The 57478-nt window shown below is 72.3% G+C and carries 49 protein-coding genes, 1 pseudogene and 1 riboswitch (1 of these 51 cut by a window edge); of the genes and pseudogenes, 17 read left to right on the top strand and 33 right to left on the bottom strand.

Going from position 1 to position 57478, the window contains the following annotated elements:
- The 3 genes from ABZ622_RS32725 to ABZ622_RS32715 form a co-directional block, all read right to left on the bottom strand.
- Positions 1-412: the 5' portion of a VTT domain-containing protein gene (locus tag ABZ622_RS32725; RefSeq protein WP_360549446.1), read on the bottom strand. It extends 260 nt beyond the left edge of the window; only the first 412 of its 672 coding nucleotides appear in the window; it begins with the start codon at positions 410-412; the stop codon falls past the left edge of the window.
- A 261-nt stretch (positions 413-673) separates the two neighbouring features.
- Positions 674-1126, bottom strand: a complete 453-nt coding sequence (locus ABZ622_RS32720) for a DoxX family protein (RefSeq protein WP_360549444.1) — start codon at positions 1124-1126, stop codon at positions 674-676.
- 889 nt (positions 1127-2015) lie between these two features.
- A complete protein-coding gene (locus tag ABZ622_RS32715) occupies positions 2016-2660 on the bottom strand; it encodes an HNH endonuclease family protein (protein WP_360549442.1) in 645 nt (214 codons plus the stop codon).
- 303 nt (positions 2661-2963) lie between these two features.
- On the opposite strand from ABZ622_RS32715, the gene ABZ622_RS32710 reads away from it, so the two are divergent.
- Positions 2964-3698, top strand: a complete 735-nt coding sequence (locus tag ABZ622_RS32710; RefSeq protein WP_360549440.1) for an ABC transporter permease — start codon at positions 2964-2966, stop codon at positions 3696-3698.
- Positions 3699-3780: 82 nt separating this feature from the next.
- Here ABZ622_RS32710 and ABZ622_RS32705 read toward each other — a convergent pair whose 3' ends face one another.
- Both ABZ622_RS32705 and ABZ622_RS32700 read right to left on the bottom strand, forming a co-directional pair.
- A complete protein-coding gene (locus ABZ622_RS32705) occupies positions 3781-4443 on the bottom strand; it encodes an HAD-IA family hydrolase (protein WP_360549438.1) in 663 nt (220 codons plus the stop codon).
- A gap of 174 nt (positions 4444-4617) precedes the next feature.
- Positions 4618-5487, bottom strand: coding sequence for a peptidoglycan-binding domain-containing protein (locus ABZ622_RS32700; RefSeq protein WP_360549436.1), 870 nt, complete (start codon positions 5485-5487; stop codon positions 4618-4620).
- A 396-nt stretch (positions 5488-5883) separates the two neighbouring features.
- On the opposite strand from ABZ622_RS32700, the gene ABZ622_RS32695 reads away from it, so the two are divergent.
- On the top strand, positions 5884-7932 hold the full coding sequence (locus tag ABZ622_RS32695; protein WP_360549434.1) for an MDR family MFS transporter: 2049 nt from the start codon (positions 5884-5886) through the stop codon (positions 7930-7932).
- Between the two features lie 31 nt (positions 7933-7963).
- On the opposite strand, the gene ABZ622_RS32690 is transcribed toward ABZ622_RS32695, so the two are convergent.
- Together ABZ622_RS32690 and ABZ622_RS32685 are read right to left on the bottom strand one after the other, a co-directional pair.
- Positions 7964-8461, bottom strand: coding sequence for a GNAT family N-acetyltransferase (locus tag ABZ622_RS32690; RefSeq protein WP_360549432.1), 498 nt, complete (start codon positions 8459-8461; stop codon positions 7964-7966).
- A 126-nt stretch (positions 8462-8587) separates the two neighbouring features.
- Positions 8588-9667 (bottom strand): DUF2330 domain-containing protein, encoded by a 1080-nt coding sequence (locus tag ABZ622_RS32685; protein ID WP_360549479.1) that lies wholly within the window; start codon positions 9665-9667, stop codon positions 8588-8590.
- Positions 9668-10136: 469 nt separating this feature from the next.
- Between ABZ622_RS32685 and ABZ622_RS32680 the strand changes: the two genes are divergently transcribed.
- Positions 10137-12209, top strand: a complete 2073-nt coding sequence (locus ABZ622_RS32680) for a bifunctional glycosyltransferase 87/phosphatase PAP2 family protein (protein ID WP_360549477.1) — start codon at positions 10137-10139, stop codon at positions 12207-12209.
- Positions 12210-12353: 144 nt separating this feature from the next.
- Here the strand turns inward: ABZ622_RS32680 and ABZ622_RS32675 are convergent, their stop codons facing one another.
- Both ABZ622_RS32675 and ABZ622_RS32670 read right to left on the bottom strand, forming a co-directional pair.
- Positions 12354-13373 (bottom strand): AEC family transporter, encoded by a 1020-nt coding sequence (locus ABZ622_RS32675; protein WP_360549430.1) that lies wholly within the window; start codon positions 13371-13373, stop codon positions 12354-12356.
- 128 nt (positions 13374-13501) lie between these two features.
- A complete protein-coding gene (locus ABZ622_RS32670) occupies positions 13502-14833 on the bottom strand; it encodes a cytochrome P450 (protein WP_360549428.1) in 1332 nt (443 codons plus the stop codon).
- 281 nt (positions 14834-15114) lie between these two features.
- Here ABZ622_RS32670 and ABZ622_RS32665 point away from each other — a divergent pair, with 281 nt between their 5' ends.
- Positions 15115-16284: a steroid 3-ketoacyl-CoA thiolase gene (locus ABZ622_RS32665; RefSeq protein WP_360549426.1), complete on the top strand. Its 1170-nt coding sequence runs from the start codon at positions 15115-15117 to the stop codon at positions 16282-16284.
- A 121-nt stretch (positions 16285-16405) separates the two neighbouring features.
- Positions 16406-17743, top strand: coding sequence for an alpha/beta hydrolase (locus ABZ622_RS32660; RefSeq protein ID WP_360549424.1), 1338 nt, complete (start codon positions 16406-16408; stop codon positions 17741-17743).
- A 107-nt stretch (positions 17744-17850) separates the two neighbouring features.
- On the opposite strand, the gene ABZ622_RS32655 is transcribed toward ABZ622_RS32660, so the two are convergent.
- The 8 genes and pseudogenes from ABZ622_RS32655 to ABZ622_RS32620 form a co-directional block, all read right to left on the bottom strand.
- Complete coding sequence (locus ABZ622_RS32655; protein ID WP_360549422.1) at positions 17851-18552, bottom strand: hypothetical protein; 702 nt, start codon at positions 18550-18552, stop codon at positions 17851-17853.
- Positions 18553-18845: 293 nt separating this feature from the next.
- Positions 18846-19286, bottom strand: a complete 441-nt coding sequence (locus tag ABZ622_RS32650) for a transglycosylase SLT domain-containing protein (protein WP_124717892.1) — start codon at positions 19284-19286, stop codon at positions 18846-18848.
- A gap of 322 nt (positions 19287-19608) precedes the next feature.
- Positions 19609-20472 (bottom strand): ECF transporter S component, encoded by an 864-nt coding sequence (locus ABZ622_RS32645; RefSeq protein WP_360549419.1) that lies wholly within the window; start codon positions 20470-20472, stop codon positions 19609-19611.
- Positions 20424-22136, bottom strand: a complete 1713-nt coding sequence (locus tag ABZ622_RS32640; protein WP_360549416.1) for an ATP-binding cassette domain-containing protein — start codon at positions 22134-22136, stop codon at positions 20424-20426. Before ABZ622_RS32640 ends, ABZ622_RS32645 begins: the two co-directional genes overlap by 49 nt.
- A 341-nt stretch (positions 22137-22477) precedes the next feature.
- Positions 22478-23611 (bottom strand): annotated as a pseudogene (locus ABZ622_RS32635) (energy-coupling factor transporter transmembrane component T); the annotation flags it as partial.
- Positions 23608-24339, bottom strand: coding sequence for an SCO2322 family protein (locus tag ABZ622_RS32630; RefSeq protein ID WP_360549414.1), 732 nt, complete (start codon positions 24337-24339; stop codon positions 23608-23610). The gene ABZ622_RS32630 and the pseudogene ABZ622_RS32635, both read right to left, overlap by 4 nt.
- A complete protein-coding gene (locus ABZ622_RS32625) occupies positions 24336-25610 on the bottom strand; it encodes a prenyltransferase/squalene oxidase repeat-containing protein (protein WP_360549412.1) in 1275 nt (424 codons plus the stop codon). Before ABZ622_RS32625 ends, ABZ622_RS32630 begins: the two co-directional genes overlap by 4 nt.
- Positions 25611-25719: 109 nt before the next feature.
- A riboswitch (cobalamin riboswitch) is annotated at positions 25720-25855 on the bottom strand.
- 171 nt (positions 25856-26026) lie between these two features.
- Positions 26027-27067 carry an MBL fold metallo-hydrolase gene (locus ABZ622_RS32620; protein WP_360549410.1) on the bottom strand — a complete coding sequence of 347 codons (1041 nt, stop codon included), beginning with the start codon at positions 27065-27067 and terminating at the stop codon, positions 26027-26029.
- 248 nt (positions 27068-27315) lie between these two features.
- Here ABZ622_RS32620 and ABZ622_RS32615 point away from each other — a divergent pair, with 248 nt between their 5' ends.
- The gene (locus tag ABZ622_RS32615; protein WP_360549408.1) at positions 27316-28776 is read left to right on the top strand and encodes an aldehyde dehydrogenase; all 1461 of its coding nucleotides are present in this window, start codon (positions 27316-27318) and stop codon (positions 28774-28776) included.
- The gene (locus tag ABZ622_RS32610) at positions 28776-29009 is read left to right on the top strand and encodes a ferredoxin (RefSeq protein ID WP_360549406.1); all 234 of its coding nucleotides are present in this window, start codon (positions 28776-28778) and stop codon (positions 29007-29009) included. Before ABZ622_RS32615 ends, ABZ622_RS32610 begins: the two co-directional genes overlap by 1 nt.
- A 246-nt stretch (positions 29010-29255) precedes the next feature.
- Here the strand turns inward: ABZ622_RS32610 and ABZ622_RS32605 are convergent, their stop codons facing one another.
- Both ABZ622_RS32605 and ABZ622_RS32600 read right to left on the bottom strand, forming a co-directional pair.
- Positions 29256-30539: a cation:proton antiporter gene (locus ABZ622_RS32605; RefSeq protein WP_360549404.1), complete on the bottom strand. Its 1284-nt coding sequence runs from the start codon at positions 30537-30539 to the stop codon at positions 29256-29258.
- A 264-nt stretch (positions 30540-30803) separates the two neighbouring features.
- Complete coding sequence (locus ABZ622_RS32600; protein WP_360549402.1) at positions 30804-32273, bottom strand: PHB depolymerase family esterase; 1470 nt, start codon at positions 32271-32273, stop codon at positions 30804-30806.
- Positions 32274-32556: 283 nt separating this feature from the next.
- Here ABZ622_RS32600 and ABZ622_RS32595 point away from each other — a divergent pair, with 283 nt between their 5' ends.
- Both ABZ622_RS32595 and ABZ622_RS32590 read left to right on the top strand, forming a co-directional pair.
- Positions 32557-33363, top strand: coding sequence for a 3-hydroxybutyrate dehydrogenase (locus ABZ622_RS32595; RefSeq protein WP_360549400.1), 807 nt, complete (start codon positions 32557-32559; stop codon positions 33361-33363).
- An 87-nt stretch (positions 33364-33450) separates the two neighbouring features.
- Positions 33451-35436, top strand: coding sequence for a GAF domain-containing protein (locus ABZ622_RS32590; RefSeq protein WP_360549398.1), 1986 nt, complete (start codon positions 33451-33453; stop codon positions 35434-35436).
- A 21-nt stretch (positions 35437-35457) separates the two neighbouring features.
- On the opposite strand, the gene ABZ622_RS32585 is transcribed toward ABZ622_RS32590, so the two are convergent.
- The 8 genes from ABZ622_RS32585 to ABZ622_RS32550 form a co-directional block, all read right to left on the bottom strand.
- A complete protein-coding gene (locus tag ABZ622_RS32585) occupies positions 35458-36342 on the bottom strand; it encodes an alpha/beta hydrolase (RefSeq protein ID WP_360549396.1) in 885 nt (294 codons plus the stop codon).
- Entirely contained in the window at positions 36339-37493 is a 1155-nt protein-coding gene (locus ABZ622_RS32580) for a branched-chain amino acid ABC transporter permease (RefSeq protein ID WP_360549394.1), read from the bottom strand. Before ABZ622_RS32580 ends, ABZ622_RS32585 begins: the two co-directional genes overlap by 4 nt.
- Positions 37490-38377 (bottom strand): branched-chain amino acid ABC transporter permease, encoded by an 888-nt coding sequence (locus tag ABZ622_RS32575; RefSeq protein ID WP_360549392.1) that lies wholly within the window; start codon positions 38375-38377, stop codon positions 37490-37492. Before ABZ622_RS32575 ends, ABZ622_RS32580 begins: the two co-directional genes overlap by 4 nt.
- Positions 38377-39123, bottom strand: a complete 747-nt coding sequence (locus ABZ622_RS32570) for an ABC transporter ATP-binding protein (protein WP_360549390.1) — start codon at positions 39121-39123, stop codon at positions 38377-38379. Before ABZ622_RS32570 ends, ABZ622_RS32575 begins: the two co-directional genes overlap by 1 nt.
- On the bottom strand, positions 39120-39911 hold the full coding sequence (locus tag ABZ622_RS32565) for an ABC transporter ATP-binding protein (protein ID WP_360549388.1): 792 nt from the start codon (positions 39909-39911) through the stop codon (positions 39120-39122). Before ABZ622_RS32565 ends, ABZ622_RS32570 begins: the two co-directional genes overlap by 4 nt.
- A 3-nt stretch (positions 39912-39914) precedes the next feature.
- A complete protein-coding gene (locus tag ABZ622_RS32560; RefSeq protein WP_360549386.1) occupies positions 39915-41162 on the bottom strand; it encodes a substrate-binding domain-containing protein in 1248 nt (415 codons plus the stop codon).
- A 225-nt stretch (positions 41163-41387) separates the two neighbouring features.
- The gene (locus tag ABZ622_RS32555) at positions 41388-41738 is read right to left on the bottom strand and encodes a DUF4190 domain-containing protein (RefSeq protein ID WP_360549384.1); all 351 of its coding nucleotides are present in this window, start codon (positions 41736-41738) and stop codon (positions 41388-41390) included.
- A 115-nt stretch (positions 41739-41853) separates the two neighbouring features.
- The gene (locus ABZ622_RS32550; RefSeq protein WP_360549382.1) at positions 41854-42465 is read right to left on the bottom strand and encodes a TetR family transcriptional regulator; all 612 of its coding nucleotides are present in this window, start codon (positions 42463-42465) and stop codon (positions 41854-41856) included.
- Positions 42466-42695: 230 nt separating this feature from the next.
- Here ABZ622_RS32550 and ABZ622_RS32545 point away from each other — a divergent pair, with 230 nt between their 5' ends.
- The 3 genes from ABZ622_RS32545 to ABZ622_RS32535 all read left to right on the top strand — a co-directional run bounded on the left by ABZ622_RS32545 (position 42696) and on the right by ABZ622_RS32535 (position 45922).
- Positions 42696-44021 carry a glycosyltransferase family 4 protein gene (locus tag ABZ622_RS32545; protein ID WP_360549380.1) on the top strand — a complete coding sequence of 442 codons (1326 nt, stop codon included), beginning with the start codon at positions 42696-42698 and terminating at the stop codon, positions 44019-44021.
- Between the two features lie 63 nt (positions 44022-44084).
- Positions 44085-44852: a class I SAM-dependent methyltransferase gene (locus ABZ622_RS32540; protein WP_360549378.1), complete on the top strand. Its 768-nt coding sequence runs from the start codon at positions 44085-44087 to the stop codon at positions 44850-44852.
- On the top strand, positions 44849-45922 hold the full coding sequence (locus ABZ622_RS32535; protein WP_360549376.1) for a prenyltransferase/squalene oxidase repeat-containing protein: 1074 nt from the start codon (positions 44849-44851) through the stop codon (positions 45920-45922). The genes ABZ622_RS32540 and ABZ622_RS32535 overlap by 4 nt, the downstream gene beginning before the upstream one ends.
- An 81-nt stretch (positions 45923-46003) precedes the next feature.
- Here ABZ622_RS32535 and ABZ622_RS32530 read toward each other — a convergent pair whose 3' ends face one another.
- A complete protein-coding gene (locus ABZ622_RS32530) occupies positions 46004-46201 on the bottom strand; it encodes a hypothetical protein (RefSeq protein ID WP_360549374.1) in 198 nt (65 codons plus the stop codon).
- Positions 46202-46554: 353 nt separating this feature from the next.
- Between ABZ622_RS32530 and ABZ622_RS32525 the strand changes: the two genes are divergently transcribed.
- The 5 genes from ABZ622_RS32525 (at position 46555) to ABZ622_RS32505 (ending at position 52811) form a co-directional block, all read left to right on the top strand.
- Positions 46555-49524, top strand: a complete 2970-nt coding sequence (locus ABZ622_RS32525) for a BTAD domain-containing putative transcriptional regulator (protein WP_360549372.1) — start codon at positions 46555-46557, stop codon at positions 49522-49524.
- A 175-nt stretch (positions 49525-49699) separates the two neighbouring features.
- The gene (locus ABZ622_RS32520) at positions 49700-50266 is read left to right on the top strand and encodes a hypothetical protein (RefSeq protein ID WP_360549370.1); all 567 of its coding nucleotides are present in this window, start codon (positions 49700-49702) and stop codon (positions 50264-50266) included.
- A 40-nt stretch (positions 50267-50306) separates the two neighbouring features.
- On the top strand, positions 50307-51083 hold the full coding sequence (locus tag ABZ622_RS32515; protein WP_360549368.1) for a maleylpyruvate isomerase N-terminal domain-containing protein: 777 nt from the start codon (positions 50307-50309) through the stop codon (positions 51081-51083).
- 92 nt (positions 51084-51175) lie between these two features.
- A complete protein-coding gene (locus ABZ622_RS32510) occupies positions 51176-52252 on the top strand; it encodes a PHP domain-containing protein (protein WP_360549366.1) in 1077 nt (358 codons plus the stop codon).
- A gap of 4 nt (positions 52253-52256) precedes the next feature.
- Positions 52257-52811: a VOC family protein gene (locus ABZ622_RS32505; RefSeq protein ID WP_360549363.1), complete on the top strand. Its 555-nt coding sequence runs from the start codon at positions 52257-52259 to the stop codon at positions 52809-52811.
- Here the strand turns inward: ABZ622_RS32505 and ABZ622_RS32500 are convergent.
- From ABZ622_RS32500 to ABZ622_RS32480, 5 genes are all read right to left on the bottom strand, one after another.
- On the bottom strand, positions 52808-53815 hold the full coding sequence (locus ABZ622_RS32500) for an LLM class F420-dependent oxidoreductase (RefSeq protein ID WP_360549361.1): 1008 nt from the start codon (positions 53813-53815) through the stop codon (positions 52808-52810). The two genes, ABZ622_RS32505 and ABZ622_RS32500, sit on opposite strands and share 4 nt — an antisense overlap.
- Before the next feature lie 120 nt (positions 53816-53935).
- The gene (locus ABZ622_RS32495) at positions 53936-54766 is read right to left on the bottom strand and encodes a DUF5336 domain-containing protein (protein WP_360549359.1); all 831 of its coding nucleotides are present in this window, start codon (positions 54764-54766) and stop codon (positions 53936-53938) included.
- Between the two features lie 190 nt (positions 54767-54956).
- Positions 54957-55904: an N-acetylmuramoyl-L-alanine amidase gene (locus tag ABZ622_RS32490; RefSeq protein ID WP_360549357.1), complete on the bottom strand. Its 948-nt coding sequence runs from the start codon at positions 55902-55904 to the stop codon at positions 54957-54959.
- Positions 55905-55939: 35 nt separating this feature from the next.
- Positions 55940-56596: a class I SAM-dependent methyltransferase gene (locus ABZ622_RS32485; RefSeq protein ID WP_360549355.1), complete on the bottom strand. Its 657-nt coding sequence runs from the start codon at positions 56594-56596 to the stop codon at positions 55940-55942.
- A gap of 345 nt (positions 56597-56941) precedes the next feature.
- Positions 56942-57382, bottom strand: a complete 441-nt coding sequence (locus ABZ622_RS32480) for a hypothetical protein (RefSeq protein ID WP_360549353.1) — start codon at positions 57380-57382, stop codon at positions 56942-56944.
- Between the last annotated feature and the right edge of the window lie 96 nt (positions 57383-57478).

Here is a 57478-nt window from a genome sequence, read left to right as displayed (position 1 = left end):
AGACCACCGAGCGCCCGGCCGGGGCGAAGCGGGCGATTATGACGAGGATGCCGCCACCCCGGGCGAGGGCGGCGCCGAGGCGCTCCTGCGCGGAGGTGAGGCGGCGGGAGCGGGCGATGGCCCGGTCCAGGCGCTCCCCGCCGCGCCAGGCCAGCCGGTACGCGACAAGGTCGCCGAGCACCGAGGCGGTGGCCGCACAGAGCATCAGGGCGAGGAGCGAGGGGACCTCGGTCACCTGCTGGGCGGCGCCCGCGCCAGCGACGGTCGTCGAACCGGCGGCGGCCGCCGTGGCGGCGGTGATCACCAGTACCCCGCTGGGCAGCAGGGGCAGAAAGACGTCCAGGAGCACCGAAAGCGCGACCACGACGTAGATCCATGGGCTGCCGGTCAGCGCGCCCACACTCTCAAGCACCTACTACTCCCCGATTCGGAACAACGCCGCGACGTCGCAGGGGAGCGGCAGGAGCGGCAGGGTCAGCTGTACAGCGTACGCCTGACGTTCATCCGGTGATCGACAAATACGGATGATGTTGGGAACCTCACGTACACCCAGAAATGGGAAGCCTTGGTTCCGGGCGCAGGCCCGGATGTACGTCCGGAAGCGCGTCTGGATGTATGTCCGGACGCGCGTCTGGATGTGTGTCCGGGTGTACGTGAGGAGCGGTCCCGCGGATCAGACCGTGACGGGCGGTGCCTGCTCGGATGCGCGGTCCTCGCCGTGTTCCGTGGCGCCCCGGCCGAACAGCCGGCCCAGGGCCAGTGCGCCGGGTCCGGTGAAGACCAGCAGCAGGAACGCCCAGCAGAAGACGGCCGAGGGCTCGCCGCCGTTCTGTAGCGGGAACAGCGCCTCGGGCTGGTGGACCTTGAAGTACGCGTATGCCATGGAGCCGGAGCAGATCAGGGCGGCGACACGGGTGCCGAGTCCGAGCGTCACCAGGATGCCGCCGACGAACTGGATGACCGCCGCGTACCAGCCGGGCCAGGTGCCGGCGGGTATGGAGCCGCCGTTCATGCCGCCGAGGACGCCGAAGAGCGAGGCGGCGCCGTGGCAGGTGAAGAACAGGCCGATGACGATCCGGAAGAGGCCGAGTGCGTAGGGCTGAGCCTGGTTCAAGCGTGCGTGCATGGGGGGAGGGCTCCTTCGGTCTGGTGGGGACGTGAACCGATTGAGTGGCTCAGATTAGGGAAACCTCACCAATGCTTGCAAGTTCAACATTATGTCGAGTGGCTGAAAGTCGCCCCGTGCTTCTCGGTCAGGCTTCGGTTCGGCACCGCCTCCAACTGCGGACCTGCCCTCGCCGTCTTGGCCTGAACCAATGGCGGCGCAGCTTTCCGGCCACGCGAAGTCAGGGGTGTGGGCGGGTCGCCGGGGCGTGGTCCGCCTGGGCTGTACCACTTGGCCGGTGACGCGTCCGTCCGGCCGTCGCCGCGCGAGCGGTCCGCCGGTCCACCGTCCTGCGCGGCTCCGGACGGCTCCGGGCGGTTCTTGGCGGGGCGGAGGCCGGCTGCGGGGGGTCCGGGGGTGAGCTGTGCGCGGGCGGGGCAGGTCAGCTGCCGGATGCGATTGCCGGGGTGTCGTCCGGCGCCGGGGCGGGCCGCGCGGCTCCGCCGCGTATGTAAGGGGCGCACCGCCCGACAGCGCCTGGACCGTCGCCGGAGTACTCGGCGGGGAAACGGCCCGGAACTCTCCGGCGGCGATGTGTGGACCAGTGGCGGTGGGAGCCGGGGTGCGAGGTGTCACGGCTCCGTGCGGGGCGGGGCGGTGAGGGAGTTCTCGTGGGTCCGGTGGGCCCGCTGGGTGCCGAGCACCGGCTGTCGCCGCCCGGCGGGCTCCCGGGGCGTGTGGGTGCCGGCCGCGATCAGCCGTACTCGGCCGAAAACGCGCCGCGGGCGGGCGCGGGGAAGGGGCGCACATGGGTACGGAGCCGTGCGGACCGCACGGCTCCGTACCCATGTGGAACGAACGACCGGGGAGGAACGGTCGGGCTTGCTCGGCAGTTGTCCGGACGGCCAGCTCAGCAGCCGTTCAGGATGGACTGCAGCGCGCCCTTCTCGGCCGAGTCGACGGTCAGGTCGTAGTAGTGCTTAACGTGCACCCAGGCGCGCGCGTACGTGCACTTGTAGGCGGTGCGCGAGGGCATCCACTTGGCCGGGTCCTTGTCGCCCTTGGACTGGTTGACGTTGTCCGTGACCGCGATGAGCTGCGGACGCGTCAGGTCATTGGCGTACGCCTGCCGCTGGGCGGTCGTCCAGCTGCTGGCGCCCGACCGCCAGGCCTCGGCGAGCGGGACCATGTGGTCGATGTCCAGATCGGAGGCGGCGGTCCAGGTGGCGCCGTCGTACTCCGAGTACCAACTGCCGCTGACGGCGGCGCAGCTGGAGTTCTGCTCCACGTTCGTGCCGTCACGCTCCAGCACGACCTCGCGGGTGTTGCAGGCGCCCGACTGGGTGATCCAGTGCGGGAACTTGTCGCGGCTGTAGCCGTCCGACGAACCCTCCGCCGAGACGGTCAGTTCGCTCAGATACGTGCGGGCGGTCGAGGCGGAGACCGGGGTGGGCATGGCTGCCTGCGCGGTGGGGGCGGTGAGCAGACCGGTGGTTGCGGCGAAGGCGGCGGATGCGGCGACGACGGCGATGCGACGCGCGTAGACACCAGACATGCGAACTCCCTTGATGTGGGGGGACCTTGGACGGGTGACCCGTGGGGCCCGGCCATCGTGGCGGTGCCAGGTTTCCGTGGGGTGGGCACCAGGTAACAGAGTGGCGACATGGCCACGTCACATCAAGGGTTCTGACCAACAGGACTGGAGCATGGGGGCGTACGTCCGCATCTGCGCGGGCGCACAGGCTGACGTGGCGACAATTCGGCGGCACCGACGGACGATTCGCTCGGGTGGTCCGGTCCGGTGCCGGTTCGGGCTGGTCCGGGTCGGCCCGGCTCGGTCCGGTCGTAGGGTTGTGGCGTGCTGCTACCGGTCAACATCACGCTCGGTGTCGTGCTCGCCCTGCTGCTCGCCGCGGCGGCCACGGTCGCCGCTCTGGCCTCGCTCGGCCGGGCCCGCGAGATTCTGCTGGCCGGGCTGCGGGCCGCGGTCCAACTCGCCGCGGTTTCCCTGCTCATCGGCTGGGTGGTCCGTTCGCTGCCGCCGCTGCTCGGGTTCGTGGCGCTGATGTACGCCGTGGCGGTACGGACCGCGGGGCGCCGGATCACCCGCAATCGCACCTGGTGGTGGGCGGCGTTGCCGATCGCGGCGGGGGTCGTTCCGGTGGTCGCCCTGTTGCTGCTGACCGGGCTCGTGCCGGTCCGGGGCATCGCGCTGATCCCGGTGACCGGCATTCTCATCGGTGGTGCGCTGACCGCGACCGTGCTCGGCGGGAGACGGGCGCTGGACGAGCTGACGACCCGGCGCGGGGAGGTGGAGGCGGGGATGGCGCTCGGGCTGCTCGACCGTGACGCGCGGCTGGAGATCGCCCGGCCCGCGGCGTCGGACGCGTTGCTGCCGGGGCTGGATCAGACCCGGACGGTGGGGCTCGTGACCCTGCCGGGGGCCTTCGTGGGCATGCTGCTGGGCGGCGCCTCACCGGTACAGGCGGGCGCCGTGCAGTTGTTCGTACTGGTAGCCCTGATGGCCGTACAGGCGGTGGCCGTCACGACGGTCCTCGAACTGGTGGCGCGGGGGCGGCTGCACCGGTTGTGACGCCGGCCCCGGGGGAGGCGGCTGGGGGCCGTCTGGTGCGGGTGCCGGGTGCCGGGTGCGTGTATCGGGTGCGTGTGTCGGGTTATCGCGCGCTGATGTGCAGTCGGATCGAGCCGTCCGGGGCCGCTTCCACGCGGACCTGCGTCAGGTCCTCGACGTGTGCGTCGGGGGAGAGCGCCCCGGCGCGCGGTCCGACGCCCACGACGCGCATGCCCGCCGCCCGGCCGGCCGCGATGCCCGCCTCCGAGTCCTCGAAGACAATGCAGTCCGCCGGGTCGAAGCCCAGCTCGGCCGCGCCCTTGAGGAAGCCCTCGGGGTCCGGCTTGCTGGCGCCGACGCTCTCGGCGGTGACGCGGACGGCGGGCATCCGCAGGCCCGAAGCGGTCATCCGGACCCGGGCCAGCGCCTCGTCCGCCGAGGTGACCAGGGCGTGCGGCAGCGCGGTGATCGCGTCCATGAAGGCGGGCGCGCCGCCGATCGGCACGACGCCCTCGGTGTCGGCGGTCTCCTCCGCGAGCATGACCCGGTTGTCCGCGTAGTTCTGCTCCATCGGGCGGTCCGGGAGGAGCACCGCCATGGTGGCGTACCCCTGCCGTCCGTGGACGACCTTGAGCGTGGCCTCCGGGTCCAGCCCCTCGCGCAGCGCCCAGCGCCGCCAGCAGCGCTCCACGACGGCATCGGAGTTCACCAGGGTGCCGTCCATGTCCAGGAGAAGGGCGCGGGCGGTGAGGACGGTGGCCGGCATGGGCGGGCTCCAGAGCGCGGGGGAGCGACGGCGCCGGGAAGCGACGACGCGGGAAAGAGAACAAGCAGCCTCGCCCGCCGGTCAGGGGGTGGCGGGCGGAGGCTACTTTGTTCCATCACGATACAAAAAGCTGTCCGAGAAAGCCAATTCCTTCGGTCTCGGCGGCCGGGCCGGTCACCGGCCCGTCGTCTCCGCCTCCAGCGCGCGACGGGTTTCGGGGCCGTACACCCCCGGCGGGTCGCCCTCGATGGCCTTGTACGACTGGTAGACGCTCACCGCGTGCTCGACCTGGTTCGAGTAGTCGCCGTCATCGCGCCCGTGGTAGAGCCAGATCTCCTCCAGGCGGCGTTGCAGCTCGGCCACCGCCGGCCCCTGGTCGCCGGGGCGCAGGGCGGGGCCGGCCAGGGAGGCGGGCGGTGCGGACGACGACGGGCTGCCGGTGGTGTGCGAGGGCGTGACGGAGGCGGACGGCGAGGAGGCGGTGGACGCGGAGGCGGACGGCGAGGTGCTTGCCGAGGGCGAGGCGGTGGCCGACGCGGACGGTGACGCGGAGGCCGGCGCGGAGGGTGCGGGCGGTACGGAAACCGGCGTCGGCTTCGTCGCGGACACGCTCGCCCCGGGCACGTCGACCGCCGTGCCGGGCAGGGCCTGCCGTCGGCCCGTGTCCCCGTCGTCGCCCCCGCCGAGCAGCCCGGTCGCGAACGCCGCCGTGCCCACTACGGCGGCCAGGGCGGCTCCCACGGCGACGGCCACGAAGGGGCGGCGACGGCGGGCCGCGTCGGATTCCGCGTCGGATGCCCCGGCGGGGCGGGCCGGACCGGCGGGATCAATGGGGCGGGCAGGGCCGGCGGGATCTACGGCGTCCGGCTGCGGGCCCGCCGTCGCCGGGCCGAGGAAGAGCGGCATCGTCGTGGCCGCGTCCTCCTGAATGCGGTGCGGTCCCTGTTCCCGCAGGGTCTCGTCGGCGTCGGCCGGGGCCGTGTCGACCCCCAGCGTCACGTACGGACGTATCCGCAACGGATCGAAGTCCTCGGCAGCCGCCATTTCCGCCTTCTCGGCCGCCCGCCGCGCACACACGCACCCGGCTCCGGGTCCTCCTCCGGCGCCGGGTCTGCTGTCCATACCGCACTCCGGGCATATATGTCCGGTCATTGTGGGCCCCTCCCCTTGAATGCCCTGCGATTATGCAGCCCGCTGCCGGAATGCCCAACGCCGTACCGAATGGTGCACCGGAGTGCGCCCCTCGCGCCGAGGTGCGGCCCCCCGCACCGAAGCGCGTCCCTCGCACCGGAGTGCAGCCCTCGCACCGAAGCGCGTCCCTCGCACCGGAGTGCAGCCCCCGCACCGAAGCGCGGCCCCCGCTCCCGTAACGATGGCCCAGCAGGCCATAACGGTACGAAAAGGCCAGGATGGGGGTGTAGCGGATCCGAGGAGATGTCCATGGCCCAGCCCTTGAGCCCCCCGGCCCCGACCCCGGCCCCCGGCGAGGAGCGTTCCAAGCGGTCGGTTCTCGTGGCCATCGGTGCACTGCTTCTCGGCATGCTCCTGGCCGCACTCGATCAGACCATCGTCTCCACCGCACTGCCGACCATCGTCAGCGACCTCGGCGGACTGGAGCATCTCTCCTGGGTGGTCACGGCCTACCTGCTGGCGTCGACCGCCGCGACCCCGCTCTGGGGCAAGCTCGGCGACCAGTACGGCCGCAAGAAGCTCTTCCAGGCCGCCATCGTCATCTTCCTCATCGGCTCGGCGCTCTGCGGCATCGCCCAGAACATGCCGCAGCTCATCGGCTTCCGGGCCCTTCAGGGCCTCGGCGGCGGCGGGCTCATGGTGCTCTCCATGGCGATCGTCGGCGACATCGTCGCGCCGCGCGATCGAGGCAAGTACCAGGGGCTGTTCGGTGCGGTCTTCGGTGCGACGAGCGTCCTCGGGCCGTTGCTCGGCGGGCTGTTCACCGAGCACCTCAGCTGGCGGTGGGTCTTCTACATCAACCTGCCGATCGGAGTCGTGGCGCTTCTGGTGATCGCCGCCGTGCTGCACATCCCGGTTCGCGCCACGAAGCACACCATCGACTACCTCGGCACCTTCCTCATCGCCTCCGTCGCCACCTGCATGGTTCTCGTCGCCTCGCTCGGCGGCACCACCTGGGCCTGGGGCTCGGCACAGATCATCGGTCTCGCCGTGCTGAGCGTCCTGTTGCTGATCGCCTTCGTGCAGGTGGAGCGCCGGGCCGCCGAACCCGTCATCCCACTGAAGCTCTTCCGGATCAGGACCTTCACCCTCGTCGCCGTCATCAGCTTCGTCGTCGGCTTCGCGATGTTCGGCGCGATGACCTACCTGCCGACCTTCCTCCAGGTGGTGCACGGCATCTCGCCGACGATGTCCGGTGTGCACATGCTCCCGATGGTGCTGGGCCTGCTCATCACCTCGACCGCGTCCGGGCAGATCGTCAGCCGCACCGGCCGCTGGAAGGTCTTCCCGATCGCGGGCACCGGCCTCACCACGATCGGACTCCTGCTGCTGCACCGGCTCACGGAGACCAGCAGCACCTGGGTGATGAGCAGCTACTTCTTCGTCTTCGGCGCGGGGCTCGGCCTGGTGATGCAGGTCCTGGTGCTGGTCGTGCAGAACGCCGTCACGTACGAGGATCTCGGCGTCGCCACCTCCGGCGCCACCTTCTTCCGCTCCATCGGCGCCTCGTTCGGCGTCGCGGTCTTCGGCACGATCTTCACCAACCGGCTCACCGACAAGCTGGCCGCCGCACTCGCCGGCCACCCGCTGCCCCCCGGCACCGGTGTGGACGGGCTGGCCTCCGACCCGCGCGCCATCGGGCAATTGCCGCCCGCGCTGCGGCCGGCGGTGCTGCACGCGTACGCGACGTCGATCACGGACGTGTTCCTGTACGCGGCCCCCGTCGTGCTGGTCGCCTTCGTCTTCGCCTGGTTCCTCAAGGAGGACAAACTGCGCGGCTCGGTGACCGCTCCGGAGCCCACCGAGACCCTGGCGTCGAACCCGGTGGAGCGGTCCTCGTACGACGAGTGCGCCCGCGCCCTCTCGGTGCTCGCCACGCGTGCGGGGCGCCGCGAGGTCTATGTGAAGATCACCGAGCGGGCGGGCTACGACCTGCTGCCCGCGGCGAGCTGGATGCTGCTGCGGATCAGACGGCACGGCACGGTCGAACCGGGCCGGCTCGCCGACATCGTCCCGGTGCCGCTGCGGGTGATCAGCGAGGCGGCCCGGCAGCTTGAGGAACGCGGGCTGGTCCGGCGCGAGGGTGTGCAACTGGTGCTCACCGAGCCCGGCTCGGAAGCGGTGGTGAAGCTCGCCGAGGCCCGCGAGGCGTCCATGGCCGAGCTGCTGGGCGACTGGTGGGGGCCGGACCGTCCGACCGATCTGGTCAGGCTCGTGGAGGAACTCACCGCGGAGACGAACGGGTCGAGCAAGGAACGGCCGCACAGCCCCGAACGGAAGCGGGACCACGCGGCCTGAACCCGCGCACCCGATCCCGAACCCCGTACCCCTACGAGCCGTACGGCTCCGTGCCCAGCTCCTTCGCGAACCAGTGCTCCGCGTACTGCCGCCGGTGGAACGCCGGGACCTCCCGATAGCCGTGCTTGGCGTACAGCCCCCGCGCCTCGACCAGGTCGTTGCGGGTGTCGAGCCGGAGCGTGCGTACGCCGAAGGCGCGGGCCGCGTTCTCGACGGCCGTCAGGAGCAGTCCGCCGCCGCCCGTGCCGCGGTGTTCGGGACGTACGAAGACCCGGGTCACCTCCGCGGTGTCCTCTTCCACCACCAGCAGCCCGGCGCAGGCCGCGGGCTTTCCGTCGAAGCGGCCGACGACGAATTCACCGGTGGGCGGGACGAGCCGGTCGGCCCCGTCGTCGGTGAGCCCCTCGTCGATCTCCTCGGCGGTGGCGGGCCGGCCCCAGTAGCGGCTGGCGACCTCGTCGTAGTAGTCGCGGCGCAGCCGCGAGGCGTCGGGGGAGTCGAACGGTTCGGCGGCCAGCATCCAGGTCATGCCGGTCATTCTGACCCGGACACGATCAATGGGGCCAACGGTTTGGGGCCGCCGCCCGTCACCCGTGCGCAGGTGCCGGCGGATGCCGCCCCTCACCCCGTACGCAAGTGTTCGGATCCCCGGCGCTCAACCCACCGGTGCGGGAGGCGGCACCGCGCGCCGCCGCCGGCCCCGCCGCATCAGCAGCAGCACCGTGGCGGCCGCCACCAGCACGGCCGCGAGCAGCGACAGCACCCAGACGGGAATGCCACCCACGGTCAGCAGCTGGTTCTCGTACACCTTGGTCCGGTACGGGGTGTCGGCGGCGGCCGCGCGCAGCTGGTGATCGCCGTCGATCCGCTCGGGGTGCGGGAAGGACTGCTCGATCGCGGTGAGGAACACCGGCTTCTCTCCCGTCAGCTCCCGGAGCGCCCTCGTCTCGCCGACCGCCGACCGGGGATCGATCCTGCCCGCGTACGTCACCTCCGGCGCGTCGCCGCCGATGGAGCCGCGCGGCTCCATCCGGTGCGCGGCGAGGACGTACAGGCCGAGCTGCTGCGGCGTCGAGGCGAGCTTCGACAGCCGCATCGGGTAGACGAGCCGGTCACTGGCGAAGCGCAGCCGCAGCGGGTCGAGCGTGCCGATCAGTGGAGTGCCGCCGTCCCGGGGAGCGAGGCGGATCGCGACGTACTCCCACTTCTGGTCGACGTAGGGCTTCAGCGCGGTCGCCAGCCGGTCGGGCAGGTCGAAGCCGTTGTCCTCCAGCCACTGCTGTAGTGCCTCGGGGTCGGTCGCGGCCAGCCGCGCCACGTCGAAGGGGCCGAGCCGTTCCCGGCCGACCACCTCGACGGACGGCGCCCCGGCCGACGGAGCGGCGGCCCCGTCCCCGACTTTGCCGGAGCCGGAGAACGGCCAGTCGTGGGAGCGGGGCCAGAAGTAATGCCTGGTCACATGTTCCGGCGCGGTGAGGACGGAGAGGTCGGAGAAGAGGCCGGGGTCGCCGAGCTCCACACTCGCGCGGTGCGGCACCGGCATGATCCAGGCCGCCTCGGGGGCGTTCCCGCGCACCGTGAGGCGCATGACGATCTGTTCGGTCCGGCCGTCCCAGTCCACCACCGAGGTCTCCCGGTCGACCGAGACCTGAGAGTCCTTGCTCGGGACCATCGCCCCGCAGCCGCAGGCGTACGCCGGGCTGATCAGCGACCCCAGTTGCAGCGACACCAGCATCAGCAGCAGCGACAGAGCGCGCGCCGGCCAACCGCGCTCCTCGCCCCGGGCGCCCCGCGCACTCCGCTTCACCTCTGTGCACCGCATGTTTCGTCCGACTCCCCCGTGAACGACAGCGTGATCGACAACACGGGTGAGGACGTACGGCCCGTGAATCCGGTTCCGGTTCACGGTTCAGACAGACCGGCGGATCGGCGGACCGGCAGACCGGCGGACCGGCAACAGGCAGCCGGGGCTCAGGGGGCGAATGTCCGGCTGGTCATCTTTTCGGATCAAAAGTGGGATGGCGGTCAGGCGACGGCGGGGTGGATTGTGCCCAACTCATTCCGTAATGCAATGGTTTCAGAAGCATGCCCGGATCGAGGGACATGCACCGGAACAGCGGGAGGGTCGGCGCAGCGTGGCGAACGCGGAGCACAGTGTGCGCGGAGACGTGACGACGGGGGCGAGGACCGGGGCTGCCCGTGCCCTGCTCTGGCTGATCGTGGCCGCCCTGGCCGTACGGCAGATGGCGGCGGTGCTGCGGCAGCCGCCGGGTGAACGGCTCACCGATCTGGAGACCTGGATCGGCGAGAACGGCGTCCTGCATGTGACGGGGTCGCTGTACGACAGCGACCGGATCACCTTCACCGGCACCCCGTTCGCCGGGCTGGTGCTGAAACCGCTGACCCGCATGGCGGAACAGAACCTGGGCGTCGCCTGGACCTTCGGCACGCTGCTGCTCGTCGCCGCGCTGGGCATCGTCGCCGCCCGTGCGCTGCCCGGACCGGTGTCCCGCCGCACCGCGCTGCCGGCCGCGCCCGTCGCGATCAGCCTGCTGATGCTCTCGCTGCCGGTCCGCAACGCGCTGCACCTGGGGCAGACCAGCATCCTGCCGGTCCTGCCGGTCCTGCTGGTGCTGCTGGGATGTTTCGCGGTACGCGGAGAACGCGCCTCGGGCATCCTGATCGGGCTGGCGGCAGCGCTCCAGCCGACCGTGCTGCTCTTCGCGGTACTGCTGTGGCTGACCGGGCGCCGGCGGGCCGCGCTGACCGGCGGCGCCGCGTTCGCCACCTGCACGGCGTCGGCCTGGGCCGCGATGCCGGGCGACTCGTGGACGTACTGGGTGCACCATGTCGCGGGCGCCGGGCTCGGCGGCAACGCGGACAGCCTCGCCAACCAGTCCCTGCACGGCGCGCTGCTCCGGGCCGGGCTCGCCGGCCCGCTGGAGATCGCGCTGTTCGTGCTGCTGGCGGCCGCCGTCTGCTTCCTCGGGCTGCGCCGCGCCGCCCGGTACGCGGCCGACGGGCAGTTGCTCCTCGCCGTCGCGGTGACCGGCTGTGTCGCCGTCGCCGTCTCGCCGACCGCCTGGCAGCACCAGCTGCTGTGGGTGCTGCTCGCCGTGGTCGGCCGGGTCGGCAAGCGGGCCTCCGACCGGCCGGTCTGGCCCGTGGTCGTGGTCCTCGCCATCACGCTGCCGGGGACGATGCTGCTGCCGAACATGGCGGTCCTCTACCCCGTGCGCGACAACGTGCTGCTGATCGCCGCGCTCGCCGCGGCCTGCGCCGTGCCGTTCCTGCCGCGTACCTCGGAGCACTGGCAGCACCCGATTCCCACGGACCACGCCGCCCCGGTCCCGGCCCGCTGGAGCCGGATCCCGCTGCTGCCGTTCCGGCGGCGGGTGCTGAGCCGGCCCAACCTGCTGCTGGAACTGCTCCTGATCAGGGTCGTGTACTCCGCGTACGCCCATGTCAGGCTGGCGGCGACGGCCGGCCGCGCCACCGCCGAGCAGCACGGCCGCCAGATCCACTCCATCGAGCAGTGGCTGCACATCGACATCGAGCACTGGGCCAACCACGCGGTCGTGAACGCCGGCCGGCTGCGGGGCTTCTTCGACCACTACTACACGACGTTCCACTTCATCGTGCCGCTGACCATCCTCGGTGTGCTCTACGTACGACGCCCCGCCGACTACCGCTGGGCCCGCAGCACCATCGGTTTCGCCACGGTGTTCGCGCTGGCCGGTTTCTGGCTCTACCCGCTGGCCCCGCCGCGCCTGATGCCGGGGCTCGGCTTCATCGACACGGTCCACGGTGTCCAGGACTTCGCGAAGCCGGACTACGGGAGCCTGACCGCGATGACCAACCAGTACGCGGCGATGCCTTCGCTGCACTTCGGCTGGTCGCTCTGGTGCGGTGTGGTCGTCGTCGTGCTGGCCCCGAAGATGTGGATGAAGGTGCTGGGGCTGCTGCACCCGCTGTTCACGGTCTCCGCGATCGTCGCCACCGCCAATCACTGGGTGCTGGACGCGGTGGGCGGGGCGGCCGTGGTCATGCTCGGCTTCGGGCTCGCATACGTGCTGGCGGGGCCGCGTGCGCTGCGGCCGGGGACCGTACCGGCGGCGGCGAAGCCGCAGGACGACCTGGAGCGGTCGGTGCCGGTGCCGGTGCCGGTGCCCGTTCCGAGGCCGACGGACGGAGCGATGGACGACGTGACGGACGAAGTGACGGACGAAGTGGCGGACGAAGCGACGGACGACGTGGTGGGCAGCAAACAGCTCTGATCCACAGGCCCGGGAAAGGGTCGCGAAAGAGCCGGGAAGGGCCGAAGGGGTGCCGGGACGAACACATCGTCCTGGCACCCCTTCGGCGTGGATCGCCGCCTGACCAGCATCCGCCCATCGGCCCGGGCCCGCCACTCGAACGGCTCAGGAGCCGGTCGTTCCCAAGGCCCAGGTGGCGACGGAGAGCGTGGCCATGGAGACCACCGTCGAGGTCACCACGGCATCGCGGGCCACCCGGGTGTCCAGGCCGTACTGCTGCGCGTAGATGAAGGCGTTCTGAGCGGTCGGCAGCGCCGAGCAGAGCACCACGGCGAGCAGTTGGTGCTCCGGCAGATGCAGCAGCGGGCCGCCGACGGCCAGTGCGATCAGGGGCTGGACCAGCGTCTTCAGCGCCACCGCCACGACGAACTCGGCGCGCACCGGGCGGGCCGTCCTCTGCGGGAGTTCCGCCGAATCATCGGCGGCCGGGCGGGTGTTCAGGGACAGACCCAGCGTGATCAGCGCCGTCGGTACGGCGGCTGCGCCGAGCAGATCGCAGGAGTGGGCGAGCGCGTGCGGCAGCCGCAGTCCGAGCGCGGAGACAGCCACCCCGAGCAACGAAGCCATGATGATGGGATTGCGGACCGGCATGCTGAGCATCCGCCGGAACACAACGGCCCTTCCGGAACCGGACTTTGTCCCTGTCCCTGCCCCCGCCCCCGTCACTTCCCCCGTCCCCGTCCCCGCCCCCGAGTCCAGTAGCGCGAGGATCACCGGAGAGACCAACAGGACCTGGAACAGGATGATCTGGGCGACGAACGACGCGTCACCGAGCACCTGGACCGCCACCGGGATGCCGAGGTTGGCGGAGTTGACGTAGCCCGACGCCATGCTGCCGATCGCCCGGTCCGCCGTGCCCCGGCCGAAGAGCCGGCCGGACACCAGGAACCCGAGCCCGCAGACCAGCGCGGTACTCGCGGCGAAGGCCACCATCGAGGAGTTGGCGAAGGTGTTCAGCCGCGCTCCGGAGACCATGGTGAACAGTGCGGCGGGCATGGCCACATGGAACACGAACCGGCCGAGCACGGCCTCCGCCTGCGCACCGAGCAGACCACTGCGGCCGACCGCGTAACCGATCGCGGTGAGCATCCAGATGGGCGCGAAGGCGGAGAGCAGGGCGTGCATGCCCGCCATGATCCTCGCGCCGTTGTGCGCCTCCCGCGTAGGGGTTCGGCGGGAGGCGCGTCGCTGGGCACGGACGAAACCGGACCAACGCGCGGACGGCAGCAGGCCAGCGCACGGACAGAAGAAGGTCAGCTCCCGGCGGAAGCCCCGGCTCCGGAAGCCCCGGAAGCCCCGGAGGCCCCGGAGGCCCCAGGGGCCCCAGGGGCACCGGAGGCACCCGCGCTGCTGACCTGAAGCTGCTTGATCCCGTTGAGCCACGCCGAACGCAGCCGCCGCGGATCCTCGACCAGCCGCAGATCGGGCAGTACCTCCGCGATCGCGTTGAAGATCAGGTTGATCTCCATCACGGCGAGCGACTTGCCGAGGCAGAAGTGCGGACCGCCGCCGCCGAATCCCAGGTGCGGGTTGGGATCGCGGGTGATGTCGAAGGTCTCCGGGCGGTCGAAGACCTCCGGGTCGTTGTTGGCCGACGAGTAGAACAGCCCGACCCGGTCGCCCTTCTTGATCCGCTGCCCGCCCAGCTCGGTGTCCTGGGTGGCGGTCCGCTGGAAGGAGACCACGGGGGTCGCCCAGCGGACGATCTCCTCGGCGGTCGTCTCCGGGCGCTCGCGCTTGTAGAGCTCCCACTGGTCGGGGTGGCCGAGGAAGGCGTGCATGCCGTGGCTGATGGCGTTGCGGGTGGTCTCGTTGCCGGCCACCGCCAGCAGGATCACGAAGAAGCCGAACTCGTCGGAGGACAGGTTTCCCTCGCCCTCCGCGGCGACCAGCTGGGAGACGATGTCCTTGGCCGGGCACTCCTTGCGGGCGGCCGCCAGATTCATCGAGTACGAGACGATCTCCATGGCCGCCTCGGTGCCGACCTCCTCGGTGATCGCGTACTCGGGATCGTCGTACGCGGCCATCTTGTTGGACCAGTCGAAGAGCTTGGACCGGTCCTCCTGCGGTACGCCGATGAGTTCCGCGATGGCCTGGAGCGGCAGCTCGACGGCGATGTTGGTGACGAAGTCGAACGATCCGTTCTCGTCGGCGGAGGCGAGCGCGGTCTCGACGATCGAACGGGCGCGGCTGCGCAGCGCCTGTTCCAGGGAGCGCACCGCCCGGGGAGTGAAGCCCCGCTGGACGATCTGGCGGACCCGGGTGTGCTCGGGCGGGTCCATGTTCAGCATGATCAGTTTCTGGACCTCGATCTGGTCCCGGCTGATCGACTCGTTGAAGCGGATGACCGCGGTGTTGGTGTTGGAGGAGAACAGCTCGGGGTGGGTGGAGACGTACTTGACGTCCGCATGCCGGGTGACGACCCAGTAGCCCTCGTCGTCGAAACCGGAGATGCCGGCCGGCTGGGCGCACCACCAGACCGGTGCGGTCTGCCGCATCCGGGCGAACTCCGGGTGCGGAATGCGGGCTTGGAGCAGATCGGGATCGGTGAAGTCGAACCCTTCGGGCAGATGGGGGCAGGACATCGGCAGCTCCAGGTCGGTCCGAGGGCCGCCCGGACGTTGCCTGACGGTCCATCAGAAGTTGACGGAAAGGTAGTAACGAGTTCTACAACTGGCAATAGAGGCGGTCCGTTCTGTTGCGTGAAGAGTGAGTGGGGTCGGTATGAAGCGGGCGCAAGGTGCGTGCAGCACTCTTGCGTACCGGGGGTAAGGCTCATAAGACTGCTTGCATAACTAGAACGCGTACTAGTTCCATCCGCGGGCGCCGGGACGCCCCTGCGGATGTGCGAGGAGAGGACGAGCTCATGGCCGCGGAACCCGTCATCGTCGAAGCCGTACGCACCCCCATCGGCAAGCGCTCAGGCGCGCTCGCCAATCTGCATCCCGGCTATCTGCTGGGCGAGACCTACCGAGAACTCCTCGGCCGCACCGGCATCCACGCCGACTGCGTCGAACAGATCGTCGGCGGCACCGTCACCCACGCCGGAGAACAGTCCATGAACCCGGCCCGCAACGCCTGGCTCGCCGTGGGCCTGCCGTACGAGACCGCCGCCACCACCGTGGACTGCCAGTGCGGCTCCTCGCAGCAGGCCTCCCACATGGTGGCCAACATGGTCGCGGCCGGAGTCATCGACGTCGGCATCAGCTGCGGCGTCGAGGCCATGTCGCGGGTACCGCTGGGCAGCGGCTCCAAGCACGGACCGGGAAAGCCCTGGCCCGATGAGTGGAACGTGGACCTGCCCAATCAGTTCGAGGCCGCCGAGCGCATCGCCCGCCGGCGCGGACTGACCCGGGAGAACGTCGACTCGCTCGGTCTGATCTCGCAGGAACGGGCCGCCGTCGCCTGGGCCGAGGAACGGTTCAAACGGGAGACGTACGCCGTCCAGGTCCCGACCACCGAGGAGGAGCAGGCGGCCGGGCAGGGCATGTGGCGCCTGGTCGACCGGGACGAGGGGCTGCGCGACACCACCATGGAGGGGCTCAGCCGGCTCAAGCCGGTCATGCCCACCGCCATCCACACCGCGGGCAACTCCTCGCAGATCTCCGACGGCGCCTGCGCGATCATGTGGGCCTCCAAGCGGATGGCACGCGCCCTCAAGCTCAAGCCGCGTGCCCGGATTGTTGCCCAGGCCCTGGTCGGCTCCGACCCGCACTTCCACCTGGACGGGCCGATCGACGCGACCCGGGCGGTGCTCGGGAAGGCCGGGATGTCGCTCAAGAACATCGACATCGTCGAGATCAACGAGGCCTTCGCGTCCGTGGTGCTCAGCTGGGCCCAGGTCTTCGAGCAGGACCTGGAGAAGGTCAACGTCAACGGCGGCGCCATCGCGCTCGGCCACCCGGTGGGTGCCACCGGGGCCCGGCTGATCACCTCGGCACTGCACGAACTGGAGCGCCGGGACAAGGAGTTCGCGCTCATCACGATGTGTGCGGGCGGTGCGCTGGCGACCGGGACGATCATCCAACGGCTCTGAACCGGGGGTCGCATCGGAGCTCCGGAGGGCGGGCCCCCGGCCCGGGGTGTTGCCAGGTGCACCCCGGGCCGGGGGCCCACGCCGATGTCGGCCCGGCGCGCCGCCGCATAGCGTCACGGCCATGAACAACGACAACAGTCGTACGGGGTACGAGACTTCACGCAGGCGGCGGCGCATCGCCCGCCGGACGACGGCGGCCGCCGCGGCGATGGTCCTCGCCGCCCTCGGCGTCGCACCGGCCGTGGCCCAGCAGCCCACCGCCGGCCAGCCGTCGGCGCAACAGCACACTGCCCGCCGGCCGTCGGCACAACAGCCCACCGGGACACCGGATTCGCACTCCGCGCACGGCAGAGGAACCCTGCTGAGCATCACCCCCGTGGTCGACCTCGACCGCGCGGACGTCGCCCGGTTCCTCGCCTCGGGCGGCATGGACACCGCCACCGTCCGCCACGGACTGCGCGGCTACCGCCTCACCTACCGCACCGTCACTCCGCAGGGCGCACCCACCACCGCGACCGGCCTTCTCGCCCTGCCCAAGGGCGGCCCCCACCGTCTCGACCTGGTCTCCGACACCCACGGCACCATGGCCCACCGCGACTACGCACCCTCCGTCGGCGAGGACTTCGGCCGCTTCGCCCCCTACCTCCACGCCTCGGCCGGCCGCGCCGTCGCCGCGCCCGACTACCTGGGCCTCGGCAAGGGGCCCGGGCGCCACCCGTACATGGACACCAAGTCCTCCGTCACCGCCTCCCTCGACATGCTGCGGGCCGCACGCACCGCCGCGCGGCGCCTGGACCGGCCGCTCACCGGCGATGTGTACGCCGGCGGCTTCTCCCAGGGCGGCCAGGTCGCGATGGCCCTGGGCAAGGCGCTCGGCGACGGCGCGGACCGGCACTTCAGGCTCCGGGCGCTCGCCCCCGTGTCGGGCCCCTACGACATAGAACACGCGGAGACGCCCGCCCTGTTCGACGGCCGGGTCAACGACACCAGCGCCGTCTTCTACATGTCGTACTACCTCACCGCGCAGAGCAGACTGCACCCGCTCTACAAGGACCCCTCCGAGGCGTTCCGGAAGCCGTACGCGGACATCGTCGACGGTCTCTTCGACGCCGAGCACACCGAGGAGGAGATCATCCCGGCGCTGCCCGCGACGCTCAAGGAGCTGCTCACCGACGACTACTACCGCCTGCTCCAGCACCCCAGCGGCGGTCTGCTGGACGCGGCGCGCGCCCAGGACGGCAACTGTGCCTGGAAGCCGGACGTTCCGGTACGGCTGTACTCCTCGTCCGGCGACACCGACGTTCCGATCGCCAACGCCCGCCACTGCGCCGCCGATCTGGCCGCCCGGGGAGTCGACGCCCCCGTTGTCGACCAGGGGCGGGTCGACCACAACACGACGTACATGAAGTCGGGGCCGGAGATCGTCCGCTGGTTCGACAAGGTGGCCGCACGGCGCTGAGCGACGCTGAGCTGCGTCGAGCGGCGGGCCGGTGGGGCAAGGACGGCGGGGGAACCCCGGCCGGTCGTCCGGCCGGGGCCGCGTCGCCGGAGCGACGGGGTGCGTGCTCAGTACGGCACGTGGGTGGGGAAGGTGGCGGTGGGGCTGAACAGCGACGCGTATCCCTCTTCGTGGTGGCGGCGGTGCCGCCCGGACCGGCCGACGTCCGCGACCGGGGTCGCGAGCGTGATCAGCCCGTCGTTGGCGAGTTCCTGTACGCGCATCAGCAGTGCCCGTACCTCCAGGCCGAGTTCGGCGGCCACCGTCTGCAGATCGAGGCCGGACTCCCAGCTCCACAGCAGTACGGAATCCATGCTCGGCGACCAGGCGACGGTGTTGTCCACCTGGGCCGGCGGGGACGGTGACGGGATCATGGCCGTGGTCGTGGCCGTGGTCATGGTCGTGGCCAGGGCGGGAGCCGCGGGCGGAGCCGGGGGCGCGGTCACGGCCGGGGTCTGGGCCGGGACGGGCTTCGGCGCTTCCGGCGGCGGGGCGGGGGTCTCGTCGGCCGGGTGCGGCCGGGGGTGTTCCGGCGCGGCGGCGGGCGACCCCGCCGAATCGCCCGCCGGCGGGGTCCGGTTCAGGAGCTTTTCGGCGAGGGACCGGGCGTCGCTGCGGCCGACGGTGCGTCGAGCTAATCGCACCTCGCGTTCGTTGAGGCCCATCAAATCCGCGATCGAGCCGTCGTCGCCGACCGTGACGGCGAAAGCGGCCAGCGTTCGGCTCCGCTCCGCCTGTGTCTCGTCCAGCAGCGCCTGTGCTCGGCGCATGCGTTCGTCGCTGGCGCAGAAAGCTTCCGCTAGAACGGTGTTCCGCTCCCAGAATTCTCTTGGTTCCACGGAAGTGACAACGCGTCGATGGCCGTTGGGAACGGACGGACAAGCCAAATGCGCCTAAATGGACTAGTGAAGCAGCGAACCAGTCAAGTCGTATCAAGTGCCTGTTCACACGGGGAGGTGACCCGGCCGGGCACGCCGAAGGCCCCGACCGGTCCTGGATGCCAGTGGTCGGGGCCTTCGCGCAATCCTGCGTACGAGCGGTCGGCGCGGTGCCGGTGGTCGGCTCAGTACCAGTGGTTGGCCTGCCAGAAGGACCAGGCGCCGCACGGGCTGCCGTAGCGGGAGTTCATGTAGTCCATGCCCCACTTGATCTGGGTGCTGGGGTTGGTCTTCCAGTCGGCACCGGCGGAGGCCATCTTCGAGCCGGGCAGGGCCTGCACGAGACCGTAGGCGCCGGAGGAGGCGTTGGTGGCGGTGTGGTTCCAGCCGCTCTCGTGCTGGACGATGTTGCTGAAGCACTGGAACTGCGCGGCGTCGCCGATCATCGACTTCGCCGTGGCCTGCGCGCTCCCCGCGACGGACGTCGGCGCGGCGGCCGGTGCGGCCATGGCCGGGGTGACGCCGAGGCCCAGGCCGGTGGCGCCGAGGAGCACGGCGGCGCCGGCGACGGCGGACTTGCGGCGGGCGGTGCGGGGCTTGGCGAGGATGTTACGGGCGAACGACACAGAGAGACCTAACGTCGGGTACGGGGGAGTCGCCTGCCGGTCCGGATGGTGCGGTCGTGCGGGTGGACCGGGCTTCGTCGACCGCGGTCCGGTTCGGCGGACCCAGCGGTGCTCGGCGACTCATCCAGTGTTAGCGGCGGCTTTTAACCATGGCAACGACCCCAGGTACGAGCCCGCCTCGTACCCCGACCCGGCGGAGCCGCACGGCGCCCGGCCGGCTCCGCCGGGTCGTCGCAGCTCGGCGGGACCGCTCGGCAGGCCGTACGCCCGGGGACGCGACTACTACCCCGCGTCGTGGAGGACCAAGGTCCTGTGGGGGCCCTCACTCGCGGGGAGCGTCGAATGTGACCCGGGCCTCGAAGGCGGCGCGGCGGGTGGCCCGGCGCAGCGCCTTCAGCAGCGCCGGACCGACGGCCAGGGTCAGCACCGCGGTGAGCACCGCCCGGCCCAGGTCCCAGCCGAGCGAGGTGGCCAGACAGTAGGCGAGGAAGCGCACCAGGTTGTCCGTCAGCGGATCGCCCGCGTGGAAGGAGACCCCCGAGCCGGCCGGGGGCACGATCGTCCACCCGTACAGGTTCATCACCGTGCCGTACGCGAACGACGCCACGAACCCGTAGCCCGCGAGCATCAGCGACTCGGCCCGCCCGCGCAGCCGGTCCGGGCCCGGCAGCAGGCCCGCGCCCATCGCGAACCAGCCCATCGACAGCATCTGGAACGGCATCCACGGACCGACCCCGCCGGTGAGCAGTGCGGACGCGAACATCGTCACCGCGCCCAGCACGAAACCGAAGCCCGGCCCGAGCGCCCGGCCGCTCAGCACCATCAGGAAGAACATCGGCTCCAGCCCCGCCGTGCCCGCCCCCAGCGGACGCAGGGCGGCACCGACCGCGGCCAGCACCCCCAGCATGGCGACCGCCTTCGCGTCGAGGCCGTCGTCCGCGATCGTCGCCACGACCACCCCGACCAGCAGCGGCAGCAGCGCGGCGAACAGCCACGGCGCGTCCTGGGAGTGGGCCAGGCCGGAGTCGGGACCGGCCAGCAGCGGCCAGCCGAACGCGGCCACCCCGATTACGCTGATGAGGACGAGCGCGGCGATCGCCCGCGGCCCGAGCCGTACCGCCCTCACCCGGCGCCCGCTCACGACGGTCCCTCCAGCGCGGCGCGCACCTGCGCCACGGTCAGCCATTTCTGCGGGGCGAGGATCTTCGAGGTCTGCGGGGCGAACGCCGGGGACGAGACCACCACCTGCCGGGTCTCGCCGTCCGCGACGACCTCCCCGTCGGCGAGGATCACCACCCGGTGCGCCAGTTCCGCCGCGAGTTCCACATCGTGCGTGGCCAGGACGATCGCGTGCCCCCGCGCCGCGAGGCCGCCGAGCACCGTGACCAGCCGGGCCTTCGCCGCGTAGTCCAGGCCACGGGTCGGCTCGTCCAGGAGCAGCAGCGGGGGCCGCGCGGTGAGCACGACGGCCAGGGCGAGGGCGAGGCGCTGGCCCTCGGAGAGATCGCGGGGATGGGTGTCGTCCGGCACATCGGGCAGCAGCTCGCAGACCAGGGCCCGGCAACTGCCGGGAGCGGCGCCCGCGTCGCTGTCCGCCGCGGCGCACTCGGCGGCGACGCTGTCCGCGTACAGCAGATCGCGCGGTTCCTGCGGTACGAGCCCGACCCGGCGCACCATCTCGCGCGGCTGCGTCAGGTGCGGGGTCCGGCCGCCGACGAGGACGGTGCCGGAGGTGGGCTCGACCATGCCGACGAGGGTGGCCAGCAGGGTGGATTTGCCCGCGCCGTTGCGGCCCATCAGGGCGACGGTCTCGCCCGGGGCGACGGTCAGCGTCACCCGGCGCAGCGCCTCGACGCGCCCGCGCCGTACACCGAGCCGCTCGACCCGGGCCGTGGCATCGGCGACCGGCTCGGGCACGGCGGCACTCGGCGCGCCGCGGCCCAGCAGCCGGCCCAGGACGCCGCGCCGCACGGGGGAGGGGGCGACGGGTGCGAGCGGGGGAGCGGTCGGCGGCTCGGGGGCGGGCGGCCGCACGGATGCGAGCCGTTCACGCAGGTCCACCGCCCGGCGCCGGGCATCGCGGACCGAGAGCGGCAGCGGTTCCCACCCCGCCAGCCGGCCCAGCGCGACGACCGGCGGGCGGACCGGGGAGACGGCCATGATGTCCGCGGGCGCGCCCATCACCGGGGCGGCGCCCGGCGACGGCAGCAGAACGACCCGGTCCGCGTACTGCACCACCCGCTCCAGCCGGTGCTCCGCCATCAGGACCGTCGTACCCAGGTCGTGCACCAGCCGTTGCAGTACGGCGAGGACATCCTCGGCCGCCGCCGGGTCCAGGGCGGACGTCGGCTCGTCGAGGACCAGGACCTTCGGGTGCGGGGTGAGGACGGAGCCGATCGCGACCCGCTGCTGCTGGCCGCCGGAGAGCGAGGCGATCGGCCGGTCGCGCAGCTCGGCCAGTCCCAGCAGGTCCAGGGTCTCCTCGACCCGCCGCCGCATCACGTCGGGGGCCAGGCCCAGCGACTCCATGCCGTATGCCAGCTCGTCCTCGACCGTGTCGGTGACGAAGTGGGAGAGCGGGTCCTGGCCCACCGTGCCGACCAGATCGGCGAGTTCGCGCGGTTTGTGGGTACGGGTGTCGCGGCCGTCGACCGTGACCCGGCCGCTCAGCGTGCCGCCGGTGAAATGCGGCACCAGACCGGAGACGGCACCCAGCAGTGTCGACTTGCCGACCCCGGACGGGCCGACGAGCAGCACCAACTCGCCCTCGGGAACGGTCAGATCGACCCCCGACAGGGTGGGGCGCCCGGTTCCCTCGTAACGCACCGAGACCTGCTCGAACCGGATCACTGGATCTCCTTGGAATTCGGCCCACTCACCGGCGCAGCATCCACCGGCCCACTCACCGGCGCAGTACCCGTCGGCTCACTCGCCCGCGGAGTACCCGTCGGCTCACTCGCCCGCGGAGTACCCGTCGGCTCACTCGCCCGCGGAGTACCCGCCGGCTCACTCGCCCGCGCAGCATCCGCCGGCTCACTCGCCCGCGGAGCACCCGCCGGCCCACTCACCGGCGCAGCATCTACCGGCTCACTGGCCCGCGGAGTACCCGTCGTCCCACTCACCGGCGCAGTACCCGCCGGCTCACTCGCCCGCGCAGCACCCGTCGTCCCACTCACCGGCCCGCCCACCGGCGGCGGCACCGGCGCCACCACCGCGGGCAGCAGCCCGATCAGCACCGCCGCCGCGGGCCACAGCGGAAGCACCGGCGCGGCCAGCGGCACGACCCCCGGGTGCAGCGCCTCCCCGTAGGCACCGCCCGCCCAGATCATCGCCACCGCCACCACGACCCCCGAACCCGCCACCAGCCAGGCCCGCACACCCCACCGGTCGGGCCGGTAGCGGGTACGGACCGAGCGGGCCCCGCCGAGCCGCAGCCCGGCCAGCGCGGCGACGAGCCCGGCGATCAGCAGCGGAACCCCGTACACCGCGCCCTGCGCGGCCAGCAGCCCGTACGTACCGGCGCACACGCCCAGCAGTCCGCCGAGCGTGAGCACGTTCGTGGTGCGGCGGACGGCGGGCGGGACCTGGGCGGTGCGCCCGTAGCCGCGCGCGTCCATCGACGCGGCCACCGCGACCGAGCGCTCCAACGCGCCCTCCAGGACCGGCAGTCCGATCTGGAGGACCGCCTTGATGCCACCGGTCGGCCGGCCCCGCAGCCGCCGTGCGGTGCGCAGCCGCATCACATCGGCGACCATGTTCGGCGCGAACGTCATCGCGACGACGACCGCGACGCCCGCCTCGTACAGCGCACCGGGCAGCGACTTCAGCAGCCGGGCCGGGTTGGCGAGCGAGTTCGCCGCACCGACGCAGATCAGCAGGGTGGCCAGCTTCGCCCCGTCGTACAGCGCGAAGACCAACTGCTCGGCGGTGACCCGGCCACCGAGCCTGACCCCCTTCGCCCAGTCGGGCAGCGGCACTTCGGGGAGCGTGAACACCGTGTGCGTACCGGGGATCGGCGAACCGAGGAAGACGGAGAAGACCAGCCGCACAGCGACGACGAACAGCCCGATCCGGATGAACGCCCCGTACGAACGGGCCCACGGCGCGTCGGTACGGCGCGCGGCCACGACGTAACCGGCCACCCCCACCAGCAGCCCGAGCAGCAGCGGATTGGTGGTCCGGGACGCGGCGGTTGCCAGGCCGAGCGCCCACAGCCACCAGGCCCCGGCGGGCACGGCGTTGCTCCGGCTCGCCGCGGGCGCGCGCAGCGGACGCCGGCGCGCCAGGGCCGTGCGGCCGGCCGGAGCGCTGGTCGAGGCGGTCATCCGCGGCGGCGGCGGGCCTGCACGACCGCGGCGATGCCGAGGAGGAGCACGGCGCCGACCCCGACGAGCACCCCGGCGGACGGGCCGCCGCCGGAGCCGCCCGAGCCGCTGGAGGCCGCGGACCCGGCCGGTGACGTGGAAACGGAGGCGGAGGCGGCCGAGTCGGGCGTGCCGTTCCCGTTCCCGTTCCCGCTGCCGTCCCCGCTGCCGTTTCCGTCGCCGGAGACCTGTTCGCCGCAGCCCGAGCCCGGGTATCCGGCGATGGCGCAGAGCATCGCGTCGCTGCTGTAGCGCAGCGGCTTCGCCACCGAGGCGAGTGCCTCCGCGGCGCTCGCGTCCGGTCCGACCCGTGCGCACGCGGTGCGCGGCGCGGGCGGTGTCTCACCGGCCGGGGCGTCCGCCGCCGTGCCCGGGTCGATGACGAGTGCGATCCGCTTGGTGCCGTCCTGGGCCGGGGTGTCCGCGCAGATCTTCGTGAAGTCGGCCGCGCGGCGCGGCTTCGCCGAGTCCTGGGAGTCCTCGCTGACCGAGAACCGGAAGCCCTGCACCGCCCCGTCGTCCGGCCGGACCAGCGACGGGCCCTGGGTGGCGTACGTCCAGCCGGATCCGGAACCCTCCCAGAACGACCAGTACCGGTACCCGGCCGCCTGGGCCGGTCCCGCGCCGAGCACGGCCAGGACGGCGCCCAGGACCACCAGCAGCGCGGTGGTCCGTCCCACGCGCCTCACGGCTGCCTGCTCTTCCGGCGACCGCTGGTCAGGAAGAACGCGATGGCCGCGAGGACGAGGCCGATGCCGATGTACCACCACACGCCCCCGATCACGTCGTCGCCGCTGTGGACCTGGTCCTTCTCCGTGGCCTCGTACCCGGTGTCGGCGGACGGGTCGGGCGTCACGACGGCGGCGGGCGCGGGGCCGGCCGCGTTGAGCCGGGCGACGAGGTCGACGCCGCCGAAGTCCCGGGCGTTGTTGCCGGTCGCGTGGGCGGCCAGGATCAGCTGGGCGTAGGCGGCGGGGCCGCTCTGGGCGGCCCAGTCCGCGGAGTTCTTCTTCAGCCAGTCGACGGCTCCGGCCGCCTTGTCCTGGTGGCCGGCCGCGGAGAGCGCGACGACCGCGTCCGCGGTGTTGCCGAAGTCGGGCTGCGGGGTGGTGTCGGTGGCACCGGGCATCGGCGCCAGGTTCAGGTGACCGCTGCCGGCGAGGGCGTCGGTGAGGTAGTGGGCGCCGTTCTGCGCGGCCTGCTCGGGCGTGAGCCCGGAACCGGGCCGGCAGGTGGGTGCCTTGCCCGCGGCGTTGTTCCCGACTGCCAGGGCCTTGCCCATCGTGCCGAGCACGGCGGCCGCGGTGGCGTCCGCGTTCGCGGCGAGCCCGCCCTTCTTGTCGGGCTGGTACGCGAAGGCGCCGCCGTCCTTGCCGCCGCACGGGATGGCGAGGGCGAGCAGCGGGTCGTAGGGGGTCTTGCCACCGGGGGTCGTGATGTCCGTGAGCCGCTGCCCCTGACGGGCGAGGGCGCCGATCACCAGAGAGGTGGAGTTGGCGTCACTGGGCGCACCCGCGGTGTAGCCCCAGCCGCCGTCCTCGTTCTGTACGGACTTCAGCCAGCGCACCGAGTTGTTCACGGTCTCGCGGTGCCCGCCGACCTCGACCAGCGCCTGGGCGGCGGCCGCGGTGGCATTGGTGTCCCGCACCGTCTTGGCGTCGCACGGCTTGGCGGTATCGGGCCGGTACGCGGCGTAGGAGCCGTCGGCGCACTGCTGACCGATCAGCCAGTCCACCGACTTCGCGGCCGGGGTGACCCCTTCGAGCCGCTGCGCGAGGAAGGCCAGCGACTGCCGCCACACACCGTCGTAGGTGGGGTCCTTCGTGCCGTACAGCCCGGACGGCAGCGCGACGGAAGGCGAGGGCGAGGGGGACGGCGCTGCCACCGCGACCGGCGCAGCGGCCGCGCAGAGCACGGCGGCGGTGGCGGCGAGCGTTGCTGCGCTGCGACGTACGGTCATGGCGGGCGGGGCCTCTCCTGCGGGGTGAACCGGGCACAGGCACGCTCAGGCACCAGGCTCCGACCTCGTGTACCTCGACGGTGCCGACCACCGGGGGATCCGGTGGTCCGAGCCGGTCACGACCGCGGACAGGGCATTCCGACTCACCGCCTGCGAAGACGGTTCACGGCTGCGTGGTCAGTGCCGGATTCGCACCGGCTTCCCCCTGAACGGGCATGATGACGACCCGCACACTCTACCGGGCGGCACCGACCGGGCTCCGGGCCGGGAGGAGCGCCCCGGACGTGTCACTACTCACGTACGCGTCACCACACACGTACGCGTCACCACACGCCCCGCGACGTACGTCACGCACCCAGCGACGCGCATCACACCCATCGCTCATCACTCATCGCTCATCACTCATCGCTCATCACTCACACCGCGACATACGTCACCGGCTCGCTCCCCGGCACCGCCTCCGCGCGCCCGAGCTTCACCAGCCGCCGCAGATGCGCCTCCGCCTCCGAGACGGCGATGTTCCGGGAGCCGTGCGGGATCTGCTCCCAGGGCCGGTTCCACTCCATCCGCACGGCCAGCTCCCACGGCGTCAGCGGCTCCGCCAGCAGCCCGAGCAGCCCGGTCAGCCGCTCCTCGTGATGCCCGAGGAGCTCCCGTACGCGTCCCGCCGCATCGGTGAAGGCGTACTGATGGGCGGGCAGCACCTCGGCGGCCCCGAGCCTGCCGATGCGCTCCAGCGAGTCGAGGTAGTCGCCGAGAGGATCGGTGACCGTGGCGTCGTCCGGGTCCTCGTACAGCCCGATGTGCGGACTGATCCCCGGCAGCAGATGGTCTCCCGAGAAGAGCCGCCCCCGCCCCGGCAGATTGCCCGGGTGCTCCTCCTCCAGGTGCAGGCACACATGCCCCGGCGTGTGCCCCGGCGTCCAGATCGCCCGCAGCCTGCGCCCCGCCAGGTCGAGCAGCTCACCGGGCACGATCTCCCGGTCCGGGAGCGCGGCACGCAGCCCCGGCAGCGTCCGCATCCTGCCCCCGTCGGCCGCGGCGGCCCGCAACGGCGCGAGGTGCTCCTCGGGCGCTCCGACCGCGGTGAGCTTGGCCGCGAGATACGTCAGCCACCTGCCGGGTTGGGACTCCCGGGTACGGCGCACGATCGCGGTGTCCGCCGCATGCATGGCGATCCAGGCCCCGGATGCCTCGCGCACCTGCCCGGACAGCCCGTGGTGGTCGGGATGGTGGTGGGTGATGACCACACCGTGGATGTCGGCCATCTCCGTACCGATGGCGGTGAGGCCGGCCCCGAGAGTGTCCCAGGCCTCGGGATCGTCCCACCCGGTGTCGATCAGCACCGGACCCCGATCGGTGTCCAGGACGTGCACGAGGGTGTGGCCGAGCGGATTGTCCGGGATGGGCACCTTGATGCTGTGCACGCCCCCGCCGTGGTCGGTCACCTGCGTCATGAGGTCCCCATCTCTCTGGACGGCGTACGGCTTCGCGGCTCCGGTGCCTCGCCCCACTGTAACGAGAACTTGTTCCAGTAGTAGCCCCGGTCGACCATCTTGTCCGGGGCGCTGTCGCGGCCGTGGACTCCTGGAACTGGAACTGATATCAGTTCTGACACAGAGTCAGATCATGAGTCGGATGTCGAGTCGGACGTCGAGCCGGATGCCGATTCGGGCAACGCGCCGGGCCGCGGGAGGCAGTAGCCATGACCGAGCTTGTCGAACACGGAAAACTGTTCATCGGCGGGGAGTTGGTCGATCCGCTGGGCCGGGAAGTGATCGAGGTCGTCTCGCCCCACACCGAGCAGGTCATCGGCCGGGTGCCGCATGCCTCCCGGGCGGACGTGGACGCGGCCGTCGCCGCCGGGCGGCGGGCGTTCGACGAGGGGCCCTGGCCCCGGATGAGCCTGGACGAGCGGATCGCGGTGGTGACCAGGATCAAAGACGCGTTCGCCGTCCGGTACGAGGAGATCGCCCGGGTCATCAGCTCGGAGAACGGCACCCCGTACACGTCGAGCGTCATGGTGCAGGCGCTCGCCGCGATGATGGTGTGGGACTCGGCGATCACCGTGGCGCGGGGCTTCCCGTACGAGGAGCGGCGGGCCGGGGCGCTCGGGCCGTTGCTGGTGCGGCGGGAGCCGGTCGGAGTGGTCGCGGCCGTGGTGCCGTGGAACGTTCCGCAGTTCACCGCCGCCGCCAAGCTCGCACCCGCGCTGCTGGCGGGCTGCTCCGCCGTGCTCAAGGTCTCGCCGGAATCCCCGCTGGACGCCTACATCCTGGCCGAGATCGCCGCCGACGCCGGGCTGCCGGAAGGCGTGCTCTCCATCCTTCCGGCCGACCGCGAGGTCAGTGAGTACCTGGTCGGGCACCCCGGCGTCGACAAGGTGTCGTTCACCGGGTCGGTGGCCGCCGGGCGCCGGGTGATGGAGGTCGCCTCCCGCAACCTCACCCGCGTCACACTGGAGTTGGGCGGCAAGTCCGCCGCCGTGATGCTTCCCGACGCCGATCTGGACGCCGCCGTCGCGGGCATCGTCCCCTTCGCCTGGATGATCAACGGCCAGGCGTGCGTGGCCCAGACCCGCATCCTCGTCCCGCGCTCCCGCTACGACGAGACGGCCGAGGCGTTCGCCGCCGCGGCGTCCGCGCTGAAGGTCGGCGACCCGCTCGACCCGGCCACCGAACTAGGCCCCCTGGTCGCGCAGCGCCAGCAGCAGCGCTCGCTCGACTACATCCGGATCGGGCAGGACGAGGGCGCCAAGATCCTCACCGGCGGCGGCCGTCCGGCGTCCCAGGAACGGGGCTGGTACGTCGAGCCGACCCTCTTCGGCGACGTCGACAACTCGATGCGGATCGCCCGCGAGGAGATCTTCGGCCCCGTCATCTGCCTGCTGCCGTACGGTGACGAGGACGAGGCCGTACGGATCGCCAACGACTCCGACTACGGGCTCAGCGGCAGCGTCTGGACCGCCGACACCGAGCGCGGCATCGACATCGCCCGCCGGGTCAGGACGGGCACGTACAGCGTGAACACCTTCAGCCTCGACATGCTCGGCCCGTTCGGCGGGTACAAGAACTCCGGCCTGGGCAGGGAGTTCGGGCCCGAGGGATACGGCGAGTACTTCGAGCACAAGATGATCCACCTGCCGGCCGGATACGAGGGGGCGTGATGGGCGACCGCTGGGCCGTCGAGGTCGACCGGGGGGTCTGCATCGGCTCCGGGATGTGTGTGAACCACGCGCCGGGCGCCTTCGCCCTGGACACCGCCCGCCAGTCCCGCCCGTCGGTCCCGGAGACCGACGCCGACGAGAAGGTCCTGGCGGCTGCGGAGGGGTGCCCGGTCGAGGCGATCACGATCACACTGACCGGCTCGGGAGAGGTCGTCTTCCCGCCGGAGGAGTAGGCCGGGTATGACGGATTCCGCCCGCTGTGCCGGTGGACGGCGGGCGGGTGGACGGCGGGCGGGATCTGTCGGACGCGGCCCGGTCCGCTCTCGCGATCGATCTCGGCGTAGGCAAATGTCGTCGAGTGCACGGCAGGTGATCGAGAGGGCTGCCGTCGCGAGCTCTCGACGTTTCATGGCCCTTGGTCAGGACGGCCCGGCCGACGGCCGGCTGCACGTGGTCGTCGGGGCCACAGCGGGGGAGCCTCAGTCCCGCCTGCCGTGCCGGTGGTGCTTGGCAGCGCCTGCCACCATCCCCCGGATGGGCAGAACGTCCGCGGCCGGGCCGACCGGGGACGGGCCTGTGACGGCTGCCGCTCTTCCGTAGCGTTGGGCGAGAGGAGCGGAGGCGATGCCGTGTGCGAAGACGCTGAGCAGCACGGTGCAGGCGACCACCGGGACGATCGTCCGCGAGACCTGCGGTTCCAGTTCCTCGACCGCCAGCAGGCCGAAGATGACGGATGCCAGCCCGCGCGGGCCGAACCAGCCCACGAACAGGATGGTCTTCCTGTCCAGGCCGCTTCCGGTCAAGGACAGGGCCACTGGCACCATGCGTACCACCGTCAGGCTCAGTGCCGCGTAGAGCACCGTCGGCCAGGTGAGGTGATGGACGGCGGCCGGTACCAGTACGGCACCGAAGAGCAGCCACACCAGAATGGAAGACAGCGAAGCGGACTGCTCGACGAACAACAGCACGCGCCGTGGAGCGCCGTGCGTCGATCCGAAGGCCAGGCCGGCGACGAAGGCGGCGACGAAGCCGTTGCCACCGATCGCGATGGCTGAGGTGTAGCTCAGGAGGGCCAGAGCCAGGACGCCCGCTCCGGCTACGTCCTCGGTGGCCCAGCCCCGGCGCAGGGCGGAGCGCAGCAGCCATCCGGCCGTCAGCCCGAGCACCGTGCCGTAGGCCAGACCGATGGCGAGTTCCACGAGGGCGGTTCCGGGGGCATGAGTGTCCGACGCACTCCCGGCCGCGGCGACTCCGGCCAGGGCGAACACGACGAACGGGGTGGCGATACCGTCGTTCAGACCGCTCTCGACATTGATGAGGCGGCGAATCCTCGCGGGCACCACCGGATTGACCATCATCGTGGCGCCGAGCGCGGCATCTGTCGGGGCGAGGGCGGCCCCCACGTACAGCGCGGCCCAGCCCGACACCCCGGGAAGCAGGCCCGTGGCCAGCAGGGCGCCGAGACCGATACACATCGGCAGTCCGAGCAGCAGAAGTCGCACATACAGACCGAGTTCCGGGCGCAGGGCCTTGAATGACAGCCGCGCGGCATCGGTGAAGAGCACCCAGGCCAGGGTGACTTCGGCGAGAGTTCGCACCGTCCCCGGCGAGGGGGCCAGATGCAGTACCCCGATTCCTTCGCTCAGCAGCAGACCCAGCAGCACGAACGCGACGGGGGCGGTGAGTTCGACGCGCGCCAGTCGCTGCGAGTACAGGCCCCAGAGGAAGAGGAGAAGCAGGATCAGCGAGAAGGTTCCATCCACCCTGGACTCCGTAATCGAGGCAGCACCGTCCACGAAGGCCCGATTCTCGGCGGGTGCGGCGTGCCGAGGACCGAACCGGGCGGAATGCCTGCGGCTTTCACCCGACCAGTGGAATGCACCGCCGATGCGGTGATGGCGAAGGCGTTGGGTGCGGTCCTCCGGCGCATGGTCCAGCGGGCCGTCCGGCGTCCCGGCCCCGGACCCTGCGCAAAACCTGACCGCGCGGACCGGAGACCGGGGGCCGGACACCGCCCCGGACACCGCTCAGGCCGCGCACCCGGTGTCCGTGATCACGAAGTACCCCGCCGGCGACTCCCGCAGGGTGTGGGTGACGAACACGTTGTACAGGCCCATGTCCTGGTCCGAGCCGTTGGCGTACACATGACCGCCCGTGGTGTGCGCCCGGCCCGCCGCCACCTGCGCGTAGTTGGTCGCGGTGAAGCACCGCGCCGGGGCGCCGCCGGTGGTGGTCGCCGTCACCTGGGACGAGGCGGTGCCGGGCGTGCCCGATCCGTCGACCGCCGTCACCGTGTAGCGGTACGCCGTGCCGGCGGTGAGACCGGTGTCCGTGTACGTCGTACCGGCGGTGGCGGCGACCTTTGCACCGTTGCGGTGCACCGCGTACGAGTCCGCTCCCGCGACCGCGTCCCAGGACAGCGAGACACGGTCCGCCGCGACGTCCGTGACACGCAGGCCGGAGGGGGCGGGAAGCTGCTCCCCGCCGCCGGGCACGTCCCGGTCCAGGCCCCAGAAGACGCCGGTGTGGTACGTCGAGCAGATCGCGTTCAGGAAGTACGCGGCCGTCGTCCCGCACTGTTCGGCGCCCGAGCCGGGGCTCACGGCCAGACCGTGGCCCATGCCGGAGACGGAGTACGTCACCACCGCCGGATTCCCCGAGGCGTCGTCGTACACGCTGCGCGTCGTGTTGCCGGGGAGGCTGTCCGTGACCGACGGGGTCTGGCCGATGCCCCAGACGTCCGTCCACTGGTCGCGCAGGGCCGTCGCGTTGGCCGGGTACACCGTGTAGTCGGCGCTGCCCTGCCAGATCGCCACCCGGGGCCAGGGCCCCGCGTACCCGGGGTAGGAGGCGCGCACCTTGTCGCCCCACTGCGCGGGCGTCAGCTTCGGCGGGCCCGTCTGGCAGCCGGACGCACCCGCCTGGCTCGTCGCGCACTGGGCGGGCAGGCCCGAGGCCACGGAGCCGCCCGCGAACACGTCCGGGTAGGCGGCCAGCAGGTCGGCCGTCATCCCGCCGCCCGCCGAGAGGCCGGTGACGTACACCCGGCGGCCGTCCGAGCCGTACTGCTGCTTCGCGTACTCCACCATCTGCACGATCGAGGCGGCCTCGCCCCGGCCCCGGCCGTCCTCGGCCGGATCGAACCAGCCGAAGCAGGACAGCGCGTTGTTGGCGGCCGTGGTCTGCGGGAACACCACGGCGAAGCCCCACAGATCGGCGTACTTCGGCCAGCCCGAGTCCGTGTAGTAGTCGTTCGCGGTCTGCGTGCAGCCGTGCAGGGCGACGACCAGCGGCGCGTTCGCGGGCAGGGACGCGGGGGCGTACTCGTACATCTGGAGGTTGCCGGGGTTCGAGCCGAAGCCGGTGACCTGTTGCAGGCCGCCGGCGGCGGCGGCCGGCGGCGCCGCTCCGGTGGTGCCGAGCATCGCCGCGACGAGGGCGAGAGCGGCGGTGGGGGCGACGCGCCGGAGCAGGCGTCGCAGGATCGATGGGCGCACGGGTGCCTCCCTGAGAGGGCTGGGCCGGCTGATCGGACACTGCCGGCGGACGCTACGGGCCCCGCCCGCCCCCGCCCATGGGCCCGGCTGACACTCCCCGGCACCGGCTATGTGCGGCACCGCCGTTGCGGGCCCCGTCCGGCGGCGGCGGACCGCGCCCGGCCCGGCACACCGACGGCCCGCCGCCGGACCCGCCCCATGTACGCGGCCACCATGCCGACGCACGACGGTGTGTGCACCGACCCCGTGTGACGTGGGCCCCGGCCTCCCTACGGTGACGGCCATGGAGACTCCTCAGCCCCAGGCCCCCGGGCCGGCCCCGCTCACCGTCCCGCCGCCCGCGAACCCGACGCTGACCGGGCGCACCGCGCTGGTGACCGGCGCCGCGAGCGGCATCGGACGGGCCTGCGCACAGGCCCTGGCGGCGGCCGGCGCCCATGTGCACGTGGTGGACAAGGCCGCCGACGCCGCGAAGAGCCTGGCGGAGGCGATCGGCGGGACCGCGTGGGTGGCCGATCTCGCCGCCCCCGACGTGGTGGACACCCTGCCCGCCGACGCGGACATCGTGGTCAACAACGCCGGGCTCCAGCACGTCGCGCCCGTGCACGAATTCCCGCCGGACCGCTTCGCGCTGATCCAGCGCGTCATGGTGGAGACCCCGTTCCGCATCTTGCGCCGGACCCTGCCGGGCATGTACGAACGCGGCTGGGGGCGCGTGGTCAACATCTCGTCGGTGCACGGGCTGCGGGCCAGCCCCTACAAGTCGGCCTATGTGACGGCCAAACACGCACTGGAGGGACTCAGCAAGGTGGTCGCGCTCGAAGCGGCGGAGCACAGGGTGACGAGCAACTGCGTCTGCCCCGGGTACGTACGCACCCCGCTGGTCGAGAACCAGATCGCCGACCAGGCCCGTACGCACGGCATCTCCGAGGAGGAGGTGGTGGGCCGGGTCATGCTGGAACGCAGTGCGATCAAGCGGCTGATCGACCCCGGCGACGTCGCCGAGGCCGTGCTGTGGCTCTGCGGGCCGCGCACCGGGCACATCACCGGAACCTCCCTCTCCATGGACGGCGGCTGGACCGCCAACTGACCCCAGGTCGGCGGCTGGACCGCCGACCGCCCCGCCCGCAGAAACCCGCCCCCTGCGAATCCCGCCCCCTACGAATCCCGGCCGCCCATGTCTGAACCGTCCACCTCCGCCACCTCCGCCGCGCCCCACCTGCGACGCCTGCTCGACCTGCTGGCCGACGACGCCCCCGCCGAGGCGCTGGGCGCCGTCTCCTCGCAGGCGCGGGCCGCCGGGGTGCCCGCGGGCGATCTGGCGGAGGTGGAGCGGGGCACCGCCGCCGCCCTGCGGATCAGGGGCGCCCTGCGCCAGCACCGCCGCCGCGAGCTCCAGCTCACCGCGCTCTTCGACACCGCGGGCGACCTGGCCGCCTCCCGCGACCTGGACGAGGTGCTGAACGCGATCGTCCGCCGGGCCAGGATGCTGCTCGGCACGGACACCGCTTACCTCACCCTCCCCGACGAGGAGGCCGGGGACACCTACATGCGGGTCACCGACGGGTCGGTGTCGGTGGCCTTCCAGCGCCTGCGGCTGGAGCTGGGCGAAGGGCTCGGCGGGCTGGTGGCGCAGACCGCGAGCCCGTACGCCACCCACGACTACCGCACCGACGACCGCTTCCACCACACCCGCGACATCGACTCCGCGGTGCTGGACGACGGGCTCGTCGCCATCCTGGGCGTGCCACTGCTCCTCGGCTCCAGCCGCGGCGGCACCGGAAAGGTCATCGGTGTCCTCTTCGCCGCCGACCGGGCGCCCCGCGTCTTCAGCCCCGACGAGGTCGCCCTGCTCTGCTCGCTCGCCGCCCATGCCGCGATCGCCATCGACACCGCCCGCGCGCTCGCCGACACCCGGTCCGCACTGGACGAACTGGCGGACACCAACGCCGAGTTGGCCGAGGCCAACGCTGCGGTACGGGAGCACTCGGCGGCCATGCGCCGGGCCGAGGAGTCCCATGACCGGCTCACCGACCTGGTGCTGCGCGGCCGGGACGTCAAGGACGTCGCGGCGGCGGTCGCCGGGCTGCTGGACTCCCCGCTGACCATCCACGACCCGGGCGGGCGGCCGCTGGCGGCCGTCCGGCCCGACGGCGCGGACTTCGCCGCCGACGGCATGGACGCCGGATGGCTGGCCGAGACCGCCGAGGAATCCCGTACCGGTGCCCGCGCCGTGCACCGCGACGGCCGGTGGATCTGCGCGGTCCTCGCCGGGCAGGAGCTCCTGGCCGGTCTCGTCCTGCACCGGCGCGGGCAGCTCGACGACTCCGACCGGCGGCTCTTCGAGCGGGCCTCGGTGGTCACCGGACTGCTCCTGCTGCTGCGGCGCACCGTCGCCGAGACCGAGAACCGGATCCGGGGCGAGCTGATCTCCGACCTGCTGACCGACGCGGACCGCGACCCGGCCGGACTCACCGAACGCGGCCGCCGCCTGGGCATCGACCTCGACCGCCCGCATCTGCTGCTGGTGGCCGAGGGCGGGCCCCGGGAGCGGCTGGCCCCCGCCGCGATGCGCTATCTGTTCGGCGGGGACATCCACGGGGTGAGCGCGGAACACGCCGGGGCCGTGGTGCTGCTGGTGGCGGCCGGTGACCCCGGACCGGCCGCGGGCGACGCGGCCCGCGCGGCGGCGGCCCAGCTCGGCCGGCTCGCCCAGACCCCCGTCACCGTCGCCGCCACCGGCCCGGCGCGCGGCGCCCGCGAACTGGCCGCCGCGTACGGGGAGGCCGCCCGTTGCCTGCGCGCGATGCGGGTCCTCGGGCGCACCGGGGAAGGGGCCTGCGTCGAGGAACTCGGCTTCCTGGGCGTGGTCCTGGGCAACGCCCAGGACATCGACGGCTTCGTCTCGGCGACGCTCGGCCCGCTGCTGGAGTACGACGCGCAGCGCGGCACCCACCTGGTGCGCACCCTCGACGCCTACTTCGGCTCCGGGGGCAGTCTCGTCCGCGCCAAGGACGAACTCCACGTGCACGTCAACACGGTGGTGCAGCGGCTGGACCGGGTGCAGGTGCTGCTCGGGCGCGACTGGAACGAACCGGGTCGCGCCCTGGAGCTGCAACTGGCCCTGCGACTCCACCTCTTGGCGGGCGGCCGGGAACGGTAGAAGCCGCCCGCCCCGGCCTCCTCAGGCGCCCGACAGGTCCAGCAGCCGGCCGGCGATCTCCTTGCCGCCCGTCTCCCCCGTCAGCACCGTGTAGTGGTTGACGCCCCGGACCGCGACCGGAGTCACCCGGGTGCCCCCGAGGTCCGCCGCCGCCAGCCGGGTCTCGTCGTACAGGCCCTGCTCCTCGCCCATCAGCCCGCGCTGCGCCCACAGCAGCGTCGCCGGAACGTGCAGCTTCCGGATCGCCGTCAGCACCTCCTCGTCGAAGAGGCCGATGCCGTCGGTGCGCACCGCCTCGATCCGGCAGGTGGAGCGCATGGCGGGCTCGTCCCCGGTCAGATCGCGCTGGATGTACGCGTCCACCTCGTCCGACCAGGCGTCCGCGAACGCGGGGTGCGCCTGCCAGAACGAGCGGTACGCGGCCCGGTCCGGAAAGGTCATCGACAGCCGGTCCATCGCCGGGCCGATCACGGCGGTCATCAGCTCGTCCGGCGCGAGGTGCGTGGGAGCGGGGAAGCCGATGCCGCCGTCCACCAGCAGCAGCGGCCCGAACCGCTCCGGGTGCCGTACGGCGGCCAGCACCGCCACGAACGCGCCCATCGAATGGCCCGCCAGCACCACCCGGCCGGAGCCCAGCGCCGCGGCCACCGCGGCCACGTCGTCGGCGTGCGCGGCGATCCCGTACGGGCCCGGCAGCGCCGAACTCCCGGCCCGGCCGCGCAGATCCGGCGCGACCAGGGTGACCCGGCCGTCCAGCAGCCTCGCCACCGGCCCCCAGGACAGCGCGTTGGCCGTGATGCCGTGCAGGGCGAGGACGACCGGCGCGCCGGGTTCCCGGGCCGGCCACCGGAGCACCGCCAACTCGCCCCCGACGACGGGGACTCGTACCTCTTCGTACGCGATCACGGGCGTCCGTTCTCCTTCCGGGACCTGCTGTCCCTGGACGTTTCGGTGGCGGCGGGCGTACGGCGTGAAGCGGTCAGCCGGGACGGCAGCCGGGCCAGCCCGCCGGGCAGCAGGTGTACCACGGCGACGAACAGCACACCGAGCAGGAACAGTGGCTGGGAGAGCGGCACCCGCAGCACCGCGGGCAGTTCGGCGACCGCGCCCGAGCCGGCCAGATCACCGAGCCGGTGATCCGCCCAGGTGTAGAGGATGCCGCCGGCCATCGGCCCCCACCGGGTGCCGGACCCGCCCAGCACCACCATCACCAGCAGCGACAGCGTGAAGTCGGAGGTGGTGGTCTGCGGGGTCGAGCCGCCGGTGAGCAGCAGGTGCACCAGGCCGCCGAGCGCGGCCAGGGCGCCCGCCAGGACGAAGGCGGTGAGCTTGAACCCGTACGGCTTCAGCCCCAGCACCTCCACCCGGCGTTCGTTCTCCTTGATGCCCTCCCAGACGCGTCCGGTGGGGGAGTTGACCGCCCGGTGGACGACGGCGAGGGTGAGGACCAGATAGCCGAGCGCCAGCCAGTAGAGGTTCGCGGTGTTCTCGATGCCGACCAGCCCGGACGGCAGCAGGTCGGCGGGGGCGGCCCGGCCCTCCTCGCCGCCGGTCAGACCGCCGGGGTTGCGGGAGACCAGGATCGATCCCGCCTGGGCGAACGCCAGCGTCACCATGGAGAAGCCGATGCCGGTGACCCGCAGGCTCACCGAACCCAGGACCAGCGCGAGCGCGACCCCGCAGCAGAGGCCGAGCAGTGCGGACACGGCGAACGGGAGGCCCGCCTCCAGCAGGAACATGTTGGTGGCGTAGCTGCCCGCCGCGAAGTAGAGCGCATGCCCGAAGGAGAGCAGCCCGGTGCGGCCGAGCAGCAGGTCGTAACCGGTCGCCAGGGCACCGAACAGCAGGCAGGTGGCGAGGAGTTGGAGACTCCCAGGGCTGCCGAGCGGACCGTCCAGGAGTCCCGGCAGCGGCAGCGCGCTGAACGGGGCGAGGGCCAGTACCAACAGCACGGCGGCGGGCCACCAGCGGCGCAGCAGCCGGACGGCGCTCCCGGACGGCTGCACGGCCGGGGTCTTTCCGCCGGTGCGGTGTTGTGTCTCGGTGGCGGTGCTCACGCGAGCCTCCCGGTCAGTCCGCGCGGCCGTACGAGCAGCAGCGCGGCGAGCAGGACGACGACCGCCAGATCGCCGAGGCCCGCTGCGGTGTAGTAGTTGGCGAACTGCTGGACCAGGCCGATGACGACGGCCGCCACGGCGGCGCCGCTCACCGACCCCATGCCCCCGGTGACCACCACGACGAACGCGAAGATCAGCAGCGAGGTGCCCTGACGCGGGTCGACCGAGCCGAAGTACAGGCCGCCGAGCGCCCCGCCGAGCGCGGCCACGCAGCCGCCGATCGCGAAGACCAGCGTGAACGCCTTCCGCACGTCGATGCCGAGCGCGGTGACCATCGCCCGGTCCTCGACCCCGGCCCGTACGACCAGACCGTGCCGGGTGCGGCCGAGGAAGAGCCGCAGCGCCACGAGGACGACGAGGGCCGCCGCGACCAGGACCAGCCGGTTGACCGGCACCTGGGCGCCGAACAGGCCGAACGTGCCGGACAGTGCCTTCGGGCCCGGGAAGGTACGGGCGTCCGAGCCCCAGATGCCCGAGAGCAGGGCCGGGACGGCGAGCCCCACCCCGACGGTGGCGAGGACCTGCTCGCGCGGCCGGGTGTAGAGCGGGCGGACGACGGCGAGTTCCAGCAGCACGGCGGCCGCGGTGCCCACCGCCGTACCGAACAGGACGGCGAGGGCGAAGCCCGCCCCGCCCGGACCGGCGCCCGGCAGATGGCCGGAGGCCGCCCACCAGGTGCCGTACGCGCCGATGGAGAGCAGCGCCCCGTGCGCGAAGTTGAGCACGTCCATCAGCCCGAAGATCAGTGAGAGTCCCGAGGCGATCAGGAAATAGAGGGCTCCCAGACCGAGTCCGGTCATGGTGAGCAGAACGACGGTGGACATCAGGAATCCGCCTCCACGGAAGGTACTTCGGTGGCCGGGCCGTGTCCCACGCCCAGCAGGCGCCGTGCGGCTTCCGCGTCGCCCAGCAGCTCGGCGGCCGGCCCCTGGTGGGCCGTGCGGCCGTCGGCGAGCACCGCGCAGTGCCGGGCCAGGCGCCGCACCACGGCGAGGTTCTGCTCCACGAGCAGCACCGGCACCGCCTCGGCGGCCCGCTCAAGGACCTGGGCGACCTCGGTGACCACCTTCGGCGCCAGACCCTTGGTGGGTTCGTCGGCGATGATCAGCCGGTTGCCGTTGAGGAGGGTGCGGCCGATCGCCACCATCTGCTGCTGCCCGCCGGACAGTGTCCCCGCCAACTGCCGCTCCCGGCTCTTCAGTTCGGGGAACAGCTCGTGGACGAGCGGGTACGCGGGTTCGCCCGCGCCGCGCCGCTCGGCCAGCCGCAGGTTCTCCGCGACGGTCAGCCCGGCGAAGACGCCGCGGTCCTCGGGCGCGTAACCGATGCCGAGGCGCACCACGGTGTGGGTGGGCATCGACACGGTCTCCGCGCCGTCCAGCCGCACGCTGCCGGTGCGCGGGACGAGGCCGAGGACGCCGCGCACGGTCGTGGTCTTCCCGGCGCCGTTGCGGCCGAGCAGCGCGGTCACGCCGTGCCGGGCGACGTCCAGGTCCACGCCGTGCAGGATGTGCCGGCCGCCGATCAGGACCCGCAGGTCCCGTACGGCGAGCAGGGTTCCGGTCGTCACAGCCCCTCCCCGAGATAGGCCTGCTGGACGGTCGGATCGGCGGTCACTGCCTCGGGGGTGTCCAGCGCCAGCAGCCTTCCGTGGTGCATCACGGCGAGCCGGTCGGCCAGCCCCAGCAGGACGTCCATGTGGTGTTCGACCATCAGGACCGTGCGGCCCTCGTCCCGGTGCAGGGCGCGGATGAGTTCGGTCAGCGCGGGGACCTCCTCCGCACTGACCCCGGCCATCGGCTCGTCCAGCAGCATCAGCCGGGGCTCGCCCACCAGCAGCACCGCGAGCTCAAGCTTCCGCTTCTCGCCGTGCGACAGCTCGGCCGCCGTCGCCCGTGCCCGGTGGCCCAGACCGGTGCGTTCCAGTACGCCGTCCACCTCGGCGGTGTACCGGGAGGCCCGCCGCCACAGCCGGTGGGAGCCGCCCCGGGCCGCCTGCGCGGCCAGCCGGACATGGTCGGCCACGCTCATCGCCGGCCAGAGGCTGGACGTCTGGAACGTGCGGCCGATGCCGCGCCGCGCCCGTGCGTGCGCGGGCCGGTCGGTCATGTCCGTGCCGTCCAGCGCGATGGTGCCGGAGGTGGCCGTGGTCAGCCCGCTGATCAGGTTGAACAGGGAGGTCTTGCCCGCCCCGTTGGGGCCGATGAAGGCCAGGAACTCGCCCTCGTGGACGTCGAATGTGACGTCCTCGACGATCGTGGCCCCGCCGACGCCCCAGCCGAGCCCGTCCAGTCGGAGCACCGGGGCGGCGGTCCGCGCCCCGCCCGGGTGCCGCGCGGTGGTGTCCGGTGCGGTCATCGCTCAGCCCGCCGAGGGCTTCGCGGGCGGCGCCACCTCGTCCATCGGCTCGGTGGTCACCAGCTCCGGCCGGGCACCGGCGCCCGACCCCCGAAGCTTCGCGACGAACATCGGCTGCACCAGGGCGTGGTCCTCGGCACGGACCTGCTCCTTGCCCTTCACCCCGTCGAAGCTCCAGCCCTCCAGGGCCTTCACCATGGCGGCGGTGTCGGTGGCGCCGCCCTGCTCGACCGCGCGCACCACCATCTGCGCGGCGGTGAAGCCGTCGGGGGTGAACAGGTCCGGGCTGCCGCCGGCCTTGGCGACCGAGTCGAGCATCGACTTCTCCACGGCGTTGCCGCCGCCCGCGCCGGGGAAGTAGTGCGCCAGGAACGACACCTTGGAACCGGCGGCGCCGAAGACCGGGTACGAGGCCGTCCCGGCGAGGCCCGTGACGACCTTGCCCGCCTCCAGCACGCCCTGCTGGTCCAGCGCGGTCCACAGCGCCGGTGCGGTCGAACCGGCCCAGGCGACGAAGACCAGATCGGGCCCGCCCGCCTTCACCTGCCGGGCGAACGGGGTCAGGTCCGTGGCGCTGGGCGGGGCCAGTACGGAGCCGACCTTCGCGCCCCTGGCACCGAGGACGGCCTTCACCGCGGCGACGTTGGCCTGGCCGAACGTGGAGTCCTGGGCCAGCACCGTGACCTTCTTGCCCTTGGCCTCGCCGAGCATCGCCCCGGCGGTGAGGATGTCCTGGTAGGACTGCCGGCCCGACCGGAAGGTGTAGTCGTTGATGCCGGTGACGGCGTCGGTGGCGGCCGGGCCGCTGATGTACAGCACCTTGTTCTGGGCGGCGAGCGGCGCCATCTGGAGCGCGACCCCGGAGTCGGTGGTGCCGGCCAGCACCTTGTAGCCCTTGCCGATCAGGTTCTTCGCCGCGGAGACCGCCTTGCCCGGATCGCCCGCGTCGTCCTGCTCGGTGACCTCGATGCGGTGCCCGGCCACCTTCCCGGTGCCCTTCGTGGCGTGGTCCAGCCCCGCCATGAATCCGTCGCGGTACTGCTTGCCGTAGTCCGCGAGGAGCCCGGTGCGGGAGTACACCAGGCCCACCTTGACGGTCCGGTCCTTCGCGTCCCCGGCGGAGCCGGAATCGCTCTCGCCGGCCTTTCCGGCGGCGGTGCATCCGGCGAGCACCAGACCGGCGCAGCTCAGTGCGACGGCGGCGTGGAGGGATCTGCGGTGACGGACGGTGCCTGTGGCTCTGCGACGCATGGTGACCGGCTCCTCGGCGTGTTCATGTGATGTCGCCGAACCGTATGAACACCGTGCCGCCGTCGACATGGTGCAGAGCGCCCCACCTGACGCGGTGCGCATGTGGGGGCCGCACATGGGCCCGGAAGGAGAAGGCCGCGCCGGGGAACCGGATCGTACGGTTCCCCGGCGCGGCCGGTGACTCGATGCGTGCGTGCGTGCGCGTGCGTCGCGGGCGGCGGCCCGTCACATCGCGCTGATGCCCTGGATCGTGGCCACGGTCACGCCGACCAGGGCGAAGGCGACGCCGACCCAGCCCATCGCGATGCCGGCCACCGCCTGGCCGCGGCCGCCGCCCTCGCCCCGGTCGGCCATCCGCTTCGCGGAGACGCCGAGGCACAGCGCGATGATCGGCAGGATGATCGGGATGAGCACCAGGCCGAGGATGCCGAGGACCATCGAGGCGGTGGCCTTTCCGCTGGGCAGCGGGGCGGCACCGGCGTATCCGTGGCCGACCGGGGGCTGGGCGCCGTATCCCGGTCCGCCGGGGGCCTGGATCGCCGTCGCGCCGCCTGCAATGCCTGACTGGTCAGCCATGTCTTCCTCTCCATCGGTGCTGGTCATGACCATGTTAGGGAGCCGTCTGTGATCCTTTCGGTCAGAACGGTGTGAGGAATGTGATGAAAGTGCCACGAGGTCGGGCCCACTTGTGCTATTGCGGGTCCGTGGGCTTTGTTACGTCGATCAGCCGGCACACCGTGTCGATGTCGATCTTCACCTGGGCGATCGACGCCCGCCCCGACAGCCAGGTGATCAGCGCGGAGTGCCAGGTGTGCTCGATGACGCGGACCGCGGACAGCTGCTCCGGTGTCGGATGCTCCAGACCCATCGCGTCCAGGATGATCGCCGTCGTGATCCGCGAGACGGTGTCCACCTCCGGGCTGACACTGCGGTCCGCGAAGGTCAGCGCCCGCACCATCGCGTCCGCCAGATGCGGCTCGCGCTGGAGTGCGCGGAAGGCCCGCATCAGGGTGTCGGCCACCCGCTGAGCCGGGTCCTCGCCGGCCGGCGGGCGTTTGTGCAGCGTCGTGTGCATGTGCTGGAGCTGGTCCTGCATGGTGGCGACCAGCAGATGGATCTTGGACGGGAAATAGCGGTACAGCGTGCCCAGGGCGACCCCGGCCTCCTCCGCGACCTCACGCATCTGCACCGCCTCGAAGCCGCCCCGGCCGGCGAGCTGGGCGCTGGCGTGCAGGATGCGGCGGCGGCGGGCCTCCTGCCGTTCGGTCAGGGGCGGCGATGCCGGCTTGGCCTCAGCTGTCATGTGTCCCCATCCATGGCTTCTGTCCGCGACCGGAGGGAGGCGCTCGGTCTCCCGGGGGCGCACAGCATGCCAGCGTCCCCGGTGGTGGCGCGAATCACCTGATCCGGCCGTTGCACCGACGCTACCTGCCGGTAGATTCGTAGCTCATTGAACGATCCAGTCTGAAACTTGTTCTAGATTAGCGTGAGCGGTTACGCTCCGGCGAACACGCAGTGAGAAGGGGGCCGAGTGTGACCGCTGAGGCCATAGAGTCGGGCCCCCGCACGGGCAGCGACACCTCCGGCACCGCCGATGACCGTCCGTTGCGCATCGCACTCCTCACCTACAAGGGCAACCCCTTCTGCGGCGGCCAGGGCGTCTACGTACGCCACCTCGCCCGCGAGCTCGCCCGCCTCGGCCACAGCGTCGAGGTGATAGGCGCCCAGCCCTATCCGGTGCTCGACGAGGGCGTCCCGCTCACCGAGCTGCCGAGCCTGGACCTCTACCGCCAGCCCGACCCGTTCCGCACCCCGAAGCGCGGTGAGTACCGCGACTGGATCGACGCCGCCGAGGTCGCCACCATGTGGACCGGCGGCTTTCCGGAACCGCTCACCTTCAGCCTGCGCGCCCGGCGCCATCTCGCCGCCCGCCGCGGCGAGTTCGACGTCATCCACGACAACCAGACGCTCGGCTACGGCCTCCTCGCCGACCTCGGCGCCCCGCTCGTCACCACGATCCACCACCCCATCACCGTCGACCGGCAGCTGGACCTGGACGCCGCCGACACCCGCCGCCGACGCGCCTCCATACGCCGCTGGTACGGCTTCACCCGGATGCAGAAGCGGGTCGCCCGCAGGCTGCCCTCGGTGCTCACCGTCTCCGGCTCCTCCCAGCAGGAGATCGTCGACCACCTCGGGGTGCGCCCGGACCGCATCCACGTCGTCCACATCGGCGCGGACACCGACCTCTGGTCGCCGGACCCCTCGGTCGCCGAGGTGCCCGGCCGGATCGTCACCACCTCCAGTGCCGACGTCCCGCTGAAGGGTCTCGTCCACCTCGTCGAGGCGCTCGCCAAGCTCCGTACCGGGAACCCGAACGCGCACCTCGTGGTCGTCGGCAAGCGGGCCGAGGACGGACCGGTCGCACAGGCCATCGAGCGGCACGGACTCCGGGACGCCGTCGAGTTCGTCAAGGGCATCAGCGACGCCGAGCTCGTCGACCTGGTGCGCGGCGCCCAGATCGCCTGTGTCCCCTCGCTGTACGAAGGCTTCTCGCTGCCCGCCGCCGAGGCCATGGCCACCGGCACCCCGCTCGTCGCCACCACCGGCGGCGCGATCCCCGAGGTCGCGGGCCCGGACGGCGAGACCTGCCTGGCCGTCCCGCCCGCCGACGCCGGGGCGCTGGCCGACGCGCTCGCCCGGCTGCTCGGCGACCCCGAGCTGCGGGCCCGGCTCGGCGCCGCCGGCCGGGACCGGGTGCTCTCCCGCTTCACCTGGAAGCAGGCCGCCATCGGAACCGCCGCCCTCTACCGCGACGCGATCGCCGCCCGGTCCGGTGCCACGCGCCCCGGCCGCTGACACCGCCGCCCGTTTCCGTCGTACCCGCCCCCCGACCTCCCCCGACCGCGAAAGCAGGCATTCGTGCTGACCGTGGACTTCACCCGCTTCCCGCTCGCCGCAGGTGACCGAGTGCTCGACCTGGGCTGCGGCGCCGGACGCCACGCCTTCGAGTGCTACCGGCGCGGCGCCCAGGTCGTGGCCCTCGACCAGAACGGCGAGGAGATCCGCGAGGTCGCGAAGTGGTTCGCCGCGATGAAGGAGGCCGGCGAGGCCCCGGAGGGAGCCACCGCCACCGCGATGGAGGGCGACGCGCTCAACCTGCCGTTCCCCGACGAGTCGTTCGACGTCGTGATCATCTCCGAGGTCATGGAGCACATCCCCGACGACAAGGGCGTGCTCGCCGAGATGGTCCGGGTGCTCAGGCCCGGCGGCCGGATCGCGATCACCGTGCCCCGGTACGGCCCCGAGAAGGTCTGCTGGACGCTCTCCGACGCCTACCACGAGGTCGAGGGCGGCCACATCCGCATCTACCGGGCCGACGAACTGCTCGGCAAGATCCGCGGCGCCGGCCTCAAGCCGTACGGCACCCACCACGCCCACGCCCTGCACTCGCCGTACTGGTGGCTCAAGTGCGCCTTCGGAGTGGGCCGCGACGGCAAGGACGCAGCGCTGCCGGTCCGCGCGTACCACAAGCTGCTGGTCTGGGACATCATGAAGAAGCCGATGGCGACCCGGGTGGCCGAGCAGCTGCTGAACCCGGTCGTCGGCAAGAGCTTCGTGGCGTACGCGACCAAGCCGCACCTGCCCGCGGCCGCCGCGGCCGAGGACCTCACCGAGGCCGAGGCGTGACCGTTCCCGAGCAGACCGAGCACCTCGTACTGCCCGGGGTCCTCACCGCCGAGGAGGCCGCCGAGACCGTCGCGGCCCTGCTCGCCGTGCAGCGCCGGGACGGCGCCCTGCCCTGGTTCCGCGGCCACCACCTCGACCCGTGGGACCACACCGAGGCCGCCATGGCCCTCGACGTGGCGGGCGAGCACGCCGCCGCGGAGCGCGCGTACGACTGGCTGGCCCGGCACCAGAACGAGGACGGCTCCTGGTACGCCGCGTACCAGGACGGCGACCCGGACCGGCCGACCGACCGCTCGCTGGAGACCAACTTCTGCGCGTACGTGGCCGTCGGCGTCTGGCACCACTACCTCGCCACCGGCGACGACGCGTTCGCCGACCGGATGTGGCCGACCGTCTACGCCGCCGTCGAATTCGTCCTGCGGCTCCAGCAGCCCGGCGGCCAGATCGGCTGGAAGCGCGAAGCCGACGGAACCCCCGTCGACGACGCGCTGCTGACCGGCTGCTCCTCCATCCACCAGGCGCTGCGCTGCGCGCTCGCCCTCGCCGAACGGCGCGAAGAGCCGCAGCCCGACTGGGAGTTGGCGACCGGCGCGCTGAGCCACGCGATCCGCGGCCACCCGGAACGCTTCCTGGACAAGAGCCGCTACTCGATGGACTGGTACTACCCGGTCCTCGGCGGCGCGCTCACCGCGACCGCCGCCAAGGAGCGGATCGAGGAGAGCTGGGACCGCTTCGTGGTCCCCGGCCTCGGGGTGCGCTGCGTGCTGCCCAACCCCTGGGTGACCGGCGGCGAGAGCTGCGAACTCGCCCTGGCGCTCTGGGTGATGGGCGAGTCCGACCGGGCGCTGGAGATCCTCCAGTCCATCCAGCATCTGCGCGCCGAGGGCGGCATGTACTGGACCGGGTACGTCTTCGAGGGCAACCGGGCGTTCTGGCCGGAGGAGCTCACCACCTGGACCGCCGGATCGCTGCTGCTCGCGGTCGCCGCGCTCGGCGGCGACGAGGCGACCGCGGAGGTCTTCGGCGGCGAACACCTGCCGCGCGGGCTGGAACCGGACTGCTGCCGTTAGCCCGGGTACCGGCCGGGTGGCTGGGGGAAGCGGCACTCGACCGCCGCCTCCCTCAGCCGGTTCCGCACCCTGCGCGGATACCTACGCCGGGGTGCTGAGCACGGCGTACAGGGCGTAGAGCACCACGGGCAGCGCTCCCACGAGCCCCGTCACGGCGGCGATCACCGAGGGCAGCCGCTTGTTTGTCCGCAGTGACCTGATGAGGTAACCGACCAATACGAAATAGGCCAGAGTGACCACGACTCCGGCCCACAGCACAGGTGGACTGATTGATTGCATGACAATGCTCGTTCTCCCTATGACGGTGCCCAGTCCGGATCTGCTGCGCTCGCCAACAGGCAGGCCATACAGGGCCCTTGGCAGGGGCCGGCCCATCCGCCGTTCGCGGCAACGGAATGACGGTAGCTCAAAGTCGCTTGACTGAGCTAGAGTTGACGAAAAGCGCAGCACGAATCGATCGGCTGTCGGGCCGGGCGGTCGGGGCCCGGGATGCCACTCCCGGGAACCCCGCCTCGGCGCAGCCCCGGACTGGGCAAGTCACAGAGTGCGATGCGCACATAGTGCCAGGCGCCGATAAACGATCCGTATACGTCTGCTAAACGAGTTGGTACGCTGTCGAAAGGGGGGCAGCGATGGATGACGCGTCACGGTTGTTGAAGCATCGTCCCGCCGTGTCGCCCGATGGGCCGACGGCACTGCGCTTCAGCGTGCTCGGCCCGGTGCGCGCCTGGCGCGGAACCGAGCAGCTGTCGACCGGATCACCGCAGCAGCGTGGCCTGTTGGCCGCCCTGCTGCTGCGCGAGGGCCGCACGGCGACCGCGGCCGAACTGATCGACTCGCTGTGGGGCGACGAGCCCCCGTCGCAGGGGCTGGCCGCCGTCCGGACGTACGCCTCCCGGCTGCGCAAGTTCCTCGACCCGGGCGTCCTGGTGAGCGAGTCGGGCGGTTACGCGATCCGGGGCCTGCCCGACGGAGCCCTGGACCTGTCGGCGGTGCAGGATCTCGCGGAGCGGGCGGAGCGGGCCAGGGCCGACGGGGAGCTGGGCCGCGCGAGTGAGCTGCTCCGCAGGGCGCTGGCCCTGTGGGACGGCGAGCCGCTGTCGGGGGTGCCGGGCCCGTACGCGGAGACCCAGCGCATGCGCCTGGAGGAATGGCGACTCCAGCTGATCGAATTCCGCCTGGACACGGAGCTGGAGCAGGGCCACCACGCGGAAGCGGTCTCGGAACTCACATCGCTGACGGCGGTGCACCCACTGCGCGAGCGGCTGCGGGAACTGCTGATGCTGGCGCTGTACCGCAGCGGCCGCCAGGCGGAGGCGCTGGCGGTGTACGCCGACACCAGACGGCTGCTGGCGGACGAACTGGGCGTGGAACCCCGCCCCGCCCTGGCGGAGTTGCAGCGCCGGATCCTGCAGGCGGACCCGGCCTTGGCGGAACACTCCGCCCCGGAGCCCGAGCCGGCCGTGGCCCCCGTACGGCCCGCCCAACTCCCCGCGACGGTCCCCGACTTCACGGGCCGCGCGCGGTACGTGGAGGAGCTGGGGGAGGTGCTGGCATCGGCCAACGGCCAGGTCATGGCGGTGTCGGCCCTGTCGGGAATCGCGGGCGTCGGCAAGACGACGCTGGCGGTGCACGTCGCTCACCGGGCCCGCCCGGAATTCCCCGACGGCCAGCTGTACGTGGACCTTCAGGGCCTGCGGGCGACGAGGACCGGGCCCGAGACGGTCCTGGGTTCCTTCCTGCGCGCCCTGGGCACGCCGGACGCGGCGATCCCCGACTCCCTGGAGGACCGGGCGGCGCTGTACCGCTCGGTCCTGGACGGGCGGCGGGTGCTGGTGCTCCTGGACAACGCGCACGACACCGCCCAGGTGAGACCGCTGCTGCCGGGCACGGAGGGATGCGCCGCGCTGATCACGGCCAGGGGGCACATGGGCGACCTCGCGGGCGCCCGTCTGGTGGACGTGGACGTGCTGAGCCCGGAGGAGGCCCTGCTCCTGTTCACCAGGATCGTCGGCCAGGAACGTGTCGCCGGCGAGCGTGCGGCGGCGCTCGACGTCGTTGCCGCGTGCGGCTTCCTGCCGTTGGCGATCCGGATCGCCGCGTCGCGGCTGGCGGTGCGGCGGACCTGGACCGTTTCGGTACTGGCCGCGAAGCTGGCGGACGAGCGGCGGCGACTGGACGAGCTGCAGGCCGGTGACCTGGCGGTGAAGGCCGCCTTCGAGCTGGTCTACGGGCAGTTGGAGTCCGCGCAGGCGCGCGCGTTCCGTCTGCTGGGCCTGGCGGACGGGCCGGACATCTCCCTGCCGGCCGCCGCGTCCATGCTCGGCCTTCCCGAGGAGGACACCGAGGAACTCCTGGAGTCCCTCGTCGACACCTCGCTGGTGGAGTCGGCGGCACCGGGCCGGTACCGATATCACGACCTGCTCCGCCTCTACGCACGTGCCTGCGCGGAGCGCGACGAGCGACCGCCGGGCGAGCGGGCGGCGGCCCTGTCCCGGTTGCTCGACTTCTACCTGGCCACCGCGGCGGGCGTGTACGCGCTGGAGCGGCCCGGCGACCGCCTGATCGAGCACCTGGAGCCGACCGCCGGCGACGGGCTGGTGTTCACCGACCGCGCCGCGGCGCTGGACTGGCTGTTCGGCGAAGCGAGGGCGCTGCTGTCCGCGGCCCATCAGGCCGTCGGCACGGGCGAGTTGCGCAAGGCGGCCGATCTGCTGCTGGCGACGCGGGACCTCGCCGAGTCCGGCAGCGAATTCACCCGCTACGAGTCGGCGGTCACGGCCTTGCGGGACGCCGCAGCGGCAACCGGCGACGAGCGGACCGAGGGCCGGACACGAACCGCTCTCGCCCACCTGCACTCCCTCGCGGGCCGTTTCCGGGAGGCGGACCACGAAGCACGCGAGGCAGTACGGCTCGGTGGTTCGACCGGCGACTCCTGGACCATGGGCGACGCGCTCAACAGCAGGGGCGTCATCGCGCTCTACCAGAACCGGCACGAGGACGGGGAGGCCCATCTCTCCCGCGCCGTCGTGTACTTCCGTGCGCTCGGCGACCGCCCCGGGGAGGCCGCCGTCCTGTGCAACCTCTCGCGGATGCACCTCGCGACCGGCCGGACCGCGAGCGCCATCGCGCTGGCCCGGCAGGGCATCGAGATCTACGACGCGATGGGCAGCACCGTGCGCGGCGCCAACGGCCGCTACGTGCTCGCTCTGGCCCTCACCCGGAGCGGCGAACTGGACTCCGCGAGCGACTGCCTCCACGAGGTACTGGACGTCTTCCGTGAGGGCCGTCAGAAGCTGTGGGAGGGCATGAGCCTGTTCCGGCTGGCCGAGGTCGACCTCGCCGCCCGGCGCCCGGCACAGGCCGCGGTCAACGCCGAGACGGCGCTGATCACGCTGAGCGGAATCGGCGGGGAGTGGCGTCGGGCCAACGTATTGACCGTGCTCGGCCACGCGCTCTCGGAACTGGGCCAGACCGGCCGTGCCGTCGCTTCGTGGAACGAGGCGCTCGACGTCTACGAGCGGCTGGGCGCCCCGGAGGCCGAGGCGGTGCGCATGCTGCTCCTCGACGGGCACCCGGACCGGACGTACAGCGTCGCCTGACGGGGCCGCCGCACCGGCCGGTCCTCATGTCCCCGTCGCACGCCCCGGACCGGGAACCCGGACGGCGTTTCCCGAGTGGCACGCCGTTCCCGGGCGGGCGAACCTTACCGAGAGTGGCCGAAGGTGTCACTCCCTGTACATATCGCCCTGATGTGCCCGGCCAGGGAGGCCCGCTGTGCCCAGTTCCGCCGCGACCGGTCCCGTACCGCTCCGCCGTCTGATCGTCTCGCTGCTGCTGTCCTGCGCCCTGGTCGTGGGCGCCACCGCGTGCGGCGGCGGCGACAAGAGCGGTACGAGCAGTTCGGCGTCCCCGAGCGGCACCTCGTCGGCCGAGGCGCAGAAGTTCGCCAAGACCCGGTTCGTCACCAACGCGGGGCTCGCGGCCGGTGCGACGTACCAGTGGATCGTGAAGCCCTACCGGGCGGGCAAGTTCAAGAAGGGTGCCGACGGGCGGACGTTCGCGCTGGTCAAGGCCGGGCTCGCGGGCGGCTTCGCCTACAACCGGCTGAAGGCGGCGGCGGTCAACGCCAAGGGCGACCCGCTGCTGTCCAAGGCGGTCGCGCCGCTGACGGCGGGCATCGAATCGCTCAAGGGGCTCGCCGAAAAGCTCCGCAAGGGACAGGCCGGCGAGGGCGACATCGGCGCCTTCGAGAGCGTGATCAGCGGTATCAAATCGGCCGGCAGCAGCGTGGGCGCCGAGGTGAAGGACAAGGTGCCCAGCACGTCGCAGCTCGGCGGGTAATCGGTGGGGTCCGGCTCATGATCGAACTAGGGTGCGTGGCATGAGCCGACTGACGCACGACCGCTACTGTGACGAAATCATCGCCCGCACCAGTGCGTTGAGGGCCACGATCCATGGCGCGGACCTCGGCGCCACCGTCCCGACCTGCCCCGACTGGACCCTGCGCGAGCTGGCCCTCCATGTCGGCCGGGCCCATCGCTGGGTCGGCGAGATCGTACGTACCAGGGCCACGGAAGAGGTCCCGGAAGAGCGGGTACCGGAGGACACCCCCGGGAGCGACGACCCCGCCGCACTCGACGCCTGGCTGGCGGAGGGCGCGGCGCGGACCGTCGAGGCGCTGCGGGCCGCGGGCCCGGACGAGGCGGTGTGGTCCTGGGCGTGGGAAGGGAGCACGGGCTTCTGGGCGCGGAGGATGGCGCACGAGACGATCGTCCACCACGCCGACGCGGCACTCACCGCGCGGACCGGCTACGAGGTGGCGCCGGAGCCGGCCTCCGACACGATCGAGGAGTGGCTGGAGATCGTCGCCTTCGCGCAGGCCGCGGGCGACAAGGAGGCCGCCGAGCTGACCGGGGCCGGGCGCTCCATCCACCTGCACGCCACGGACGTACCGGACGCCGAGTGGCTGATCGAGTTCGGCGAGGACGGCTTCACCTGGCGCCGCGCGCACGAGAAGGCGACCGTCGCGCTGCGGGGCCCGCTCACCGACGTCATGCTGGTCTTCAACCGGCGGCTGGCGCCGGACAGCGACCGGGTCGAGGTGCTCGGTGACGCGGAGCTGCTGGACTTCTGGCTGGAGCGCGCCGCGTTCGGCTGAGCGGCCACCCGGTGCCGTTGTGCGGGCCGGGCCGGGCTGAGCGAAGCTGGAGGGGAGAGCACCCAGTGTCCGGCGGCCCCGTGGAGGTGCCGATGGAGCCAGTCCGCGCCCTGAAACGGATCGCCTTCCTGCTGGAACGCGGCAGGGCCGACACCTACCGCGTGCGGGCCTTCCGCGCCGCCGCCGACGCGGTGGCCGCGATGGCGGACGGCGAGGCCGGGCGGCGGGCGGCGGCCGGTTCGCTGGAGGCGGTCAAGGGCATCGGGCCGAAGACCGCGCAGGTGATCCGGGAGGCGGTGGCCGGGGACGTACCCGGCTATCTGGAACGGCTGGAGAAGGAGGCCGCGACCGGGCCCCACGAGGGCGGCGCGGACCTCCTCGCGCTCCAGCGCGGCGACTGCCACCTGCACTCCGACTGGTCGGACGGCGGCAGCCCGATCGAGGAGATGGGGCGCACCGCGGCGGAGCTGGGCCACGAGTGGGCGGTCCTCACCGACCACTCGCCCCGGCTGACCGTCGCGAACGGCCTCTCCCCGGACCGGCTGCGCAGGCAGCTGGACGAGGTCGCCGAGCTGAACGCGCGATGGGCGCCGTTCCGGCTGCTCACCGGCATCGAGTGCGACATCCTCCCCGACGGCTCCCTCGACCAGGAGGACGAACTGCTGGAACAGCTGGACGTCGTCGTGGTCTCCGTCCACTCCGAGCTGCGGATGGCCCCGGCCCCGATGACCAGGAGGCTGCTCGCGGCCGTCCGCCATCCGCGGGCCGACATCCTCGGCCACTGCACGGGGCGGCTGGTCGCGGAGCGCAAGCGCCCGGAGTCCCGGTTCGACGCGGACGCGGTCTTCGCCGCCTGCGCGGAGGCCGGCACCGCCGTGGAGATCAACAGCCGGCCGGAACGGCTCGACCCTCCCCGCGGGCTGCTGAGCCGCGCCGTCGCGGCGGGCACCCTCTTCGCCGTCGACACCGACGCCCACGCGCCCGGACAGCTGGACTGGCAGATCCACGGCTGCGCCCGCGCCGAGGAGTGCCTGGTCCCGGCGGAACGCGTCGTCACCACCTGGCCGGCCGACGACCTCCTGGCCTGGTCACGCGGGGGCACGATCCCGGAGCGGGCCCGCTCCGGGGTGGACGGGGCCGTCGGCGCGGCCCCGGGACAGGAGCGGTGAAGCCATGACGGCGACAAGCGTGCGAGGCATCGACCACATCGGGGTCACGGTCCCCGACCTGGAGACCGCGACCCTCTTCCTCGCGAGGGCCTTCGGCGCCGAGGTGCTCTACGACACCCTGCGCCGCCAGGACGGACCCAACGGCGGCCCGGACGTCGAGCGCAGGCTCGGCGTCCCGGCGGGCACCCAGCAGCTGGCGATCAGGATGCTGGCCCTGCCCGGCGGCGGACCGGGCATCGAGCTCTGCGAGTTCCAGGGCCCCCGCCGCGAACCTCCCGTGCTGCCCTGCGACTTCGGCTGGCAGCACGTGGCGCTGTACGCCGACGACCTGGACGCGGCCGTCCGCGACTGCGTGGCCGCGGGCGCCACGCTGCTCGCCGGGGCGCAGCCGCTGCCGGGCCCCGAGGCGGGGGAGCACAACCGGTTCGCGTATCTGCGCACCCCGTGGGGCAGCACCCTGCAACTCCTGACGTACCCGGACCCGCAGCCGTGGGAGCGCACCGCGTCACGACGGAGCGCCGGTGCCTGGCCGACCGACCCTGCCAGGCCGTCTTCCTAGTTGAGCTCCGCGAGCACCCGCAAGGTGTGCGGGTCCGGCGCCGTCACCAGCAGATCGGTGACCGGCCCCTTGCGCCACAACTCCAGGCGCTCCGCGATCCGTTCACGCGGGCCGACGAGGGAGATCTCGTCCGCGAACGCGTCCGGCACCGCCAGCACCGCCTCCTCCTTGCGCCCTTCGAGGAACAGTTGCTGGATCCGCCGGGCCTCCTCCTCGAACCCCATCCGCGCCATCAGATCGGCGTGGAAGTTACGGGCCGCGTGGCCCATCCCCCCGATGTAGAAGCCGAGCATCGCCTTCACCGGCAGCAGCCCCTCCGCGACATCGTCACAGACCCTGGCGCGGGCCATCGGCGCGATCATGAATCCGTCGGGCAGGTCCGTGAGCGACGCCTCGTACACATCGGTGCGCATCGGGGACCAGTACAGCGGCAGCCAGCCGTCCGCGATCCGGGTCGTCTGCGCGATGTTCCTCGGCCCCTCCGCCCCGAGCAGCACGGGCAGCCCCGGCCGCAGCGGATGGGTGATCGGCTTCAGCGGCTTGCCCAGCCCGGTGGCGTCCGGACCGCCGTACGGGTGGGAGTGGAACCGGCCGTCCAGCTCCACGGGGGCCTCGCGGCGCAGTACTTGGCGGATGACGTCGACGTACTCCCGGGTCGCGGTCAGCGGGCTCTTCGGGAACGGACGTCCGTACCAGCCCTCCACCACCTGCGGGCCGGACAGCCCGAGGCCGAGCATCATCCGGCCGCCGGAGAGATGGTCCAGGGTGAGGGCGTGCATGGCGGTCGCGGTCGGGGCGCGCGCAGCCATCTGCGCGATGCCGGTGCCCAGCCGGATCCGGGAGGTGTTCGCGGCGATCCAGGTCAGCGGGGTGAAGGCGTCCGATCCCCAGGCCTCCGCCGTCCACACCGACGCGTACCCCAGCGCCTCGGCCTCCCTGGCCAGCTCCAGATGGGCGGGGTCCGGGCCCCGGCCCCAGTATCCGAGCGCGAGTCCGAGCCGCATGTCCGCCGCCTCCCAGTAGTTCTGACGCTACGTCAGAAATCGAGGTACGGACGGAGGGTACGGCAGCGGCCCCCCGCCCGGAAGGGGCGGAGGGCCACTGTCGTACCGCGTGCGGTGGGCTCAGCCGCGCTGGATGCCCGTGGTGTCCTGGAGCACGCCGCGACGGCCGTCCTGGGTCTGGGCGATCAGGCCCGGACCGCGCTGCTCCACCGCGAGGTACCAGGTGCCGGGCGCCAGCTCGGCGATCGGCGACGGCGAACCGTCCTCCCCGTACAGCGGGCGGGCCACCGGCACCGCGAACCAGAACGGTGTGAAGTCACCGGCCGGCGCACCTGCGGCGGGAGCCGCCGGGGCGTTGCCCTGGGGCTGCGGCTCCGGCTGACCGGGCTGCGGCTGCGCACCGTAGGGCTGCTGCTGGCCCGGCTGACCGCCGTACGACGGCTGCGGCTGGCCCGGGTAGCCGTAACCCTGGCCGGGCTGCGGCTGGCCGCCGAACGGGGCCTGCACACCCCTCGGAGCCGAGGCGCTCACCAGCGGGGCCTTGAGCGCGGGGACCAGCGGGGTGGCGACCGCGCCGCCCGCGAGCACGATCGTGGCCAGCAGGCCGAGGATCATTCCGGCGCCCGCGTCACCGGCGTCGATGGTCGTCCAGAAGGCCGTCCACACCGCGAAGACACAGAAGGCGGCACCGAATTGACCGAGGTCGAGCCCGACGACCTTGCGGGCCGGCATGGACCGGCCGACAACGACCAGCGCCGCCCCGATGATTCCGGCCAGGAAGACGCTCATCAGGAGTCCGAGCGAGTCCCAGGCGTTCGGGGTGTTGTAGTTGGAGCAGTTGATGCCTGTGGGGCAGTCGAAGCCGGTGAGGTCGAGGAAAGAGGCGATGAACAGCACGACCGCTGCTCCGATCACCACGCCGTCGCCTCGGGAGAGGGAGCGGATATTCACGTGAAGGTCCTTAGTCGGTCGTCTCGTCGGGGCGGTCGTCGCTGCCGCCTGTACGGGTACAGCGGGCACGGCACGAAGCTCGGGGCGGCCCCCATCGTACGGATGAATCTATCGTCTGCTCGTACGGGTTGTGTTCCTGCCCGGACGCCGGACACACATCCCCCCAATTTCGCCTCAGAACTACCTCTTGCTACCCATTGAGGTAGCTGCTGATGCCATCGGCAATGCCCTGCGCCGCCTTCTGGCGCCAGCCCGCGCTGGTGAGCAGTGCGGCGTCCTTCGGATCACGCATATTGCCGCATTCGATGAACACTTTGGGCACGGTCGACAAATTCAGTCCGCCCAGGTCCTTTCGGATGTCCAGCCCGCTATTGCCTCCGACGTAATTGGAAGGCGCACTTCCGGTATCGCGGACGAAGAGGCCGGCGATCCTGGTGCCGAGGTCGCGCGACGGCTCGACGATCTTCGAGGTGTCGGCCTTCCCGCCCCGCACCAGCGCGGGCAGGATCACATGGAAGCCGCGGTTGCCGACCGCGGAACCGTCCGCGTGCACCGAGACCACCGCGTCGGCCCCCGCCTCGTTGCCGATCCGGGCCCGCTCGTCGACACACGGCCCGTACGCGCGGTCGTTGTCGTACGTCAGCACGACCTTCGCGCCCTGCTTCTGGAGGAGGGTGCGCAGCCGGTGCGACACATCGAGGGTGAACTGCGCCTCCGCGTAACCGGAGTTGGTGGACGTCCCGGTGGTGTCGCACTCCTTGTGCGTGGTGCCGATGTCCACCTGGCGGTTGATCTCGCCGGTGTGCAGATGGTTGTTCGGGTTGTGTCCGGGGTCGATGACGACGGTCTTCCCGGACAGCGGCCCGGTGGCCCCGCCGCCCGCGGGCTTCGACGGCTTCGACGGCTTCGCGGAGGGTGCGGGGGATGCGGATGTCTTCGTCTTCTCCGGCACCGGGGCGCTCTTCGACGGCGGCGGCGCGGAGGTACCGCTGCCGCCCTGCCGAGGCTCGGCCCGCGTTCCGCCGCTGTCGTCGCCCGCGCCGCAGCCCGCGGCGGTCAGGCACACGGCGGCGAGCGCGGCGGCGGCGAGCAGGGACCGGCGGCGCCGGGTGGGGGGAACACTCTCGTCGTACGGCACCACGCGATGCTATCCGGGCCTCCGGACGGCCGCCCTCAGATACCCGTTCCGGTACGCCGCAGCACCCGCAGCGAATCCGTCACCGAGACCTCGGTGAACGCCCCGGACTCCAGCGCCCGCAGATAGACGCGGTACGGGGCCTGGCCGCCGTGCGCGGGGTCCGGGAACACATCGTGGATCACCAGCAGCCCGCCCTCGGCCACATGCGGCGCCCAGCCCTCGTAATCGCCGTTCGCGTGCTCGTCGGTGTGGCCGCCGTCGATGAAGACGAACCCGAGCTTCCCGCCCCAGACCGCCGCGACCTGCGGCGACCGCCCGACCAGCGCCACCACGTGGTCCTCCAGACCCGCCGCGTGCAGGGTCCGGCGGAAGGCCGGCAGCGTGTCCATCCGCCCGACCTCCGGGTCCACCACGGTCGGGTCGTGGTACTCCCAGCCCGGCTGCTGCTCCTCGCTGCCCCGGTGGTGGTCGACGGTGAGCGCCGTCACCCCGGCCGCCCGCGCCACGTCGGCCAGCAGGATCGTGGAGCGCCCGCAGTACGTGCCGACCTCCAGGACCGGCAGCCCCAGCGCGGCGGCCTCGGCGGCGGCCGCGTACAGCGCGAGTCCCTCGCCCACCGGCATGAAGCCCTTGGCGGCCTGGAAGGCGGCGAGAATCTCGGGCGACGGCTCGGCGACGGACTCGGCGGGCACGGGTTCCTCCTGGTGGGGGCGGTGGTCGGGGGTGCGCTGTTCGGCGGCGCCCCATCGTGCCGTACGTCCCCGCCGGTGGTGTCGGCGGGGGCGAGGGGCCGGGGTGTCATCGCCGGGGCCGTCCTCCGAGCCCCTGCGGGTTCTCGCAGTCGACGTGCCGGTAGAACGTGACCGGGTTCCCGGGCACGCGCTCGATCTCACCGCGCCGGCAGCGCTCAAGGGCCCCGATCGGTTTCAGGCACGCGGGGCACGTCTCCCCCGAGGGGGCGAATGTCGTGTATTCCCACTGACGCGCGTCCGCGCGGGAGGTCCTGCCGGTCTCGGGCACGGGGCGAGTGGCTCCGGTCATGCCCCGTCCCCGCCCTCGGCCGACGTGGTCATGCGCTCCGGTGCGGAGCCGACGAGGGCTGTCTCCGTCCGCTTGCGGTGCTCGGCGACCAGCCGGCGCAGCATCCGGGCGAGGTCGCAGAGGTGCTGGTAGGAGCTGAAGACGAGGACGTCGTCCTTCGGCGCGGAGGCGAGCAGTTGGTCGACCTCCCACCGTGCGCCGCGCGTCGCGGGGGTCTGCGGGTGGTCGACGGTCGCTTCGGCGAAGAGGCTGATACGCCCTCGCAGTTCGGCCGTCCAAGTGTCGATCTCTCGGCGGGTGGTGGTGCCGAGCCGGAGCCGGAGGGCGTCGTCGGCGGACTGAGCCGCGGCTTCGACGTCCAGGGGGAGGCCGGCGGTGCGGGAGGCGTCGGTTTGTGCGGCCGGCGCCGGTGGGCAGCTTGGCGTGGGGTGTGTCATGGGGGTCTCCGTAAGTTGTTAGTCGGCCCGGGAGGGCCGGGTGTGGCTGATGGGGTCTTGCCTTCAGTGGCTTGCCAGGAGTGGCCGCCCGGCTCT

It is taken from the genome of Streptomyces sp. NPDC007164 (genome assembly GCF_040634135.1).
GTDB lineage: Bacteria > Actinomycetota > Actinomycetes > Streptomycetales > Streptomycetaceae > Streptomyces > Streptomyces sanglieri.
This window is presented reverse-complemented; position numbering and strand designations above follow the sequence as displayed.

Bases quoted from the DNA above. Each gene is read 5' to 3' on its own strand.
- ABZ622_RS32720 (WP_360549444.1), bottom strand. From the start codon at position 1,126: ATGCACGCACGCTTGAACCAGGCTCAGCCCTACGCACTCGGCCTCTTC.
- ABZ622_RS32715 (WP_360549442.1), bottom strand. From the start codon at position 2,660: ATGTCTGGTGTCTACGCGCGTCGCATCGCCGTCGTCGCCGCATCCGCC.
- ABZ622_RS32705 (WP_360549438.1), bottom strand. From the start codon at position 4,443: ATGCCGGCCACCGTCCTCACCGCCCGCGCCCTTCTCCTGGACATGGAC.
- ABZ622_RS32700 (WP_360549436.1), bottom strand. From the start codon at position 5,487: ATGGCGGCTGCCGAGGACTTCGATCCGTTGCGGATACGTCCGTACGTG.
- ABZ622_RS32695 (WP_360549434.1), top strand. From the start codon at position 5,884: ATGGCCCAGCCCTTGAGCCCCCCGGCCCCGACCCCGGCCCCCGGCGAG.
- ABZ622_RS32690 (WP_360549432.1), bottom strand. From the start codon at position 8,461: ATGACCTGGATGCTGGCCGCCGAACCGTTCGACTCCCCCGACGCCTCG.
- ABZ622_RS32685 (WP_360549479.1), bottom strand. From the start codon at position 9,667: ATGCTGGTGTCGCTGCAACTGGGGTCGCTGATCAGCCCGGCGTACGCC.
- ABZ622_RS32675 (WP_360549430.1), bottom strand. From the start codon at position 13,373: ATGCACGCCCTGCTCTCCGCCTTCGCGCCCATCTGGATGCTCACCGCG.
- ABZ622_RS32670 (WP_360549428.1), bottom strand. From the start codon at position 14,833: ATGTCCTGCCCCCATCTGCCCGAAGGGTTCGACTTCACCGATCCCGAT.
- ABZ622_RS32665 (WP_360549426.1), top strand. From the start codon at position 15,115: ATGGCCGCGGAACCCGTCATCGTCGAAGCCGTACGCACCCCCATCGGC.
- ABZ622_RS32660 (WP_360549424.1), top strand. From the start codon at position 16,406: ATGAACAACGACAACAGTCGTACGGGGTACGAGACTTCACGCAGGCGG.
- ABZ622_RS32655 (WP_360549422.1), bottom strand. From the start codon at position 18,552: ATGCGCCGAGCACAGGCGCTGCTGGACGAGACACAGGCGGAGCGGAGC.
- ABZ622_RS32645 (WP_360549419.1), bottom strand. From the start codon at position 20,472: ATGGCTGACCGTGGCGCAGGTGCGCGCCGCGCTGGAGGGACCGTCGTG.
- ABZ622_RS32625 (WP_360549412.1), bottom strand. From the start codon at position 25,610: ATGACCGTACGTCGCAGCGCAGCAACGCTCGCCGCCACCGCCGCCGTG.
- ABZ622_RS32620 (WP_360549410.1), bottom strand. From the start codon at position 27,067: ATGACGCAGGTGACCGACCACGGCGGGGGCGTGCACAGCATCAAGGTG.
- ABZ622_RS32615 (WP_360549408.1), top strand. From the start codon at position 27,316: ATGACCGAGCTTGTCGAACACGGAAAACTGTTCATCGGCGGGGAGTTG.
- ABZ622_RS32610 (WP_360549406.1), top strand. From the start codon at position 28,776: ATGGGCGACCGCTGGGCCGTCGAGGTCGACCGGGGGGTCTGCATCGGC.
- ABZ622_RS32595 (WP_360549400.1), top strand. From the start codon at position 32,557: ATGGAGACTCCTCAGCCCCAGGCCCCCGGGCCGGCCCCGCTCACCGTC.
- ABZ622_RS32590 (WP_360549398.1), top strand. From the start codon at position 33,451: ATGTCTGAACCGTCCACCTCCGCCACCTCCGCCGCGCCCCACCTGCGA.
- ABZ622_RS32575 (WP_360549392.1), bottom strand. From the start codon at position 38,377: ATGTCCACCGTCGTTCTGCTCACCATGACCGGACTCGGTCTGGGAGCC.
- ABZ622_RS32565 (WP_360549388.1), bottom strand. From the start codon at position 39,911: ATGACCGCACCGGACACCACCGCGCGGCACCCGGGCGGGGCGCGGACC.
- ABZ622_RS32560 (WP_360549386.1), bottom strand. From the start codon at position 41,162: ATGCGTCGCAGAGCCACAGGCACCGTCCGTCACCGCAGATCCCTCCAC.
- ABZ622_RS32555 (WP_360549384.1), bottom strand. From the start codon at position 41,738: ATGGCTGACCAGTCAGGCATTGCAGGCGGCGCGACGGCGATCCAGGCC.
- ABZ622_RS32550 (WP_360549382.1), bottom strand. From the start codon at position 42,465: ATGACAGCTGAGGCCAAGCCGGCATCGCCGCCCCTGACCGAACGGCAG.
- ABZ622_RS32530 (WP_360549374.1), bottom strand. From the start codon at position 46,201: ATGCAATCAATCAGTCCACCTGTGCTGTGGGCCGGAGTCGTGGTCACT.
- ABZ622_RS32525 (WP_360549372.1), top strand. From the start codon at position 46,555: ATGGATGACGCGTCACGGTTGTTGAAGCATCGTCCCGCCGTGTCGCCC.
- ABZ622_RS32515 (WP_360549368.1), top strand. From the start codon at position 50,307: ATGAGCCGACTGACGCACGACCGCTACTGTGACGAAATCATCGCCCGC.
- ABZ622_RS32510 (WP_360549366.1), top strand. From the start codon at position 51,176: ATGGAGCCAGTCCGCGCCCTGAAACGGATCGCCTTCCTGCTGGAACGC.
- ABZ622_RS32505 (WP_360549363.1), top strand. From the start codon at position 52,257: ATGACGGCGACAAGCGTGCGAGGCATCGACCACATCGGGGTCACGGTC.
- ABZ622_RS32500 (WP_360549361.1), bottom strand. From the start codon at position 53,815: ATGCGGCTCGGACTCGCGCTCGGATACTGGGGCCGGGGCCCGGACCCC.
- ABZ622_RS32480 (WP_360549353.1), bottom strand. From the start codon at position 57,382: ATGACACACCCCACGCCAAGCTGCCCACCGGCGCCGGCCGCACAAACC.